This is a genomic window from Gaetbulibacter sp. PBL-D1 (assembly GCF_050509525.1).
In the GTDB taxonomy this organism is placed as follows: Bacteria; Bacteroidota; Bacteroidia; order Flavobacteriales; family Flavobacteriaceae; genus Gaetbulibacter_B; species Gaetbulibacter_B jejuensis.
Genome location: NZ_JBNWKB010000005.1, coordinates 1 through 57,671, shown reverse-complemented (window position 1 = coordinate 57,671; position 57,671 = coordinate 1). Strand labels below are relative to the sequence as shown.

Annotated in this window: 38 protein-coding genes (1 of these 38 running past the window's edge); 29 read left to right on the top strand and 9 right to left on the bottom strand. The window is 33.9% G+C overall.

Annotation, left to right across the window (positions count from 1 at the left end; translation table 11 throughout):
• The 11 genes from bglX to ACQ0RB_RS05450 form a co-directional block, all read left to right on the top strand.
• Positions 1–1,832, top strand: partial view of a beta-glucosidase BglX gene (bglX, locus tag ACQ0RB_RS05500; protein ID WP_430497066.1) — the 3' portion only. Its footprint begins 472 nt before the window's first position; 1,832 of the gene's 2,304 nt are visible here — the last part of the coding sequence; its start codon lies off the left edge, out of view; its stop codon occupies positions 1,830–1,832.
• Positions 1,829–2,593, top strand: a complete 765-nt coding sequence (locus ACQ0RB_RS05495) for a glycoside hydrolase family 16 protein (RefSeq protein ID WP_335975082.1) — start codon at positions 1,829–1,831, stop codon at positions 2,591–2,593. The genes bglX and ACQ0RB_RS05495 overlap by 4 nt, the downstream gene beginning before the upstream one ends.
• A 149-nt stretch (positions 2,594–2,742) precedes the next feature.
• Positions 2,743–3,192 (top strand): hypothetical protein, encoded by a 450-nt coding sequence (locus tag ACQ0RB_RS05490; protein WP_129760681.1) that lies wholly within the window; start codon positions 2,743–2,745, stop codon positions 3,190–3,192.
• A 279-nt stretch (positions 3,193–3,471) separates the two neighbouring features.
• A complete protein-coding gene (locus ACQ0RB_RS05485) occupies positions 3,472–4,776 on the top strand; it encodes a hypothetical protein (protein ID WP_129760682.1) in 1,305 nt (434 codons plus the stop codon).
• Positions 4,777–4,907: 131 nt separating this feature from the next.
• On the top strand, positions 4,908–6,371 hold the full coding sequence (locus tag ACQ0RB_RS05480) for a gliding motility-associated C-terminal domain-containing protein (protein WP_430497064.1): 1,464 nt from the start codon (positions 4,908–4,910) through the stop codon (positions 6,369–6,371).
• A 1-nt stretch (position 6,372) separates the two neighbouring features.
• Positions 6,373–8,958, top strand: a complete 2,586-nt coding sequence (locus tag ACQ0RB_RS05475; RefSeq protein ID WP_430497062.1) for a PorP/SprF family type IX secretion system membrane protein — start codon at positions 6,373–6,375, stop codon at positions 8,956–8,958.
• Between the two features lie 70 nt (positions 8,959–9,028).
• Positions 9,029–17,248 (top strand): T9SS type B sorting domain-containing protein, encoded by an 8,220-nt coding sequence (locus ACQ0RB_RS05470; protein ID WP_430497060.1) that lies wholly within the window; start codon positions 9,029–9,031, stop codon positions 17,246–17,248.
• Between the two features lie 41 nt (positions 17,249–17,289).
• Positions 17,290–18,261, top strand: a complete 972-nt coding sequence (locus ACQ0RB_RS05465) for a PorP/SprF family type IX secretion system membrane protein (RefSeq protein ID WP_129760686.1) — start codon at positions 17,290–17,292, stop codon at positions 18,259–18,261.
• Between the two features lie 274 nt (positions 18,262–18,535).
• The gene (locus ACQ0RB_RS05460; protein WP_430497058.1) at positions 18,536–21,157 is read left to right on the top strand and encodes a PQQ-dependent sugar dehydrogenase; all 2,622 of its coding nucleotides are present in this window, start codon (positions 18,536–18,538) and stop codon (positions 21,155–21,157) included.
• Between the two features lie 98 nt (positions 21,158–21,255).
• Positions 21,256–22,050, top strand: a complete 795-nt coding sequence (locus tag ACQ0RB_RS05455; protein ID WP_430497056.1) for a sulfite exporter TauE/SafE family protein — start codon at positions 21,256–21,258, stop codon at positions 22,048–22,050.
• A 63-nt stretch (positions 22,051–22,113) separates the two neighbouring features.
• Complete coding sequence (locus ACQ0RB_RS05450) at positions 22,114–23,529, top strand: MBL fold metallo-hydrolase (protein ID WP_430497054.1); 1,416 nt, start codon at positions 22,114–22,116, stop codon at positions 23,527–23,529.
• 39 nt (positions 23,530–23,568) lie between these two features.
• Here ACQ0RB_RS05450 and ACQ0RB_RS05445 read toward each other — a convergent pair whose 3' ends face one another.
• Entirely contained in the window at positions 23,569–24,567 is a 999-nt protein-coding gene (locus ACQ0RB_RS05445) for a metal-dependent hydrolase (protein WP_430497052.1), read from the bottom strand.
• Positions 24,568–24,698: 131 nt separating this feature from the next.
• On the opposite strand from ACQ0RB_RS05445, the gene ACQ0RB_RS05440 reads away from it, so the two are divergent.
• From ACQ0RB_RS05440 to ACQ0RB_RS05415, 6 genes are all read left to right on the top strand, one after another.
• The gene (locus tag ACQ0RB_RS05440) at positions 24,699–25,037 is read left to right on the top strand and encodes a DUF4870 domain-containing protein (RefSeq protein ID WP_129760691.1); all 339 of its coding nucleotides are present in this window, start codon (positions 24,699–24,701) and stop codon (positions 25,035–25,037) included.
• A 216-nt stretch (positions 25,038–25,253) separates the two neighbouring features.
• Positions 25,254–28,085, top strand: coding sequence for a histidine kinase (locus ACQ0RB_RS05435; protein ID WP_430497049.1), 2,832 nt, complete (start codon positions 25,254–25,256; stop codon positions 28,083–28,085).
• Positions 28,086–28,088: 3 nt separating this feature from the next.
• Positions 28,089–28,841, top strand: a complete 753-nt coding sequence (locus ACQ0RB_RS05430; protein ID WP_430497047.1) for a LytR/AlgR family response regulator transcription factor — start codon at positions 28,089–28,091, stop codon at positions 28,839–28,841.
• Positions 28,842–28,954: 113 nt separating this feature from the next.
• A complete protein-coding gene (locus ACQ0RB_RS05425) occupies positions 28,955–30,178 on the top strand; it encodes a hypothetical protein (RefSeq protein WP_430497045.1) in 1,224 nt (407 codons plus the stop codon).
• A gap of 186 nt (positions 30,179–30,364) precedes the next feature.
• On the top strand, positions 30,365–33,682 hold the full coding sequence (locus ACQ0RB_RS05420) for a T9SS type A sorting domain-containing protein (RefSeq protein ID WP_430497043.1): 3,318 nt from the start codon (positions 30,365–30,367) through the stop codon (positions 33,680–33,682).
• Positions 33,683–33,758: 76 nt separating this feature from the next.
• The gene (locus ACQ0RB_RS05415; RefSeq protein ID WP_430497041.1) at positions 33,759–34,301 is read left to right on the top strand and encodes a hypothetical protein; all 543 of its coding nucleotides are present in this window, start codon (positions 33,759–33,761) and stop codon (positions 34,299–34,301) included.
• Between the two features lie 103 nt (positions 34,302–34,404).
• Here ACQ0RB_RS05415 and dnaN read toward each other — a convergent pair whose 3' ends face one another.
• On the bottom strand, positions 34,405–35,523 hold the full coding sequence (gene dnaN / locus ACQ0RB_RS05410) for a DNA polymerase III subunit beta (RefSeq protein WP_129760696.1): 1,119 nt from the start codon (positions 35,521–35,523) through the stop codon (positions 34,405–34,407).
• 202 nt (positions 35,524–35,725) lie between these two features.
• Between dnaN and ACQ0RB_RS05405 the strand changes: the two genes are divergently transcribed.
• Positions 35,726–38,647, top strand: a complete 2,922-nt coding sequence (locus ACQ0RB_RS05405; RefSeq protein ID WP_430497038.1) for a S8 family serine peptidase — start codon at positions 35,726–35,728, stop codon at positions 38,645–38,647.
• Positions 38,648–38,696: 49 nt separating this feature from the next.
• Here ACQ0RB_RS05405 and gldG read toward each other — a convergent pair whose 3' ends face one another.
• The 3 genes from gldG to ACQ0RB_RS05390 form a co-directional block, all read right to left on the bottom strand.
• A complete protein-coding gene (gene gldG, locus ACQ0RB_RS05400; RefSeq protein ID WP_430497036.1) occupies positions 38,697–41,087 on the bottom strand; it encodes a gliding motility-associated ABC transporter substrate-binding protein GldG in 2,391 nt (796 codons plus the stop codon).
• Between the two features lie 105 nt (positions 41,088–41,192).
• Positions 41,193–41,489 (bottom strand): putative quinol monooxygenase, encoded by a 297-nt coding sequence (locus ACQ0RB_RS05395; RefSeq protein ID WP_131507404.1) that lies wholly within the window; start codon positions 41,487–41,489, stop codon positions 41,193–41,195.
• A gap of 2 nt (positions 41,490–41,491) precedes the next feature.
• Entirely contained in the window at positions 41,492–42,328 is an 837-nt protein-coding gene (locus ACQ0RB_RS05390) for an SAM hydrolase/SAM-dependent halogenase family protein (RefSeq protein WP_134200096.1), read from the bottom strand.
• A 110-nt stretch (positions 42,329–42,438) separates the two neighbouring features.
• On the opposite strand from ACQ0RB_RS05390, the gene ACQ0RB_RS05385 reads away from it, so the two are divergent.
• The gene (locus tag ACQ0RB_RS05385; protein ID WP_131507400.1) at positions 42,439–43,392 is read left to right on the top strand and encodes a PhoH family protein; all 954 of its coding nucleotides are present in this window, start codon (positions 42,439–42,441) and stop codon (positions 43,390–43,392) included.
• 88 nt (positions 43,393–43,480) lie between these two features.
• Positions 43,481–44,431, top strand: coding sequence for a phosphoribosylaminoimidazolesuccinocarboxamide synthase (locus ACQ0RB_RS05380; RefSeq protein ID WP_430497033.1), 951 nt, complete (start codon positions 43,481–43,483; stop codon positions 44,429–44,431).
• Here the strand turns inward: ACQ0RB_RS05380 and ACQ0RB_RS05375 are convergent.
• Positions 44,423–44,887 carry a DUF1572 domain-containing protein gene (locus ACQ0RB_RS05375; protein ID WP_430497031.1) on the bottom strand — a complete coding sequence of 155 codons (465 nt, stop codon included), beginning with the start codon at positions 44,885–44,887 and terminating at the stop codon, positions 44,423–44,425. The genes ACQ0RB_RS05380 and ACQ0RB_RS05375 overlap by 9 nt on opposite strands.
• A 1-nt stretch (position 44,888) precedes the next feature.
• Positions 44,889–45,350, bottom strand: coding sequence for an SRPBCC domain-containing protein (locus tag ACQ0RB_RS05370; RefSeq protein WP_129760704.1), 462 nt, complete (start codon positions 45,348–45,350; stop codon positions 44,889–44,891).
• 106 nt (positions 45,351–45,456) lie between these two features.
• On the opposite strand from ACQ0RB_RS05370, the gene ACQ0RB_RS05365 reads away from it, so the two are divergent.
• Positions 45,457–46,839: an alanine/glycine:cation symporter family protein gene (locus ACQ0RB_RS05365; protein ID WP_430497029.1), complete on the top strand. Its 1,383-nt coding sequence runs from the start codon at positions 45,457–45,459 to the stop codon at positions 46,837–46,839.
• Positions 46,840–46,844: 5 nt separating this feature from the next.
• Here ACQ0RB_RS05365 and ACQ0RB_RS05360 read toward each other — a convergent pair whose 3' ends face one another.
• Entirely contained in the window at positions 46,845–47,738 is an 894-nt protein-coding gene (locus tag ACQ0RB_RS05360) for an AraC family transcriptional regulator (RefSeq protein ID WP_262732975.1), read from the bottom strand.
• 181 nt (positions 47,739–47,919) lie between these two features.
• On the opposite strand from ACQ0RB_RS05360, the gene ACQ0RB_RS05355 reads away from it, so the two are divergent.
• Together ACQ0RB_RS05355 and ACQ0RB_RS05350 are read left to right on the top strand one after the other, a co-directional pair.
• A complete protein-coding gene (locus tag ACQ0RB_RS05355) occupies positions 47,920–48,174 on the top strand; it encodes a DUF4212 domain-containing protein (RefSeq protein WP_129760707.1) in 255 nt (84 codons plus the stop codon).
• Positions 48,164–49,888, top strand: coding sequence for a sodium:solute symporter family protein (locus ACQ0RB_RS05350; RefSeq protein ID WP_430497026.1), 1,725 nt, complete (start codon positions 48,164–48,166; stop codon positions 49,886–49,888). Before ACQ0RB_RS05355 ends, ACQ0RB_RS05350 begins: the two co-directional genes overlap by 11 nt.
• A gap of 2 nt (positions 49,889–49,890) precedes the next feature.
• Here ACQ0RB_RS05350 and ACQ0RB_RS05345 read toward each other — a convergent pair whose 3' ends face one another.
• Positions 49,891–50,808, bottom strand: a complete 918-nt coding sequence (locus ACQ0RB_RS05345) for an AraC family transcriptional regulator (RefSeq protein WP_430497024.1) — start codon at positions 50,806–50,808, stop codon at positions 49,891–49,893.
• A gap of 228 nt (positions 50,809–51,036) precedes the next feature.
• On the opposite strand from ACQ0RB_RS05345, the gene ACQ0RB_RS05340 reads away from it, so the two are divergent.
• The 6 genes from ACQ0RB_RS05340 to ACQ0RB_RS05315 form a co-directional block, all read left to right on the top strand.
• Positions 51,037–52,536 (top strand): aldehyde dehydrogenase family protein, encoded by a 1,500-nt coding sequence (locus tag ACQ0RB_RS05340; protein WP_430497022.1) that lies wholly within the window; start codon positions 51,037–51,039, stop codon positions 52,534–52,536.
• Positions 52,537–52,601: 65 nt separating this feature from the next.
• Positions 52,602–52,967, top strand: a complete 366-nt coding sequence (locus ACQ0RB_RS05335; RefSeq protein WP_131507382.1) for a DUF779 domain-containing protein — start codon at positions 52,602–52,604, stop codon at positions 52,965–52,967.
• A 3-nt stretch (positions 52,968–52,970) separates the two neighbouring features.
• A complete protein-coding gene (acs, locus tag ACQ0RB_RS05330; RefSeq protein WP_430497020.1) occupies positions 52,971–54,878 on the top strand; it encodes an acetate--CoA ligase in 1,908 nt (635 codons plus the stop codon).
• 808 nt (positions 54,879–55,686) lie between these two features.
• Positions 55,687–56,271: a Crp/Fnr family transcriptional regulator gene (locus ACQ0RB_RS05325; RefSeq protein ID WP_335975143.1), complete on the top strand. Its 585-nt coding sequence runs from the start codon at positions 55,687–55,689 to the stop codon at positions 56,269–56,271.
• Positions 56,272–56,369: 98 nt separating this feature from the next.
• Positions 56,370–56,933, top strand: coding sequence for a YceI family protein (locus tag ACQ0RB_RS05320; protein ID WP_129760714.1), 564 nt, complete (start codon positions 56,370–56,372; stop codon positions 56,931–56,933).
• 440 nt (positions 56,934–57,373) lie between these two features.
• The coding region (locus tag ACQ0RB_RS05315; protein WP_430497017.1) for a GIY-YIG nuclease family protein at positions 57,374–57,671 on the top strand (298 nt) is incomplete at its 3' end.

The window sequence follows — 57,671 nt, the reverse complement described above, 5'->3', positions numbered from 1 at the left end:
CAGCTGAAGAAGCTGCAGCTGCTGGTATAAATTGGACATTTGCTCCGATGGTCGACATCTCAAGAGATGCACGTTGGGGAAGAGTAATGGAAGGATCTGGAGAGGATACCTATTTATCAAGTAAAATAGCTGTTGCGCGAGTAAAAGGGTTTCAAGGCGAAGACCTTTCAGCTCACAACACTATTGCAGCTTGTGCAAAGCATTTTGCTGGTTATGGTTTTGCCGAATCAGGTAGAGACTATAATACTGTAGATGTTGGTACTTCAACACTTTACAATACTATCTTGCCACCATTTCAAGCAGCAAATGAAGCAGGTGTAAGAACTTTTATGAATTCTTTTAACGAGCTTAATGGTGTGCCAGCTACTGGTAATAAATATTTACAAAGAGAAATTCTTAAACATCAATGGGGTTTTTCAGGTTTTGTAGTATCAGATTGGGGATCAATTGCAGAAATGATTGCACATGGTCATGCTAAAGATGGTACTCATGCTACAGAATTAGCTGTTAATGCAGGTTCTGATATGGATATGGAATCCAATCTTTATGTTAATGAGTTAGTCACTTTAGTAAAAGAAGGTAAAGTAGACGAGCAATTAATCACTGATGCTGCAAGAAGAATTTTAAGAGTAAAATTTGAATTAGGATTGTTTGATGACCCTTACAAGTATTGCAATGAAGAGCGAGAGCAAAGCGTAACAGGTAGTAAGAAAATTCAAGAAGCAGTGTTGGATATGGCTAAAAAATCTATAGTGTTATTAAAAAATGAAAACAATGTTTTGCCTTTAAAAAAGGAAGGACAAAAAATAGCAGTTATAGGAGCTTTAGCTAATGATAAAACAAGTCCGTTAGGTAGTTGGAGAATTGGAGCTGATGACGGAACAGCAGTTTCAGTTTTAGAAGGATTAAAAGCATATTCTGGAAATCAAGTTACCTATGCTAAAGGAGCAGATTTGGTATATGGACAAACTGTTTTTGCACGAGAGTTAGATATTAATGTATCTGATAAAAGTGGGTTTGCCGAAGCTAAACAAGTTGCTAAACAAGCAGATGTTGTTATTATGGTATTGGGAGAGCATGGGTTTCAAAGTGGAGAAGGAAGAAGTAGAGCAGATATTGATTTACCTGGAGTTCAGCAAGAATTACTTGAAGAGGTTTATAAAGTAAATAAAAACATTGTTTTAGTGCTTAATAATGGAAGACCGTTAAGCATTAATTGGGCTGATGAGCATATACCAGCAATTGTTGAAGCGTGGCATTTAGGAACACAAAGTGGTAATGCTATTGCACAAGTGTTGTATGGAGATTATAACCCAAGTGGTAAATTACCAATGACTTTTCCAAGAAGCGTAGGTCAATTACCATTATACTACAACAGTAAAAGTACAGGACGACCAAATATGCCTTCACCAGGCGAGGTATTTTGGTCTCATTATACAGATGTAAGCAATACACCATTATATCCTTTTGGATATGGTTTGAGCTACACTACGTTTAATTATACCAATTTAAAGGTTAACGTAGTTTCTAACAACACGGTTGAGGTAAGTGTTAAACTGACTAATACTGGTAAACTAAAAGGTAAAGAAGTAGTGCAATTATATATGCAAGACTTATTTGCAAGTGTTACACGACCAGTAAAAGAGTTAAAGGGTTTTGAATTAGTCGAGCTAAACCCTAACGAGTCAAAAACAATTAACTTTACATTGTCTAAAAATGAGTTAGGGTTTTATTCCAACGAAGGAAAATTTTTACTTGAACCAGGAGACTTTAAAGTGTATGTTGGAGGAAGTTCAAATACAACATTAGAAGCTAAATTTACATTAGAATGAGAAATAGTTTTTTAATAGCATTATTGTGTATTGCTTTTACATCTTGTAACAAAGCATCAAAAAAGGAATTAATTTTTGAAGAAGACTTTACAGGAAGTTCATTAAACGAATCATTTTGGAATTACGAATTAGGAGATGGCTGCCCTAACCTCTGTGGTTGGGGCAATAATGAACGACAGACTTATACCAAGCACAATGTTTCAGTAAAAGATGGTTTGTTATATATTAAAGCAACAAAAGATAGTACGCTTTACGAGTCAGGAAGAATTACTACAGCAAAAAAGATTGAATTTCAATACGGAACAGTTGAAGTTAGAGCAAAGTTGCCACAAGGACAAGGTATTTGGCCTGCAATTTGGATGTTAGGCTCTGATATTGGTGACAAAGGTTGGCCAGCATGTGGAGAAATTGATATTATGGAATATGTTGGTAAAGTACCACATGAAGTACACACAACATTACATACTCCTGATAGTTATGGTCAATCTAAAAACACTAAAATTACAACAAACGATAAAATAGAAGAAGGCTTTCATATCTATAAATGTAATTGGACTAAAGATTTTATTGAGTTTTTTATTGATGATACTTTGGTTTACACTTTTAATCCAGAAGTTAAAAACGATAAAACATGGCCTTTTGATAAACCGTTTTATATTATACTAAACATGGCTATTGGAGGTAATTTTGGAGGTCCAGAAGTAGATGATTCAATTTTTCCTCAAGAGTTTATTGTAGATTATGTAAAGGTTTATAAATAAAATGGTTTAATCATAAAATGTCTTCTAAAGTCCTATTTGTTAATTTTTTACAAATTTTTTTTCGTAAATTCCTTAAAAAATCGACAAAACGCTTGTTTTTTTCGTTTAATTACATAAATTTGCGATATTGAACCCCTTAAATCTAAACTATGAAAACTAAATTTACTATACTTATGATGGTTTTTTTCCTAGCTATGAGTAACGGATTTGCTCAAAAAAAGGATGAGGCTCAAAATATTATAAGCGGTAAAGTTTCAATAACTAAGTATCATGATCGTGAAGATTTAGAAAAGATGCAAAAAGGAGAGTTGTTGGATTTGTATACCGAACGTATAGAAGTCATTGTTAACATTCTCCCTAATATTGCTTTTGCAACGAAGCCTGGTATTACAATGACGTCTTTAGGAATTCCAGACACTAAGGATAATAGAAAAGCATTAGAGGATAATAAAAACGCCTCAAAAATTTACTTTGATAGTACAATTGAATTTCAAAAAAAGGTGTTGCCTTATTCAGATAAATCAAATTTAATTGCAGCCATTCTTTTTTATGAACAAACACTAAAATCGCTACATACTTATAACGAATTTAATAACTAAACAATTTGGTATTGTTTTTATAAAAACCTCAACCTAATAAGTTGAGGTTTTTTTATTTGTAATCTTTTACTTTGCTGATAAATAGGAGTTTTCTTGTTAATTAGTATTTCTTCTTCATTAAAAAATAGTCAAATTATCTTAATTTTTGTAGGAATAAACTGTCTTTTGTATTAAAAAAATGTATTTTGCCGATATTATTTGTATTTCATAGGAAAAGTTAATATGTTTGGTCTAATAGTATAAAAATGAACCCCAAACCTAATTACAAATTTACCTACTATGAAAAACTCTACTCAAATTTTATGTGTATTACTTTTTGTTGTTGGCAACATTTTTGCCCAACAGGAAAAGGGAATAATAGGAGCAAATAACTGGTTGAATAATTGGACAGAGTTTAAACCAAATCATACTGATTATGGTGAGCCAACACAAATTTTAACCGGAAACATCACAAAAGATACAAAGCTTAATAAAAGAGATGTTTACCTTTTATTAGGAAGTGTTTTTGTTACTGATAGTACTACACTTACAATTGAACCAGGTACAGTAATACTTGGAGATTTTGATACTAATGGATCGCTTACCATTAGTAAAGGCAGTAAAATTATTGCTGAAGGGACTCAAACCGATCCAATTATTTTCACTTCAAACAGAAGCGTAAAAAAACAAGGAGATTGGGGAGGTGTTTTTGTATTGGGAGATGCACCAATTAATAAATATGGAAATGGTTCTTCAGTTGAATACGGATTAAGACCTTCATCTTATGAAAACATTAGTTATGGTGGTGACAATACTGAAAGCAATTCAGGTATTTTAAAATATGTAAGAATTGAATTCGCAGGTAAAAGAACTAAAGACTTTGGTTATTTTAACGCACTTACTTTAGCAGGAGTTGGTAACCAAACCATAATTGAAAATGTTATGGTTAGCTATTGCGAAGGAAACTCTTTCAATATTCTTGGAGGTGAAGTAAACTTAAATAAGATGATTTCATACAGAACAAGTAGTAATGACTATGAGTTTAATTATGGAACATTATGTAACATTTCAAATTCTCTAGCAATTAGATCTCCTTATATTTCAGGAGCTGATGGTTCAATATGTATGCACATTGCATCTTATGATAAAAAAGATGAAGTAGATTTTACTAAACCTGGAACTTTTGTTAATGCTGAAAATTTAACATTAGTAAACATTAGTGATAATTTAGAAGCTGATATAAAAGTAGGTTTGGTAAAAGAAGCACTTTATATCGATCAAGATGCGTCATTGAGAATGAACAAAAGCGTAATTTCTGGGTTTAACCCAGCGGTTATTTTAGATGACAATATCAAAGTAAATAGCGAAAATCTCAAAAAGATAAGATTTAGTGAAATGTATTTCAACAACTGCAACGGAAACATTTTTACTAAAAATAACTCCAATAACGAAGACTTAGAGAATTGGTACGGAAACAGTGTGTTTTTTAATGTGTATTCTAAAGGAGACGACTCTGAAACATTTATTGATGCAACAAGCACGAGACGTCCTGATTACAGATTACGTATTAACAAAATTATAGCTTCTAACGCCTACGAAGACTAATAGATAGATTCATGTAATTTTTTAAACACTCTATTCATAATGAATTGCGTGTTCTTTTTGATTAATCAATTAAGAAGCTCTTTTAAGAGTTAACATTGAGAATAAAAAAGGGAATTAAAAAACAGAACTGAATGCAAAAAACTACCATCCTTAAAGCCCTATTTTTCGGAATTTGTTTGTTGGCTTTTCTTTCAACAGAAAAATCAAACGCTCAAATAGTTATTGGTACGCCAAATTTAGGATTCAGTCAAGCATGCGCAAGTGAGTCGTTCAATACGTATAACACAACATTTGTATTTTCACCAGAATCTGCTTTAAGCGCTTCAAACCAATTTATCATTGAAATGTCTGACGCTGATGGAAGCTTTTCAGAACCAACAATTGTATTTACATCAAATGCAGGAGAAGTTACAACTTCACCAGCTACATTAAGTTTTTCTTTACCTGAAACAACTTCAGGTGAAGGTTACAGAATAAGAATTAAAAGTACTGCTCCAGTTGCTACTAGCTCTGGATCAGCAACTTTTGCAGCCTATTATAAAGCTCAGGATAGTCCGTTTACTATTAATAATTTAGTGTCAACAGGAGCGTATTGTACTGGAGGTAGTTATTTGTTGACTATTGATAATCCAGGAACAGGTTCAAACGATTCTCCTTTAAACTATCCATCACTTACATTTAATTGGTATAAAGAAACTGGTCCAACAACTTCAGTATTTGTAGCTCAAGGAAACACTCTAGAGGTTACTGAAGAAGGAACTTATTTTGTTGAAACTAATTATGGTACTTGTACCTCTAATTCATTTTCAAACAGAGTTACTATTAGTGAGGCAACTTCAGGAGAAGCTAATGCATCAATAGTTTCTAGTTTAGGAAATCCGTTTTGTCCAGATCAAGGAATGACAACATTAAGCACTATTGGCGGAAATAGTTACCAATGGTATAAAGATGGAAATATAATTCCTGATGCTACAGAGCAAATGTATCAAACAAACGAATCTGGAGTGTTTTCTGTTCAAGTAGATTTAGGAAGTTGTGAAGCTTCAGGTTCCATAGATTTAGTGAGTGAAAGCTTTACAAGCACTATTGATGTTCCTGAAGAAAATACTATGGAAGAAGGCGAAACCTTATGGGTGAGTTTAACAACAACAGCTATTGACCCAGAATTTCAATGGTATTTGAATAACAATTTAATAGCAGGAGCAACCGAAGACTCCTATCAAGCAACAGCTTATGGAGATTATAGAGTTGTTATTTCGCAAACCTCAGGCTGTATTGTGTCTAGCGAATTTCTGTTTTCAATTTCTGCACCAATAGAGCAATTTCCTGATGTAGCAAACATACCTAATCTTATTAGTCCTAATGGAGATGGTGTTAATGATACTTGGGTAATACCACCACAATATGTTAGTGGTACAAATGCCGAAGTTATTATTATGACAAACCAAGGAAAAGTAGTGTTGCAAACTAATGATTACCAAAACAATTGGCCTGAAAATCAATTGGATTTTAAAAGCATAAATCCTGTTTACTATTATATCATCACAATCCCAAATCAAAAACCCAAAAAAGGTTCAATAACAGTAGTAAAATAAAATGAAACTTTTTGTACTAGTAATAGCGTTATTTATCTGTTCTACACAGATGTCCTACTCTCAAGAAGATGATGGAGTAGTTGCTCTTGCGTTACCAGTACGAAACTCTTTAAAGTTCAACAGATATGTTATTAACCCAACATTTAGTTTTGTTAGAGAACAAAACAAATACATAAGTTTAACTAATAAAAGAGAATGGGTTCAGTTTGAAGACGCGCCACAAACCTACTTGGTGAGTTTTTCAGGAAGGTTTAAAGAAAATATTGGTATTGGAGTAGGTGTATTTCAACAAAACTACGGAGTACTAACTACTTTTGGTGGACTTGCTAACTTTGCCTATAACGTTAGGCTCAATACGGATAATAACCTAACGTTTGGTCTTAACGTTGGAGCTTATAAAAGTGGAGTTAACGATGGAAATGTCGTTACCAATTTCCCAGACCCTTCGTTAGACAATATTCCTTCAAACTTTATGCTTACCGTTAATCCAGGAATAAACTATGGAACAGCATTTTTAGACTTTGGGTTATCAATAAACAACCTAGTCTTATATAATCTCAATAGTTCTCAACTTATAGAAGATAATCCCGAACAAGCTATTCAAGCACACATGATGTATACAGGTTATATGGATAGTCGTGGTTTTTTTGATGAAAGTAAGTTTACAGGTTTATTACGTTCAGAATTTAAAAAAGATAAAACAGTTATTTCTGGTTTAGCTATGGTAATGGTACCTAAAGGTATTTGGGCACAAGTTGGTTATAACACTCTGTATGGTGGTTCAGCAGGTTTAGGACTTAATATCACGAATCAAATTTCAATTGAATACAACTTTGAAAAAGCGCTAGGTGATTTAACAGATTTTGGTCCATCACATGAAATTACACTAGCCTACAAATTTAAGAATAACACAAACTATGATTATAGTAGCGAAGATGAAGTAAGTGCTTTAATTTCTCCAACAAGAAAAAGAAAGCCTGTTGTTAAACTATCTAAAGCAGAAGCTACCGAACGTAAATTGAAAGCAGCAGCAGAAGAACAAGCACGACAAGAGGCGGAAGCTAAGGCCAAAGCAGAGGCTGAGGCAAAAGCACAAGCTGAAGCACAACAAAAAGCTGAAGAGGAAGCAAGAGCCAAAGCAGCAGCAGAAGAGCAAGCACGACAAGAGGCGGAAGCTAAGGCTAAAGCAGAAGCTGAGGCAAAAGCCCAAGCCGAAGCGCAACAAAAAGCTGAAGAGGAAGCTAGGGCAAAAGCAGCAGCAGAGGAACAAGCACGACAAGAGGCGGAAGCTAAGGCTAAAGCAGAAGCTGATGCAAAAGCCCAAGCCGAAGCACAACAAAAGGCTGAAGAGGAAGCTAGAGCCAAAGCAGCAGCAGAGGAACAAGCACGACAAGAAGCAGAAGCTAAGGCCAAAGCAGAGGCTGAGGCAAAAGCCCAAGCTGAAGCACAACAAAAAGCTGAGGAAGAAGCAAGAGACAAAGCAGCAGCAGAAGAGCAAGCACGACAAGAGGCGGAAGCTAAGGCTAAAGCAGAGGCTGAGGCAAAAGCCCAAGCCGAAGCACAACAAAAGGCTGAAGAGGAAGCTAGAGTCAAAGCAGCAGCAGAGGAACAAGCACGACAAGAAGCTGAAGCTAAGGCAAAAGCTCAGCAGGAATTAGAAGAAAGTCAAGAAGATGAAGTGGTTGATGAAGAGAAAGATACACCGCCAGAAGCAACTGATAATCTTGGTAAGTCCATGAACGAAATATCTGAGTCTACTGAAGCGTCTAAGAAAGAGCAAGAAGCTTTATTAAAGAAGTTTTTAGATGCTATTGATGTAAAAGACCAAGACCTTAAAGACTTAAAAGAGGAAAACGATTTAAGTGAAAAAGGTATTTATATGGAGCCTAAACCATTTAAGAGTATTACAGCTGAAAATGCTGCTCTTGAAGCAATAAGAACAGATTTAGATAATGCGATTAAAACGACTAGTGATAAAATCAACGAATTAGAATCTTTATACAATCAAAGACAGCAAATAGAAACCGTAGCAATGGATGAAGTGTACTTATACTATCAAAAAGCACTTAAATCTTTAAAAGCCGAACAAGCGGCTGCTATTAAAGCTAAATCTGATTTAGAAAGTAGGTTGGAAGATATAAACTTAGCAACTGACTTTGAAAGAAAACGAAGAATTAAACGCGCACTTTATGATAATGAAGAAGATAGATATGCTCAAGATAAAGCGAGGTTAAATAGTATTAAGCAAAATACACCTCTTAGTATAAGTCCAATTCCTGAAGAAGAGTTTGATTTTGGAGAAGAATTAAGTGGCAATATCCAAATTCTTAAGAATGTTCAAAATGTAGAAAATGGATATTATTTAGTAGTTGCAGTACATACTGATGTAGAAAAGAGAGATGATTTCTTAGCTAAAGCAGTAGCTTCAGGTGAGAAGAATATTAATTTCTTCTACGATGTTAAGACAAGTAAGTATTACATCTATTACGAAAGTTTTGAAAGCATTCAAGCTGCAAATGCAGCACTGGAAGCTAAAGAAAGTAAACCATATAAAGCAAAAGCATCACTCTTGAAAATAGAAAACTAATAAAATAATAGGCCAATTCTAGGTTCAATTATGCCCCTTTTTGAACTCAGAATTTAAAAAATTGAATACCATGAAAAAACCTACTTTTTCTAAACTAGCAACCTTAGTTTCATTATTGTTTTTAGGCCTACAATGTTATGCCCAAAACTACGAGCCTTTTACACCAAGATTCAATGAAGATTTAAAAGGTGATATTGTGCTTATAGGTAACAATATTCTTGGACCAAATAATAATGCGTTTAATAATAACTCGGTGTATAACCACAATGTTAATATGACTTATATTGATATTGATGGAGACCCAACAACGTTTTCTTCTTCAAGTGCTGATTTAGAAATTCCTAACCCAAACTGTTACCAAATTATTTATGCTGGTTTATATTGGGGAGCAGTAAATCCTGGTGACGAACCAATTACAAATGTTAAGTTAAGAGGTCCTGTTGGAGGTTATAATGATATTACTGGTACAGTAATTTATGATGCAAATGGTAGTTCGGTTGATGGAGGAGACAGCTTTTCTTATGCTTGTTTTGCTGATGTAACCAGTATTGTAACAAGTTTTGGAACTGGTGTTGATTTGGGAACTTATACTGTAGCAAATGTGTCATCAGCTGAGGGAGAATCGTCTGATTATAGTCCATATAATGGAACCGGAGAATCTGCTGGATGGTCACTTTTTGTTGTGTATGAAGACCCAACACTACCTGGTAAATCAATTACCAGTTTTGACGGTTTTAGTGCAATTAGTGTTGCAGGAGGTAATCCAAATCTTGATATTCCTGTTAGTGGATTTAGAACTATTCCAGCACCTGCTCCTGTAAGAGCAAATTTTGCTTTTGCAACTTTAGAAGGAGATAAGCCTATTTTAGGAGACCGTTTGTTACTTAATGGTGTGCCATTATCTACTGCAGATAGACCAGTAGGTAACTTTTTTAATAGTTCTGTAACGCAACTAGATGCAACACCTGTAAATAACAGAGTTCCTAATAGTACCAATACATTAGGATTTGACACAGGTGTAATGACTGTTCCTAATCCTGGAAATACAGTAATTGCTAACGATGCTACATCTGCAGTAATTAGGTTAGAAACAAGTGGTGACACTTATTTTCCTTACTTTTTCGCATTTGCAGTAGAAATTATTGAGCCACATATTGTACTTACAAAAATTGTAGAGGACAACTCAGGAAACAACATTGGAGGGCAAACTGTTGGTTTAGGAGCGTCCTTAAATTATGTTATTGGTTTTCAAAATACAGGAAATGATAATGCTACAAATTTTCAAATAAGAGATATTCTTCCGGTAAATATTATTTTCAATTACCCAGAGGATTTGGTTTTACCTCCAGGAGTTACAGTTGTAAGTTACGATCCTACTACTCGAGAAATTATATTTGATATTGAAGACTATCTAGTTGAAGAAAATGATCCAGTTTACGAAATTAGAATTGAAGTTCAAGTTGTAGATACTTGTAATGAGTTGGCTGATGCGTGTTCAAACATTGTAAGTAATCAAGCTTTTGCGTCTTACAGTGGTTTTTTTAATCCTAATTTCACAATTACAGATGACCCAAGTTTAAGTAGTAATACAGGATGTTTAATTACTCCTCAAGCCACAAACTTTTTAGCAGATTTAGATTGTACGTTTACACAAAACATAGTGTTATGTGGTGATAGTGTTGAACTTACTGCAGCTGATGGTTATGATTCGTACTCTTGGTCAACAAGTCCAACAGGAACTCCTGTAATTGGGACTACACAAACCATTACAGTTACAAACACAGGTACATATTATTCTTTTAATACTGCATTAGCACCTTGTCAATCTATTGAGCAAGAATATGTTGTTGGGCTTTATGGAGGTAATAACTTAACGAACCCTGTTATTCCTTATGCTGATGAGGTGGTGACTTGTCCAAACGATGGAAAATTATTACCAAATATATTTTTATGTGGAGCAAATGATTTTAGAGAAATTGAAACTGATATTGCAGGAGCTACTTCAATAATTTGGGAACAATTAGATGAATCGAGTTGTGCTCCTGTAACTGATGACGATTGTGCTAACGAAAACGATGCTTGTACTTGGAATCAAGTAGCAACAGGTTCAGACTTTACAGCAAACACAGCAGGTCAATTTAGGTTAACTATTAATTATGAAGGTGGTTGTTTTGTACAATTCTATTTCAATGTATATCAAAATCTTTTAAGTCCTTCAGTAATTGCTACTGATATTATTTGTACAACACCAGGAAGTATTACGGTTTTAGATGTGCCAAATGGTTATGAGTATAGTTTAGATGATGTAAATTATCAAACAAGCAATGTGTTTTCAGTAACAACTCCTGGACTTTATGCTGTATATATTAGACAAATTGGAGTGTCAACAAACCCATGTGTGTTTACTGTACCAGATGTTCAAATTTTAGAACGTGATTTTACAGTTTCAACTTTAGTAACACAACCCTTGTGTCATGGTGATTTAGGAAGTGTACACTTAGCTGCTAATGATGTTGATCCTCAATACTTCTTTTCAATATATAATGGAGGAACATTAGTAAATAGTGTAGGTCCTATTACCGAAAACAACTATACGTTTGCAAATTTAAACCCAGGAATCTACACGGTTAATATTGAAACTGAAGATGGTTGTTTTCATACTGAAGATATAGAAATTATCGAGCCACCATTATTAACTGTTACTGCAGCAGTAACCGTACCTTTAACATGTAGTGATGGAGAAATTACTATTTATCCAGAAGGTGGAACAGCTCCATATTTTTATTTTATAAATAGTACAACAGATTTCCAAACTGTACCTGAATTTGTAGTGACTTCACCAGGAGTTTATGATATTTTAGTAATAGATTCTAACAACTGTTCAGCAGAAACAACTATTACTGTAGATGCTATTCCTGCTCCAGATTTCACCATTGCAACAACAGATATTTCTTGCTCAGGTTCGTCAAATGGAACAATTACCATAAATGTGACCAATACTAATGGTAATAGTTTACAATACAGTATTGATGGTGGAACGACTTTTTCTAACTCCTCAGTGTTTTCTGGACTTTCAGAAGGAGATTATGATGTAGTCGTTCAATATACGGTAGGAACTTCGGTTTGTTTAACTGATCCTCAAACGGTAACAATTACTTCAGCAGACCCTATTGATGGTACAGCAGAATTATCAGCACCTTATACTTGTACAACAAACGGAACAATTACAGTTACAGGAGTTACAGGTGGAACACCACCTTATACTTATAGTATTGATGGTGTTAATTTTCAGTCAGGTAATACTTTTAGCGGATTAACTAGTGGAACGTATACTGTAACTATTCAAGATGCAAGTGGATGTACTTTTATTACTAATACAATTACAATTGATGCGTTGAATCCTCCAACAGATTTAACCTTTAGTCATACACCATTAACTTGTCCAACAAATGAATCAACTGTTACAATTACAAGTGTAACAGGTGGAACAGGAACTTTAGAATATCAAATTACTGCTCCAGCTTCTTATGCAACATCTTACCAAACGTCAAATGTATTTTCAGGTTTAGCTCCAGGAACATATACATTTCAAGTAAGAGACGAAAATGACTGTGAATATTCAGAATCTTATACTATAGATCCTTTGCCAGTAGTTTCGGTAAATACAGTTTTAGTTGAAGGTCTTGATTGTACAGCAACACCTGATGCTGTAATTGAAGGGACAATATCAAGTGGAGTAGCTCCATTTACTTATGCAGTATCTATTGATGGTGGAGCGTTTAGTAATTTAGGAGCAACAGGAACAACATTTACCTATACAACTGCAACTCCAGGAGCTTATCAATTTGAAATTACTGATGCTAATGGATGTACAGCTCAATCTGTAATTCATACTGTAGTACCAATTGTTCCTCCTGCAATAAGTGCTGTGGTTCAAACTCAGCCTATTTTATGTCATGGAGATACTAATGGAGCAATTGATATTACAATTGATCCTTCAGTAGGAACGCCTCCTTTTACAATAAATGTATTTAATGATACAACAGCTACAGATTATGGTACGCAAACTTCAGGATTAGAAGCAGGAACTTACACTATTACTATTACTGATGCTAATTCTTGTACAGGCACTGAAACCATTACTATAAATGAGCCTGATGCAATTGTAGTAGATTATCATACCATTGATATTACGTGTACAGCAGGAGGAGTGTCTCAAGGTTCTATTATTATTGATAGCGTTGTAGGTGGTACAGCTCCTTACAATTACTTTGTAACAGGAACTAATGGTTATTCAAATTCTGAATTGAATGCTACTGGGTCAACTTCGGTAAGTTTTGATGTGGTTGATTTTGGTTTATATGAAATTAATGTAGTCGATGCTAATGGTTGTTCGGTTTTACATCAAGATGTATTAGTAGCGTCTCCACCTACAGATTTAGATATTGTAATTAGTACTTCGGTAGATTGTGCATTAGGAGGAGAAGCAGTAGTAAGTATTGGTTCTAGTTTACCAAGTCTTGGTCCATTCTTTTTCAGTATTTACCAAGGACCTACTTCGGTATATCCTAATCCTGCAGGAACGTGGATTCCTGAAGATTCACCAGGAAGTCAATCAGCTACATTTACTGGATTAACACCTGGAGTTACCTATACTTTTATTGTATATGATGCCTCTACTATGTGTAGTTATTATGAACCTGCAACAGCACCTATACCTACAAATTCAACCTTGTCAATAAGTGCTGAGAGTTTTAATAATATAACTTGTACAGGAAGTGACGATGGTAATGTATCGTTTACTGTAAACAGTATTTATGGGACTGATGTAACAGTAGATTATACAATATTTGATGCCATATCACAACAAAATACAGGAATAACAGGTTCAGGAACAGTTACAGCAGGAGGTTCGCTAAATGTTACAAACTTAGGGCCTTTACCATTTGGAAACTACTATGTGTTAATTACTGAAACTTCAGGAGTCAATGCAGGCTGTAGTGTGGTAACTGCTCCTTTTAATATTACTGAATCTGCAATTCCATTAAGTTTAACTACTTCAGTAGATCAAAACGCTAACTGTAACCCAAGTTCAGGTGTTATTAGTGCTATTGGTCATGATGGAACAGCGCCTTATCAATATCAAATTACAACAACAGCAACTGCTCCAGCAGCTAACGATTCTTCATGGAGTTCAGCAAGTACATTTAATATGGACGCAGGAAGTTACTATGTACATGTTATTGATGCTTATGGTTGTGTAGTAACAAGTCCTGTTGTTGTGTTACCTATGGATTCCTCTCCTGTAATTACAGCAACATTAAGTGATCAATGTACAACAGAAGAAGGTAATTTTGAAATTGAAGTAGCACTAACAACTGCAGGAATTGCTCCTTATAGTTATAGTATTAATGGAGGAGCATTTCAAACACTAACAGCTCCATTTACAATTTCAAATTTATACTCAGGAACACATACTGTTGAAATAAACGATGCCAATGGTTGTGGAAACTTAGTTTCAGTAACAATTGAGCCACCTTTAGCATTAACACCAACTGTAAATACGGTTCCTACCTGTAATAATGATGATGGTGAAATTACAATGTCAGTATCAGGAGGTTCAGGTTCTTATATTTATTCCATAAGCCCTAATCCTGCTTCTGTGAGTATTGCTGGAGATGTAATTTCAGGACTTCCTTTTGGAGTTTATACAGTAACAGTAACTGATACAGTTACCTCTTGTACTGAGGAAGTTACAGTATCGTTACCTGAAGCAATAGCACCTACATTTACAACAACACCAACTGCTGTAACCTGTTTTGGAGATACTTCAGGAAGTTTTGACATTAATGTTAGTGGATATTCAGGAACATATACTTATGAAGTATTTGATAGTGTTGGAACTTCAGTAACTGGAGCAGTTAATGCTAATACAGCTACAAACCCATTAACTGTAACAGGAATGACTGCAGGAACTTTCACTGTTGTTATCACAGAAACTGAAAGTCCGTTTTGTAGTGCCACTGAGAATGTGATTATTTCTTCACCTTCAGAAGCGTTAACACTAACAGTTTCTGAAACCTCAAATGTAACTTGTGACGATAACCTAGGTACTATTACTGCTATCGCTACTGGTGGATGGGGAAGTTATGAGTATGAACTAACAGGAGCAGCAACAGTTGCCTATTCTCCAAACGGAATGTTTGAAAACCTTTCTGCAGGTACGTATACAGTAAATGTAATGGATGCAGGAGGTTGTATAGCTTCTGAAACTATTACACTAGAAGTACCAACACCTATTAATGCAACGTTTACGCCAAGTACAACAGTATTGTCTTGTTTTGGTGATCAAAACGCTACAATTACAGTAACAAATGTTACTGGTGGTCAAGGAAGTGATTACACATATACTTTAAACACTATTTTACCAACTCCTAGCTCATCAGGACCGCAAACGTCTAATGTGTTTTCAAATTTAGGAGCTGGTACATATTCAATAGTTATAAACGATGGATATAATTGTGAAATGACTTCACTAGATATAGTGATTGACGAACCAACACCTATACAAGCTAGTTTGGTGACTGCTAGTACTCAAACTTGTTTAATAGAGTCAACATTAACATTAAGTGCTACAGGAGGAACAGGAACATACAGCTACAGTAACGATAGTACTTTTACCACAATATTAGGAACGTTTACAACTTCTACAACATTTTCAGTTCCAGTAGGAACGTATCAATATTATGTTATGGACGCCAATGGTTGTGTAGCTAATGTGTCTAATGAAATAACAATTGACCCTCTACTAGATTTAGAAATCGATTTATATTCTACCAATCCAACTATAAATTGTGCTGGAGATAATACAGGTAATATTTTTGCCACTGCTCAAGGAGGTTTAGGAAACTATGTATACACGTTACAAGATACTTCAGGTAACCCAATTTCTGCAACTCAAAATACACCAGGAGTGTTTACCGAACTTGTTGCTGGTACATATGTAGTTAGTGTTGAAAGTGGAGATTGTAGTACAGTTTCTGCACCAATAACAATTACTGAACCATCTCAAATGTTAGACGCGACGTTTATAGTGACCGATGTAACATGTACAGGAGCAAATGATGGTGTTTTAGAAATAACAGCAACAGGAGGAACAGGAGTTATCATGTATGCGATTTCGCCTCAACTTAATCAGTTTTTTGAAACGAATATTTTTGATGATTTAGCTCCTGGAACTTATGATGTTATTGTGCAAGATGAGTTAGGTTGTTATTTAACTTACAATTTCACCATTGAAGAGCCAGTACCTGTAATTATTAGTATTGTTCCAGATTCTATGTTCCCTGAACTATGTGAAGGAGATGCTAATGGAGAATTCAGTATTGAAATTTCAGGTGGTACAGCGCCTTACAGTGTGAGCTTAGATGATTATGATGGTCCATACACTACAGGAACACCAACTCAAACAGAATTTGATTTTACTGATTTAAATGGAGGCGACCATATTGTTTTTGTAAGAGATAGTCAAGGTTGCGAATCTGAATGGAATATAACTTTTCCTGAAGCTATAAGTTTTGAACCAGCAGTAGAAGTTGAATATGCGTGTGTAGACAATGCGTCTTCAAATAGTGTTATTGTTACAGTTACAGGAGATGTTGATCCTGCTGATTTGGACTATTCATTAAACAACGGACCATACCAAACAAGCAACATCTTTGTAGATGTACCTTCAGGTATTGGCAATTATGTAGATGTAAGACATACTAATGGATGTATTCAAACTACTGAACTTTTTGATATTGAAAGCTATGAGCCATTAACTCTGGTTTTAAATCAAGGAGAAATAAATGAAATAATAGCGGTGGCTTCTGGAGGAACAGGAGATTATCAATTCTCACTTAATGATGAAGATTATGGTGATGTTAATACGTTTATCATTATGGAAACTGGTGAATATACAGTAGTTGTAACTGATAGTAGTGGATGTACTGCAACGGCTACTATAGTTATGGAGTATATAGACATATGTATTCCAAATTACTTTACACCAAATGGAGATGGAGTTACCGATTATTGGGCTCCAGGATGTACTCAAAATTATCCTAATCTAGAGTTCGACATTTTTGATCGCTATGGTCGTAAAGTAGGTACCTATAGACAAGGACAATATTGGGATGGTAGGTATAATAATACCGAGTTACCAACTGGAGATTATTGGTATGTGGTTAGGTTAAATAGTTCAGTAGATGATAGAGATTTTGTAGGACACTTTACACTTTACAGATAATAGTTAAGGTCTAAATGGTCTTTTAATAAAAAAGGAATTTCATGAAAAAAATTATAAAATACATTCTGTTTTTAGTAGTCATAAATGGTTATGGACAAGAGTTGAATTTGCCAGTTTGGACACAGTATTTAGCCGACAATAGTTTTGTTATCTCACCAACCTATGCAGGAATTGGAGATAACTTTAGAATTAGAGCCAACGGATTAACACAATGGGTTGGTATTAAAGACGCACCAGATAATCAAGCGCTTTATGCCGATTTTAGAATTGCAGACCGTTCAGGAGTTGGTTTGTCGTTGTACAATGATAAAAACGGAAATACACGTCAAAAAGGAGTTAAATTCTCTTTTGCGCATCACCTTATTTTAGATTATAAATCTAAGCAATACCTGTCATTTGGTGTTTCTTATAACATCAATAGCTTTAGAATTGATATTGAAAATTTTGAACCTACTTACGAAATTCCTATTGTAGATCCAAGTATCACTGATGATAGAGCAATTAATAACAATAACTTTGATATTGGAGCTTTATATAGATATAAAGGATTTTATTTTAGCTTAAATGCTAACAATATTCTTGAAAAAGAAATTGATGATTTTGTTGGAATAGAACCAAGTTTACTTTTAAACTTTCAATTATATTCAGGTTTAATCATTCAGAGTAAGCAAAATAAAAGAGTAGAGTTTGAACCGTCTGTTTACTATCAACTATTCAATAGTGATAAGCGTTCAAGTACTGATATCAACTTCAAATACCGAAAGTATAACAGAAATGAAGATTATTACTGGGTTGGTGCATCCTATAGGTTTCTTAACGACCAGTTTTTTAAACCTTTAAATATTGGTCCTATGGCAGGTATCATGAAGTCAAAGTTTTATTTTGCGTATTCCTATCAGTTTACAATTAATGATTTGGCGGGTTACAACTCTGGTACGCACAGTATAACTGTAGGTTTTGATTTTCTACAAGGAATTAGTAACTGTCCATGTGCACAAAATCCTGTACATTAATATTAGGTGTTATGTGTTGGTAATTAGTTAATTATTGTTAAAATATGGTAGTTTAAAGCCTATTTAAACGACTTATCGAGATTATTTCTTTTCATTAATTTTTTATCCCTACATTTGGATTAAGATTAATAGCAAATCATTTTATTTTAACTTAAAGTCACTAGACATGTTTTGCTATTATATTAAGTCTTATTCTAAGACTATTTCGTTTTTAAGCTTCTTTTTCTTACTTGTTAGCTTTTCATTTTCGCAAACGCCTATTTTTTCACCAGCAATGACAATTACAGAATTAGGCTCTGTAAATTCTCCAGCAAATGAAACTGTAGAAAATATTATTGATGGTTCAACATCCACTAAGTTTTTAGATTTTAATTATGCCGATGGTATGGGCTTTACAGTTGATTTAGGTGCAAACCCAAAAGCTGCATCGTCAATATCGATTACTACTGCAAACGATTCTCCCAATAGAGATCCTCAAAATTATACTGTTTCAGGTTCAAATAATGGAACTGACTTTACACAAATCGCCTCAGGGTCCATTCCTTGTGTAGGAACTAGATTTCATCAAAGAACATTTAATTTTACAAATTCAACATACTATCAATACTATAGAATAAATTTCACTACGCAATGTGGTTCTGATAATAGTATTCAATTATCCGAAGTACAATTGTATTCAAATACACCAACACCTACTTACAATCATGAGACAGTGCAAACAGGCTACAATACCATTATGGGAGTAGTGTTTAATAATGATGGTACTAAAATGTTTGTTTGGGAAAAAAGAGGGCATGTTTATGTATCTAATTGGAATGGATCTACTTATGTAAAACAAGCAACACCAGTTTTAGATATTTCAGATGAAGTAGGAGATTGGAGAGATTTTGGGTTTCAAAGTTTTTGCTTAGACCCAGATTTTGATAATAACGGATTGGTGTATATGTATTATATGGTAGATAGAGAACATCTTATGAATTACGGAACTCCAAATTATGATCCAAACGATAATGATTATTACGAAGCTTCTATAAGTAGATTAACTCGCTATCAATTAAATATTGGAAGTAACCCATTAACAACTGATTATACATCAAGAACTGTGCTTTTAGGTGAATCGGTTTCTACTGGAGTACCATTAACACATGAGTCACATGCTGGAGGAACAGTTATTTTTGCTGATGATGGAACTTTATTAGTGTCAACAGGAGATAATGCAAGTTATTCTTCAACTGATGTTGGAAGCGCTAACGAAACATATTACCAGCAAGCTATAAATGATGGTATTATGCGTCCAGAAGAAAATGTTGGAGCATTCAGAAGTCAAATGATTACTTCACTTTGCGGAAAAGTATTACGTTTAGATCCTGCTACAGGAGATGGTGTACCTTCTAACCCTCACTATAATGCTTCAAACCCTAGAGCACCAGAATCTAGAATGTGGGCAATGGGATTACGTCATCCATTTAGAATGTCACTTTTACCAGGAAGCGGAAGCACTAATCCTGCTGATGGTGATCCAGGAACCATATTTGTGGCTGATGTTGGTTGGAATGTATGGGAAGATTTACACATTTTTGATAAAGGAGGTTTAAATGGTGGTTGGCCTTTGTATGAAGGACAAACACAACTTAATAGTTATTATAATAGTGGAGCTACAAATCCTGATGAAGGTAATGCTCTTTTTGTAAGTAATTGTCCACAACCAACCAATTGGACTGATAACGCTGATCCAGCAATGAGACGTTTTGTACATGACAGACCAGAAGTGGCCTGGAGACATGGTGGCACAAATGATGCACGTGTGCCATGGTTTAATGGAACAACTCCAACTGATCCTAGAGTAGGGACTACAGGAGCTCCTACAACTGGAGTTCAGTTTAGAGGAAATACTGCCATAACTGGTGTTTATATTCAAGGAGACGCACTTGGGAGTTCTATGAATGGGAAGTTTTTGTTCACGGACTATGTAAGAAACTGGATTAACACTGCAACATTAACTGATGGCTCCCAAAACTGGATAAGCGATATTTCAGAATTAGCACCATTAAATACAGGTTTAGGAATTGTACATATGTATCAAAACCCTTTAGATGGTTTTGTGTATTATGTTAATATTTACATAGGAGAGTTGCGTAGAATTACATTTGTTGCACCTCAATGGACCAATGAACCAACTGATATGACAGTTGCCTGCGATGGAACTTCAGATCCTGGAGACGCATTTGCGACTTGGCTTAGTAGTTTTTCAGGTACAGTGTCTTGTGGAGCTGCAACTATAACTCATAATAGTACGGGCTTAAGTAACTTATGTGGGGCAACAGGCTCAGAAACTGTTACATTTACATTGTCTGATGAATGTGGAAATAGCATAACTAAAGACGCGACTTTTACTATTGAAGATAACACAAACCCTCAATGGGATTCGACACCAGCTAATGTTACTGTAGAATGTTCAGCTAGTGCTAATGCTGATTTTCAATCTTGGTTAGCTAGTTTTTCTGGAACCGACAACTGTAGTAGCGCAACTGTGACTCATGATAGTGATGGCACACTTGGTTGTAATGCATTTGAAACTGTAACATTTACTTTGTCTGATGATTGCGGAAACTCGGTTAATGTCCAAGCAACGTATACAATTGAAGAGACCTTAGCAATTAATCCTGAAGCGCAGGAGCAAGTTGTAATGTATCCAAATCCTACAGACGGAAAACTGTTTTTTAAAGGACTGAAGGCTAATGGCAAAATTGAAATATATAACTTAACAGGTCAGTCTGTATTTGAGTCTGAAATATTTAATAATGTTCCAATACAATTAGAACTTCCTCTTGGTCTTTACTTAGTTAAGATAAAAACTGAAAACTCTACTAGTGTTAAAAAACTAGTGATAGAATAAAACAAAACTATTAGTACATATTCATCATTTCGCTTTTGTAACATTAGTTGCCAATAAACTAATATATCTATCTTATTTTTGTCTCATATTAATAAGATATGGATTTGTTATTGTTTTTTGAATACTTTGGAGCACTAGTTATTGGTCTTATACTTGGCTTAATTGGTGGAGGAGGTTCAATACTAACAGTGCCTCTTCTAGTTTATTTATTAGGCTATAACCCAGTTGTAGCAACAGCGTACTCTTTGTTTGTTGTTGGTTCTTCTTCAGTAGTAGGTGTTGTACAAAAACATCAAAAACAGCAAGTAGATTTTAAAACAGGATTACTCTTTTGTTTTCCTTCGTTTTTGGCAGTTTATGTTTCTAGAAGATTTTTAGTTCCTAATATTCCAGACGTTATTTTTAGTACTAGTAGTTTTTCAATTACTAAAGATATGCTCATAATGGTGTTTTTTGCTTTGGTAATGTTGTTTGCTGCTATTTCAATGATAAAAAATAGAAGAGATACTCAAACAGAATTTGTGCCTCAACCGTATTATAAAACCTTTATTCAAGGATTGGTAATTGGTACTGTAACCGGATTAATAGGAGCAGGAGGAGGTTTTTTATATGTTCCTGCGTTAGTATTATGGTCTGGGTTGTCCATGAAAAAAGCAGTAGGAACATCATTAGTAATCATAGCAATAAATTCGTTGATAGGTTTTCTTGGAGACATGCAAACGCTAGTAATTGACTGGAAATTCCTTATTACATTCTCTCTAGTAACTATTGTAGGAATTTTACTTGGAGGCTATTTTTCAAAGTATGTATCTAATAAAAAACTAAAAAAGAGCTTTGGTTGGTTTGTACTTATCATGGCTGTTTATATAATTATAAAAGAGTTTGCAAAGTAATAGACAGCAAATGTTATTTTTGCAAAACTGTAAAATATTTAATGACATTAAAACGTAAAGACTATGAAAATAGAACAAATATATACAGGTTGTTTAGCACAAGGTGCTTATTATATCGAAAGTAATGGTGAAGCTGCTATTATAGACCCTTTAAGAGAAGTGAGTCTATATATTAAAAAGGCAGCTCAGGATAATGCAAAGATTAAGTACATTTTTGAAACACATTTCCATGCCGATTTTGTTAGCGGTCACGTTACACTTTCTAAACAAACAGGAGCTCCAATAGTTTATGGACCTCTCGCAAATCCTGCTTTTGATGCAATAATTGCTGAAGATAATCAGGAGTTTAAAATAGGAGATATTTCAATAATTGCTCTACATACTCCAGGGCATACCATGGAGAGTACAACTTATTTATTAAAAGATGAAAACGGTAAAGACCATGCGATTTTTAGTGGTGATACATTATTTTTAGGTGATGTAGGTAGACCAGATTTAGCTCAAAAAGCAGGTGATATTACCAAAGAAGATTTAGCAGGTTTCTTGTTTGATAGTTTAAGGAACAAAATCATGCCTTTAGCTAATGATGTTATTGTTTATCCAGCTCATGGAGCAGGTTCAGCATGTGGTAAAAACATGATGAAAGAAACTGTTGATACTTTAGGAAACCAAAAGCAAATGAACTATGCTTTACGTGCTGATATGACTAAAGAAGAGTTTATTGCTGAAGTGACTGATGGTTTATTGCCTCCACCTCAATATTTTCCTTTAAATGTAAAAATGAATAAAGAAGGCTATGATGATATTGATGAGGTTATAAAAAGAGGAACAAAAGCATTGTCTCCTAATGCCTTTGAAGTTTTGGCAAACGAAACAGGAGCAATCGTTTTAGATGTTCGTCATCAATCAGAATTTGTAAAAGGCCACATCCCACGTTCAATTTTTATAGGTATTGATGGCGGTTTTGCACCTTGGGTTGGAGCGCTTATTGCTGATGTTGAGCAACCAATTCTTATTGTTGCTGATAAGGATAGAGTAGAAGAAACTGTGACACGTTTATCTCGCGTTGGTTTTGATAATACCTTAGGCTATTTAGAAGGCGGTTATGAAGCTTGGGAAGCAGCAGGAAAAGAAACAGATACTATTGAATCAATTTCTGCTGATGAATTTAAAAATAGAATGGAAGCGAATACCATTCCTGTTTTTGATGTTAGAAAAGAAGGCGAATTTTTAAAATCGCATTTACCAACTGCAAATTTTACACCTTTAGATTATCTAAATCAGCACTTAGCAGAATTTCCTAACGAAGAGACCTTTTATGTGCATTGTGCAGGAGGGTATCGATCTGTTATAGCAGCTTCAATTTTAAAGAGTAGAGGTATTCATAATTTAGTTGATGTAGCTGGTGGATTTGGAGCAATAAAAAAATCAGGAATTCCAGTAACTGATGAGGTTTGTCCTAGTACATTAAAAAAATAGAAAAAATTAAAATCGGTATGGTAATATGCTATACCGATTTTAATTTCCTTTAATGCGTTGCCATAATGCATTGAGCATACCTTTAGCATCACTTCTGTCTCTTGGTTGCTCAATAAAATTTACAGTCCCATCTGTATGTTTTTCTATTAAAAATTGAAACACAAAATCGTCCGATTCTGGTTTTAAATTCAATAGTCCAAAGCGTAAATCATTAAAATATAAGTTTCCGTTTTTTTGAGAAATGCTGTACCAACCTTCAGTAATGGCAATCATTCGTTGTACTTTCTCATTATGTTTTAAATCATCAATTAAATGATGATTTTTCTCATATATAGAAAACGAGATTGGTTGTGAATCAAAAAACGAATAGTCTCCCAATAAATAAACATCTTTAGTATCTATATTAGCATTCCAAAGGATCGTGTTTAAAGGCGACGGTCTTGTATCAATATCTATATAATCAATATTTTGATTGTTCAATGCTTGTTTAAATTGGGAAAATGCAGCCCATTTTAAGAATAAAGTAATAACAAGGTAGGTTGAACTTAAAATTAACCCAAGTTTATTAAAAAATTGCCGTTTAGGATTTGTTCTTCTGCTGAAAAGTGCTAAGAGTAAACACACTAAAAAAGGTAAAGTGTAGATAGGGTCTACTACAAAAATGTTTTTATAAGCAAGTCGCAAATCAAAAGGCCAAAATAATTGAGTTCCCCAAGTGGTATGCGCATCTAGTAAAGGGTGTGTTATAAAAGCCCAAAAGAATAACCATGACCAAGATTTAAAGCTTTTAAAGGATTCGATTTTTGAAACCAGCCAACCAAAAATAGGTGCAAATACATTAGAAAACACTATGGAATGTGTAAACCCTCTATGAATTTCTAAAGCTGATACTGTATCGGTAAAATTAGAGGCCAATACATCCAAGTCTGGAATTGTGCCAGCAATTGCTCCGTAAAGCATAGCTTTGTTACCAACTTTTTTTCCTAAAACTGCTTCACCAACAGCAGCACCTAAAACTATTTGAGTAAGTGAGTCCATAATATTATCACAAAACTATTTAAAATTGGATTGTCTTTATATAAAATGAGTCAATAATATTTTTTATATTAAAGGTGTAACATTCTTGATTTTTTAGCGTCAAATAAGTATCAATCAAAATTTACACCATCATGAGAGAAGATAGACAACTTATAGTAATAACACATTTAAGTCAATTATTGTGTTTTATTACTGGTTTTGGAAGTTTAATTGTTCCGCTTATAATTTGGATAACTCAAAAAGAGAAAGTATTTCAAATGGATGCTCATGGAAAAAACATAGTAAACTTTCAAATTAGCATGATCCTTTATGCTTTATTATGCATTCCTTTAATTTTAGCTTTTGGCTTAGGTATACTAGGTTTTATAATACTTGGCATTATTTCATTAGTTTTTCCTATCATAAACGCTATTAAAGCAAACAATGGAGAAACTCCAACATACCCTTTATCTCTTAGTTTTATTAGTTAGTTATATTTTTTACAGAGGTAAATTAAAAACGCTCACTGTATAGTGGGCGTTTTTTTATATTTAGAAAAAAATAAGGTAGTTACAGAAAAATAAGACGCTCATTGTGAACATAAATATTAAGTTTGTTAATTGATATTTATGTGGCGTTATATTAAATACATATTATTTTTATTGTTACCAGTTTTTGTAGTTGCTCAAAATCCGGTGACACAGCACATGTCTAAAGTATCAAATCTTCCTGATGTTGAGTTTTATGATATTCTAGAAGATCACAACCACTATATCTGGCTTGCTGCAGATAAAGGTTTATACCGTTATAACGGAAATAATTACCAAAAGTTTACAAACCCTAGTCAAAAGGCAAATTCTTTATTTCAATTAAAATTAGATTTAAAAGGAAAACTTTGGTGTATTAATATTCACGGGCAAATTTTCTATGTAGAAAACGATACATTACACCTTTTTTATGACGCTAGTAAGCTTGTAAAAGGGCAGTTGTCACCTTTTGAAATTACCAATACATCCATACGCTTATTTACTGTAGATGGTATTTATGATATTAATTTAAAAGACAAAAGCACCATCAAGCTTTTTGAAGGTATGTCTGTTAGTGAGAGTGCTCACAATGATTTGTCCTATGTCATTAAAATGAATGCAAGTAACAGACCTTCAAAAGAAAAACAGAACTGGTATCAAATCAAAGGTGACCAGATAAAACTGCTTATAGCACTCACGTCTAAATACAGAATGCAGTCACCAAAGGTATATGCTTTTGAAAATAGTGCGCTGTTAAATTTTAAAGAACAAGGCAAAAATCAACTTTATATTTATAAAACTGAAATAGACGATGTTTTAAAGCTAAAGACACCTAAATTATTAGAAGATTTAACCATTTACAACATCACTTCTTTAAATAATGACTATTGGTTTTTAACAACATCTGGTGTGTTTATTTTTCAACTAAAAGATCAGCAATTAGTTTTAAAGGAACAATTGTTTAGTAATGAGTCTGTTACCGATGTATTGGTAGATTTTAATAAAAATTATTGGTTTACAACATTAGACAACGGTGTTTTTGTGTCTTCTAATCTTAATATTAGACAGCTTAATTTAGAACAAGCAAAAGATAAAATTACCGCAGCATGTGCACTAAATAACAATCAATTTTTATTAGGTACAAATAATGGTAAGTTGTTGTTTTATAATACAAACGGTATTTTTAAGACGCTTAAATTACCTGGATCAAAAATCATAGGTAATTTATTTTTTGATGCATCACAAAACCATGTAATTGTTAGTATTAATGCATCAGAATCTTATAGTGTAGATCTAAATCTGTTTACTATTAAAGACCAAAAAAATAAATACTCTGTTGCAAAAACATTTTCAAAAATTAATGATGAAAATCTCTTCTACGGAAGCTACAAAGAAGCCATAATATATAACAAACCGTATATTTCAGATTCTACAAGAGTTATTAGAAAAAGTAGAGTAAAAGCATCTGAAATATTAAACAATCAGCTATTTGTCTCTTTTATAGATGGCTTATATCAATTTGATGCTAATAATTTTCAGTCAAAAGAAATTAAGCTAGATGGCGAAAGTATTTTAGTAAACTCAATAGCTAAAATAAACAATGCTATTTGGTTGGCAACACAGCACAATGGCTTGTTGTGTTTTAAGGATGGTCAATTAATTTCTAGACATGATGCGTTGCCAAAGCAAGTGCAAATAAATACATTAAAATCTGATGGTGAATTTTTATGGATTTCTACCGAAGAAGGGTTTTATAAGTTTCATCCCAAAACCAATCAAGTAAGGCGATTAAATACACAAGATGGATTAACATTATCAGTAGATAAGTTTATTATTCTTGAAGATTATTTGGTGTCTGTTTTTCCAAATTCATTGTATGTAATGCCCAAAAACAATATGCTTTTTAAGGCTTTTAAAACCTCTAAAGTTTGGATAACATCCGTTCAAATAAATGATAAAGATACGGTTGTAAATACCAATTACAATTTACCTTATGATTATAATAAATTACGATTCGATTTTAACTCAAACGGATTTCAATCTAATAAACATGTTAGTTACAAATACCGTATAAAACCAATTGATACCACGTGGCGAAACGTGCCTTTAAACATACATTTTGTGGTGTTTAACAGCTTGTCTAGTGGCACCTATACTTTTGAATTAAAAGCCCAAAATTTAAGTGCAAAACAAGCTGTTTTTGCTACACCAATAACCTTTACTATAGCAAAACCATTTTGGGAAACCTATTGGTTTTATAGTTTAGTAATTGCAACAATAATAGGTTTAGTTTGGCTGTATTTTAGATGGCGATTACAACAAAAAGAAGCACAACGCATTGTTGAAGTTGATAAAATTTTAATTGATAAAAAAATAACGAATTTAAGGTTAGAAAATCTGCGTTCGCAAATGAATCCGCATTTCATTTTCAATGCTTTAAATTCTATTCAAGATTATATTATTTCAAATGAAAAGGAATTAGCAAGCTCGTATTTAGTGAAGTTTAGCCGATTAATCCGTATGTATTTAGATTACAGTCAGCAAAATGAAATTACTTTAGAAGAAGAATTAAACGCTTTAAAACTATATTTAGAATTAGAAAAAGTGCGTTTTGAAGATGAATTGGAATATACTATTTCGGTTGATAATCAATTGAAAACAAAACAGATAAAAGTACCGTCGTTATTCATTCAACCTTATGTTGAAAATGCTTTAAAACACGGATTATTACACAAATTAAACGACCGAAAATTACATATTGAAGCGAAAATTATTCAGCAAAATAAATTAAAAATAACGGTTGAAGATAACGGAATTGGTAGAGAACAATCGGAAAAATTAAAACGACCAAACCAACAACACAAACCCTTTGCTACCAAAGCTAATGAGGAACGTGTGCATCTTTATAAAAACAAATTAAAGCGTGATATAGCCATAACTACCAACGATTTGTATGACGAGAACGACGTAGCTGCAGGTACAAAAGTGGTCATCACGATGCCAATACATTAAGATATGAAAGCGATAATTATAGACGACGAAAAACGCGCCAGACATTTACTATCAAACTTGCTAACCGAACATTGCGCAAGTATTACAACTATTGAAGAAGCGCAGGATTTAGCATCTGGTGTAGACTTAATTAAAACCAGTAAACCAGATGTTGTTTTTTTAGATATTGAAATGCCAAATCAGTCTGGATTAGATATTTTAGAATACTTCCCAAATCAGATCGATTTTAAAATCATTTTCGTTACGGCATACAACCAATATGCGATTGAAGCTTTCAAACTGTCGGCTGTAGATTATCTGTTAAAACCAGTGGACACAACCGAGTTAAAAGAAGCTGTAGCAAAAGCTGAAGAAGCCATAAAAGCGAATAACTTAAACGACCAATTAAATAAGTTACGCGACTCATTAAAGCAACTCTCAATGGACAAAATTGCTTTAGAAATTCCTAAAGGAATCATGTTCGCATCGCATAATGATATCGTGTATTTTGAAGCCGATGGTATGTATACCAACGTGCAACTTATTGATGGCAAACAAAAAACCATTTGCAAACCGTTAAAGCATTTTGTTGAGCAATTGAAACGTAATGCGATGTTTTTTAAATGTCATCGATCGTATTTAATCAACTTAAAATATGTTGATGAATTGGTTAAAGATGATGGCGATTATTTGCTAATGAACAATCAAAAACGCATCCCAATTTCAAAATCTAAACGCGATCAGTTTCTTGAAGTAATAAAGGAAACGTTTATGTGATTTATTTGAAAATTCTGAAATTCCTTCAGAAAAAAAATCCTCGTTTTTAGAAAAATCCAAATTTAGAATGGTTGTTAAGTGCTTTATTTTGAAGTCCACTAAACACGATTCTTATGAAAAAAATAATTCTATTATTAGCTATAGCTTTATGCTACACAACATCGCATGCGCAATTTGGTAAAATGCTTAAAAATAAAGCCAAAGCAGCAGTAGAGAAGAAGTTAGATAAAAAAGAAGCAAGCAATTCATCTTCAAAATCTGAAAATGCTTCAGGAATGGTTAGCAATTCTTCAACATCTAATCAAAATGCATCAAAAACAGAATATACTGATGAAGAATTTAAAGCAGAATTAGCTAAAAAATACCCAAACGATCAGGTAAAGCAAGATTTATACTATCAAAAATATCTTGAGAAAAAGCAACAAGAAGCCGAAGCTAATAAGCCTAAACCAGCTAATGCAGTAAGTGACGATTTTTTATATATGTCGTATCCTTTTGCGATGACCAAAGGCATGAGCGCAGTTGGTGTTGATCGCGTAAAGATAAGACGTCAGATGACAGACATGGGTGATAATGTAGACTTATTGCCTGCACAAGATCCAGAGTATGCGTGGTTACGCTTTTTAACAACGCCAGAACTAGTCGCTATGTCACCAGAAGGTTACATAGGTTACGAGTTGGTTTCAGGAATGTTTACTACCAAAGTAGGCGCAGACCGATCGCAAACTTTAGAGCTTGGTACAGGTATGCCAATTTTAGTAAGAGGAATGTTAATTGCAGACGATGTGTTTGTCATTTATGCCGCATCGCATCAAGGCGGACACGCATTTAATGTACCATCGTACATGATTCAAGAAGATATTACTATTCTAAATGTGATAGGTAAAGGCGAGCAACAATTTCATTTAGATTGGTTAGAAAAAGCGAAACCAATTGTAAAAGAATTTGAAGCGACATTAAAAGCAAATTATGATGCTGCTGCCAAATCTACCATGGATGCTATTAAAATGCCAAAAGCTGGTAGTATGAATAGTAATGCATCATTAGTGAGTTTTGCAAAAGAGAATGTATCTAAAACCATTGCGAAAGATGGTGCAAAACTTCTAAAATTAAATATAGAATCTAACGACTGGAGTATTGTAAAAAACAAATACACAGGTCGTATTTTATACCGTTGGATTAAAGGTGCATTCACAGAAAAAAATAAAAATAACGACTGCTATTTACAAGGCTTTTTAATTAAACAGCAATACAATGGTAGTGGTTATGGTAGCTCTCAATTTGGAGGAATTATTCACGGACAAATGCCTTACGGACAGCAAATGAACTGTGAGTAAGTAATTCTGCATTTTTGGTTATAGTTTTTAAAGCCTGCTTATTTGAGTAGGCTTTTTTTATAATTTAATGTGTAAGAATAATCTTCTTAAATCCTTTAGAAAGAAATTATAGCTATTCAGAAAAAAGCAAATTGAAAACCTTTAAAAGTGAAGTTATTTTGTTGTTGAATATTAATCTCAACTACAATGAAAAAAACATTACTCTTATTAACCTTTTTAATAGCGTCTGCATCGTATAGTATACATGCGCAAAATGTTAACATTCCCGATGCTAATTTTAAAAGCTATTTATTAGCAGACGCAGCCATTAACACCAATAACGACTCAGAAATTTCTGTAGCTGAAGCACAGGCTTTTACAGGAACTATATCGGCAACAGGACTTGGAATTACAGATTTAACAGGAATTGAAGCCTTTATAAATATTACCATTTTAGAGGTGTATTCAAATAGCCTAACATCTTTAGACGTTAGTAATAACACTAATTTAACACGATTACATTGTGCAGATAACCAAATTACCACACTAGATGTTAGTGATATTCCTACATTAAATCAAATTCATTGTCAAAACAATCAGTTGGTAGTGTTAAATTTAGCCAATGGTAACAATGCTAATTTTGTGTATATGAAATCTTATGGAAATCCTAATTTAACCTGTATTCAGCATGATGCTAGTTTTACGCCACCTTACACTAATGCAGGTCCATATGCTAATGGATGGACTAGAGATGCAAATTCTAGCTATTCTTCTAATTGTAATTATAATTATAATTATGGACCTGTTTATGTAGATATTGATGCTACAGGAAATAATGACGGAACTAGTTGGGCTAATGCCTACAACTCTTTACATGATGCATTAAACAATACAAATATTGCTGGTGCTGAAATTTGGATTGCTGAAGGAACTTACAAACCTATTAATGCTTCAACACCTTTTTTAAACCAATATGGTGTTAATATTTTTGGTGGTTTTGTAGGAACTGAAAATACAAAAGCTGATCGTAACGTTGACCCATGGTTACATCCAGTATACTTATCTGGCGATATAAACGGAGATGATTTGAATGAAGTACCTAGTGTAACATCAACAAATAAAAGTGATAATGCAACACGTATTTTGCAAATTGAGCCAACTACTGTTAATGGAACTACTTTAAATCATGTACAAGAAAACATTGTAATAGATCGTATTAACTTTGTAAATGCTTACGGAGGAAGTGCTTTGTACAGTCACCCAAGTACAGTTAACTATACACAAAATCAAATCACACTTTTAAATTGTCGTTTTGCACGAAACTACGCAGCAACTAGACCAGCTTTTGATATTTGGGCTAATATATATGGAGGAAGTAGTGGAAATCCTATTAAAACGTTTTCTTTACTTAATAGTATTGTAGATGAAAATGTGTCGCAAGTTGGGTATGCTTTTGAATATCGATCACTTCAGGATTATGATAAGATTTTTATAGGAAATAATTTATTTATTGCAAACAAAGTAGAAGATGCAGGAATGTCGGGTAGTGTAGCTAGATTTATTTCTAACGGAGCACAAGGTCTTAGTGTGTTTTTTAATAATAATACACTTTCTTTAAATCAAGAAGGTGCTGGTGTAGCAGCTTCAGTAGCTAGTTGTATTCGATTAGAGAAAACTTCAGGTGGCTTAAGTGGTGCTTGGTATAATAATATATATTATAATAATATTGGAACAAATGAATTTGTTGGTTTTACTACTTCTGGTGTAGGTATAAATTTTGGTGATACCAACGCTCGTGATTTCACACCAAGTAATGATGTTTCAAATTCAATATATCTACCAACAACACCTTTTGTAGATGTTTCTTCAGGAAATTTTGAACCTTTAGCAGCCTATCGTCAAAACGGTACTATGGGTGGTTTTGGAGGCTATAATTTCTCTGATTTTCCTGCGACAGATTGTTTTCAAAACGGAAGAACGTATTCTAGTGGAACAATCATTGGTTTAGGAGCTATTCAGCATGCAAATACAGCGATGTTTCATGGACCTGGAGATATTGCAAATTTATCTACACCAGCACCAATTGGAGATATTTTTGTAGATGCTGGTGCAACTGGTAATAATGACGGTACCTCTTGGGCAGATGCTTACAACTCTTTATATGATGCTTTAAACTCAACTAGTTTTGTACCAGGAGGAAAAGTGTTTGTAAAAGCTGGAACGTATTACCCAACAACTGGAGGATTTACAGTAAGTGATGATAATGTTCAAATTTTTGGAGGTTTTAATGGTACAGAAACAGATGAAAATGATAGAGATATGGCGTTAATTTATACAACAAATGCTACTATTATTTCAGGAGATATAAATGGAAATGATATTGATGGCGATTTTGCATCTAACAAATCTGATAACGTAGGGCAATTAATGAATGTTAACACAAATGTGGTAACAATCGATGGTTTTATTTTTGAAAATGCTCATAAACCTAGTGGTAGTAACCCTGTAATTTATTTTCCAACAACTTATAATACATCATACTTTACACTAAAAAACAGTGTTATTAGAAACAATTATACGGGTAATGGATTACTGATGGATTATAGATATTTTACAGATACTATAGAGTTTATTAATGTTGCTGTAAAAGGAAACTTAGTTAATAATGGAGTTTGCTTATTTCAAAGTTCAAGTAGTAATACACCAATCGATTTTAGATTTGTGAATTTAGAGTTTACAGATAATCAGTTTAATTCAGACTTTGGCGCTATTTGGTTTAGAGAAACAGGAACTTCAAATATGAATACTTCAATTGTTAACTCGACTTTTGTAAACAACCAAAATGATTTTTCTACAACTACAATTAAACATTTAATTAATATTAGCTCATCAGGTTCGTTAGAAAATGTTGTAGATGTATATAATTCTATTTTTTATAATAATCTATATAGTAATACATCTATAGTTAGTGATAAGGTTTTTGATAATTCTAAACCTGCCGAAGGTAATTTTGGAGATTTAGATATTGATAACTGTATTGCACCTACAATTTATCCTTATACATCTAATATTGATTCAGATGCTTTTAATATAAGTACAGCAAATCCTAATTTAGATACTGATTATAAACCAACTTCAGCTTCAACAGCAGTTATAGATCAAGGAACAAATTCATTTTATAATTCTGGATTATTCGGAACTTTAGATGCATCTGGTAATGAAAGATTTTTTAACACTACAATAGATTTAGGAGCTTATGAATACGATTCTACTTTAGGCATAGATGCTATTTCTTTAAATACAAATTCAGTAAAACTATACCCAAATCCTGTAAGTGATAAATTATTTATTAAATCTACAGAACAAATTGAAAGCGTAACTATTTATAACATTAATGGTCAATTAATAAAGCGCACTAACGAAACTATAAATGGTGTTGATGTGTCTGTATTGTCTTCTGGATTATACATGATTGAAATCAAAACCAATAACAATACTATTAATCAGAAGTTCCTTAAGGGCTAAGTTGATGTAACATCAACTTGATTGAGCGCTCACTTATGTGGGCGCTTTTTTTAACTAAGTAATTAAAAACAATCACATGAAACATTTAAAAACAATCACATTCGTATTCTTAACAATTTTATTAACCTCTTGTTCATCTGATGATGATTCTAATTCTTCAGAAACAAATTTTATACACGTTGGTGACGCTTCTTTTGAAATGAAAACAGCAGTAGTACAACCTTCATTAAACTCGGTATATTTAGGCTTAACCAATAGTACAGAAGCTGAGATTAATGCTTCTTTTTCTGGAACAACACTTAATAATGTCGATTATTTTTCAGCAAGAATCAATCATTTTGATCTTGCTCCTGGAGAAACTTACGATCTAGATGACATTTCTAATTTAGAATTTATTGTTAATGGAGATGTTATTAATTCTGAATTTGAAAACGGTTTCAGTCAATTTTATAAAAGTGGAAGTAACGCTGATTTAGAAGTAACATCAGGACATATAACAGTAATTGACTACTCAGTAGATAATATTACTTTATTTCTTGAATTTGAGAGAGCTGATGGTGTATTGGTATCAGGAACGTATAATGGCTCATTCATCTATTTGGATGATACTAATAATTAAAAGTGTTACTATTAATTATAAAAGAGGGACTATAATTTTAACACAAAAAAAGCGCTTACATTGGTAAGCGCTTTTTATATATGATATAATTAATTTGAAAAGACTAGCTATTTAACATCACAGGCATAACAAGCATAGTAACTTGTTCGCCTTCGTCTAAACCATCAACAGGCGTTAAAATACCTGCTCTGTTGGGTAAGCTCATTTCTAATTGTACTTCGTCAGCATTTAAGTTTGTTAACATTTCAGTTAAAAAGCGAGAGTTAAAACCTATTTGCATGTCATCACCTTGATAGTCACATGTTAGGCGTTCTTCAGCTTTGTTTGAGTAATCAATATCTTCGGCAGAAATGTTTAATTCAGCTCCTGCAATTTTTAAGCGAATTTGATGTGTTGTTTTATTTGAGAAAATACTAACACGTTTAACAGAGTTTAAAAACTGTGTTCTGTCAATACTTAATTTATTTGGATTTTCTTTTGGTATTACAGCTTCATAATTAGGGTATTTTCCATCAATTAATCGGCAAACTAATTCAGAGTTTTCAAAAGTAAATTTAGCATTTGAATCGTTATACTCAATTTTTACATCATCATCACTTGTAGCTAAAATTCCTTTTAAAAGATTTAAAGGTTTTTTAGGCATGATAAATTCAGCAACTTGATTTGCTTTAACATCTTCTCTAGTGTATTTAACTAATTTGTGAGCATCTGTAGCAACAAAGGTTAAACCGTCTGTTGAAAACTGAAAGAATACACCACTCATAACAGGTCTTAAATCGTCATTTCCAGCAGCAAAAATAGTTTTACTAATAGCTGTTGCTAGTATCTCACCAGAAACCATAGTTGTACTTGGGTCTTCTAATTCAACAGCTTTAGGAAATTCGTTTCCTTCAGCATAAGCTAAAGCATACTTACCATGGTTAGAGCTAATCTCAACTGTGTTGTTATCTTCAACAACAAACGTTAATGGTTGCTCAGGGAACGTTTTTAAGGTATCCAATAGTAATCGTGCAGGTAAGGCTATACTACCATTACTGTCACTTTCAACATCAATTACTGATGACATTGTGGTTTCTAAATCACTAGCTGAAACCGTTAATTTTGAGTTTTCAAGTTCAAACAAAAAATTATCTAAAATTGGAAGTGTGTTAGAGTTGTTAATTACTCCACCTAAAACTTGTAATTGTTTAAGCAAATACGTACTCGATACTATAAACTTCATGAAATTGCTTTAAATTTTTATCGTTATGAATATTTAAGCAAATATATTTTATTAAAGTGATAATTGTAAGCCTTAGTTATACATTTTTATTAACAAGTAAATTTTTTGTATTTCTTAACCAGAATTTTAGATTCTCGTTAACATAAAAAGTATTGTGATTATAATATTATGTGGTATATTTATACGCTTAAAAAAATGAAAAATGTATAAAAATACTTTCGGGTATAAATTAATCCTAATGCTCTCTTTTGTTAGTTTTAATTTCTTAACAGCCCAAACCGATGAACAAAAAAGAGAAATTATTGCTACTTATGATCATGCATTACTTTCACAAATGGCGAATGAATTTTCGTTAGCTTTTGAAAATGATTTAAAGGCGGCTAGAGTTTATGCTATGGAAAACAATTTACCAACTGTAATTTTTACAGAAAATGGAGGTATGTCAAAGTTGCATAAAGTTTTAGAAGATGGAACTTTACTTTATTTGTCAACAGACAATAGAGGAGCTGGAGTTACGGTTAGAGCAAATAAGCTCTACACAGGTCCAAGTGGAGGACTAAATTTATCTGTTGAAGGTACAGGAATGACCCTAGGTATTTGGGATGGTGGAAAAGTGTTAGATACACATGAGATTTTAGTAGATAGAGTTACTCAGCAAGATGGTTCAACAGTATTGTCTAACCATGCTACTCACGTAGCAGGAACAATGATTGGATCTAATACGCCAACCATTCTAGCTAGAGGTATGGCATTTAGAGCTAGTTTAAATGCGTATGACTTTGATAACGATCTTTCAGAAATGACTACTGCTGCAGCAAATGGGTTGTTAATTTCTAATCATTCTTATGGGCTTAATGCTGAATTTTTACCAACATATTATTTTGGGAGATATGATAATTTAGCAGCTCAAGTAGATAATATACTATACAATGCACCTTACTATACAGCTGTTTTCTCTGCCGGAAATGATAGAAACGCAGGTTACAATACTGGAGATAATGGTTATGACTTGTTAACTGATAGAGGAGTCTCTAAAAACGGAATTACAGTTGCTGCTGTAAACCAAGTTAACAATTATACAGGGCCTTCAAGTGTTGTGATGTCTGGTTTTAGTAGCTGGGGACCAACAGATGATGGAAGAATAAAACCAGATATTTCAGCAAAAGGAGTAAACACCTATTCTTCTTTAGCTACTTCTAGTACATCCTACGGTTATCAAGATGGAACGTCTATGGCAGCTCCAAGTATAGCTGGATCTTTAGGATTACTCCAAGAGCTTTACAGTGATATTCATGGTAATTTCATGAAGTCTTCAACTTTAAGAGCTTTAGCAATTCATACTGCTTCTGAAGCAGGTGTTTTTCCAGGTCCAGACTACCGTTTTGGTTGGGGATTATTGGATTGTGAAACAGCAGCTATTGCAATTTTAGAAGAAGAATTTCAGTCTTTAATTGAAGAGAATAGTCTTGCCGATGGAGCAACATTCACAAAGTCAGTAACAGCATTAGGAACAGAGCCTTTAGTGGTTACAATTGCTTGGACTGACCCAGCAGGTACAGTACAGGGTACTACAGTAGATGATACTACACCTAGACTAGTTAATGATTTAGATTTAAGAGTCGTAGATGCTAGTAATAATACAACTTATCCTTGGGCTTTAAGTGCATTTAGTTATACTTCTCCTGCAATTAGAAGCGTGAATAATGTTGATAATGTTGAAAAAGTTGAAATAGATGTTCCTTCTGGAGATTATACAATCATTGTAAATCATAAAGGGACTTTAGATTCAGGAAATCAAGATTTTGCATTAATCGTAACAGGTATTTCTGAATCAGATTTTGCATTCACTCCTGAAAATATTACAAAAACTTTTTGTGCAGATGAAGTAGGAGACTATTACTTTAACTATTCATCAAGTGATACTTACAATGGACCAACAACACTGTCAGCTACTGGATTACCAGCAGGAGTAGTGGCAACATTTACTCCTAGCGTAATCACTGCCGATGAAGACTTTACTTTAGAAATATCTGGTTTAGACTCAGTGACTCCTGGTACTTATTCTTTTGAAGTTATTGCTACTGGTACTTCTGATACTAAGACAAGACAAATGGAAATTGAAGTATTAAGCGCTGACCCTATTAGTGATGTAACATTAAATTACCCTAGCGCAGGAGAGTCAGGTGTTTACATATATCCAGGATTAACTTGGGACGCTGTTAGTGGAGCAAGTGGTTACAAAGTTGAAGTTTCTGAGCTTTCTGACTTTAGTACTCTAATTTTTGAAGATACAGTAGAAGCAAACACTGTTAGTGTTCCGGCATTGAATAGTAACACACAATATTACTGGAGAGTTATGGCATTCTCTGAGTGTGTTGATGCAAATTTTGTGTCTTCTTCTTTTACTACTGAAGCTGTTAATTGTTCTATTTCATCTACTGCAAATGATAACCCACAACCTATAGCGGCTGTGGCAAATACGGTTACATCGGTTATAAATGTACCAGCAGGTCAAGATATTTTAGTTGGTGATATTAATGTGACTGTTAATTTATCACATACTTGGATGGGTGATTTAACGGTTAGTTTAACTAGTCCATCAGGTACTTCTGTTGTGTTGTTTAGTAACGCTTGTGATGATTTAGACGATACAAATGTAACTTTTGATGATTCGGGTGTTGAGTTTTCTTGTTCAGGAACAGTGCCAGCACTTTCAGGAACAATGCAGCCTCAAAATTTATTGACTCCATTTATAGGCGAAAATGCAGCTGGTGATTGGACTCTTACAGTTAATGATGGTTATGATGAAGATGGTGGGTTTTTAAATAGTTTCACACTTGAATTATGTAGTACTGCAGGACCTTTAAGTGTTGCTGATAAAAAACTAGAAGGATTTGCAATTTATCCTAATCCTGCTAAAAATCATTTTGAGTTTACTTTGTTAAACCAACAAGAAAATGTTAAAGTAGGTGTTTATGATATTAATGGTCGTTTATTGATTTCAAAATCATTTAATACTAACGAGCGTAAACTTGTAAGTGTAGAAAACTTATCTAGCGGAATGTATTTTGTTGAAGTAATAAATGGCCAACAAAAAGGAGTTAAAAAACTAATGGTTAAATAACAAACAACTCTCAATAAAATAAAAAAGCGACCTTTTGGGTCGCTTTTTTTTATGCGTATTTTTTTCGTCTTAAGTACTTAAAGACAAAACCAAAAATGCCTAAAAGGAGCAGAGGTAATGCAATATTTATAAACTGCCATTTTGTTTTTTGTGCTTCAATTTTTTTGGAATCTAAGAACGCTATAGCAATTTCTTTTGTTCTAATATCTATAAGTTTATTGTCGTCTAAAAGGTAGTTAACAGCATTTTCTAAAAACTCCTTGTTACCAAAACTTTCACCTGTCCAACGATCAAAACCTAATTGTTGCGGCTTGTTTCTTACTACATCATTTTTAATAACGTCACCATCAGCAATGACAATAATTTTAGTAGCATCACTCTTCGTTCTGTCATTAGAAAGATTAAAAGGCTTTACTCTATTGTTATAAACCGATGTAAATTCACCTTCTAATAAAACAGCAAGTGGTTGTAATCCTTTAGTATATGTTTTTGGGTCAGGTTCTTGGGTAACAATATCTAAACTTATTTCTCTTGGTACACCATCTAGCTTGGTTAGTTGAGAGCTACGTAATAAAACAGTTTTTGAAATATCATCGTTTTTTAAAGTATCTATTTGGCTAGCAAAATCAAACTTTACCAAGTTTAAGTTGTTGGTTATTGCATGATTTGGATTACTAGCTGCTAATGGCGAATATTGCCATTGTATTGGTTGAAACTGAGCGTCACTACCTTCTCCAATAGCAAGAGTTATTGGTGCAGAATACATGTCGTTAACTAACACAGGATTGATGCGAACACCATATTTAAAGAAAAAATCATTTAGGTTCAAATCTCTAATAACAGCAATAGCTCTTCCTGAGTCGTTTAGCAAACTGTCTTTGTCCATAATAACCGATTCGGTAAGCCAAAGACTTTTTCCGCCATTCATAGTATATTGGTCTAAGACATATTTTTCTTCTTCAGTAAAAGGAATAGTTGGTTTTGCAGCTATTATTAAATCGAAACCTTTTAATTGCTCTAAGGTTTTTTGCGGATGGTTAGCAACACTATCCATAGTAAAAGGAGCAATGTTGTAATGCTCTTTAATGCTTGTTAAAAAATCTGCAATATATATGTCATTCAGCTCGCCATTACCTTTTAAAATGGCTATTTTCTTAGATTTTTCAGTGGTTAGTTTTTTAAATCCTTCGGCAAAAGCATATTCTAAATGTTGCACGGAATTGTTGATGCGTTCTTGGTCAGTAACTCCAATGCTGTTTTTTATTAATGGGATTTTTACGGTCTGCTCGTTGTAACTAGCCAAAGCCCATGGGAAAATTAATTCCTGAGACGATTTTCCATTTTCTTTTACGGTAAGTTGAAAGGGTTGTAAACCACGCTGTACCAATTGCTGAATGTTTTGGTCTCGAGATGTTTCATTCTCAATAGGATTAATAAAACTAAATTTAACGTTGTTGTTTTGAAGCGCAAACTCTTCCAATAACTGCTTGGTTTCAGTTTTAAGACGTCTAAATTCTGAAGGGAAATCGCCTTCAAGAAACACATCGATAATTAAAGGAGAATCTACATTTTCAACAGTGTTGAGTGCAGCTTTTGATAACGTATAACGTTGGTCTTGTGTTAAATCGAAACGTTTATAAATTGACTGTGTAAAGAGGTTTAAAACCAATAATCCTAAAGGTAATACCAACAAATGTAACCATTCTTTTTTATCAATGACTTTTGTGCCTATTCGTCTAGATGTTATGAGTACAAACAATACAATAACACTTATAAAATACAGTAAATCCCTAGTATCAATAACACCTCTACTAATGCTCTTGTAATGGTCGTCCATTCCTAATTTTTCAAGGCGAAAAGCATCACCAAAAAGATTAAAATTAGCTAAACCTTCAAACCCAAAATAAAAGAAGAAGCAAATAAACACAGCAATAATAAAAGCTACAATTTGATTGTCTGAGAGTGTTGAAGAAAATACACCTATAGCTGTGTAAGCAGCAGCCATAAGTAATAAGCCAAAATAAGAACCTGTAATACTCCCTAAATCTAAATTTCCTTCTGGACTTCCAAGTTTGTATATACTATACACGTATAATAGTGTTGGTAACAAGGCAATAAGTATTAAAACCAGTGCACCAACGTATTTGCCTAAAACAATTTGTAAATGACTTACAGGTTTAGTGAGTAGAAGTTCAAGTGTTCCTTGTTTTTTTTCATCACTAAAGCTACGCATAGTGACTGCAGGAACAAGAAAAATAAGTATCCAAGGTGCTAAAGTGAAAAAACTATTGAGGTCAGCAAACCCATTATCTAAAATGTTGAATTCACCTTTAAAAAGCCATAAAAACAATCCGTTGAGTAATAAAAAAATAGCGATAACCAAGTAACCAACTGGTGTTGCAAAAAATGAGGTAATTTCTTTTTTTAGAATTGCTAGCATTATCTTAGTTGAAAAGTTTAAAGTGGAAAGTTAAAAGTTTATTAGTAAATCACGAATTTTTTAGTTCTGTTTCTGTGATGAATTAATTTGTAATTTCAAATTTTATCAATCTAAACTTGCCAATTTATCTACACTCCAAGCTTCAGGTTTTGCATTAAAAAGAGGTTTGGTTTTACTCCAAATACCTTTAAATAAACTCGATTGTCGGTAGCGCTCTAAGTCGGCTTCGGTATTCCAATAACTATACGTAAAAAATACGTTTGTATTGTGCTTGTCTCTGTAAAGTTCTAAAAACTCACAGCCATCAAAAGCTCTAATATTGTGTTTACTTAACTCAAAGTTCGATAAGAATTCATCAATGTGTTTTGGCTCAAAGCTCATTTTTACAATTCGTACAAACATATTTAAGTTTTTGAAAAGTTAACCGTTACAGTATCTCGCATGCTTAATCCCATAAGTGTAGAGGCGCTACCAACAGTAGTAGGATTGCTTCTATAAACCGCAATTTCTAAATAACCTGAAGAGTTAAAAACAACCAATCCTTTTCCTTCATCATAGCGTTTATCTTCAGGAGTGTCAAAATTTACAACATCGCTATATCTGTTCAATATTTCTTTAAACTTGTAGTTACGAGCAGAAATTTCAAAGGCACGAGTTTTTTGTATAGATTCAAAAAATTTGCGTCTTATATTCGTAACTACGTTGCCATAATTGTCAATGTAAATAACACTACCAATAATCTGGTTTTTTTCATCATTTACAAAAGGCACTAAATCTCTAATAGGCTTAATTGTGTTAATAACTTTTCCAATCACTTCAAGTGTCCCTCCTCTGGCAATATGGCAAGCTACTTTTACAAACACATCTAAAACAGGAAAATTGGTTTCAATTTTATCATGGATATTAATCTCCACAATTTTTTCAGGAGCAATTTCGGCACATATCATACTCATTATTCCATTGTTGGCACATATAAAGTAATGGTCGTCTAGTTTTACTGCAATGTGCTTGTTTTCAGGGTTTAACTCAGAGTCGATGCCTATAAGGTGAATAGTTCCCTTAGGAAAACTACTGTATGCATTTTGAATAATGTAAGCCGCTTCAGGAACATTAAAAGGAGAAACCGAATGCGAGATATCAACAATTCTAACATCAGGAAGCTCACTATAAATTGCACCTTTAATAGCTCCTGCAAAGTGGTCTTTTTCGCCAAAATCAGTTGTTAATGTGATTATTGCCATGTAATAATTGTTGATATTTTTTTAATCTAACCTCGCTTAAAATTGTGTAGATTTGTTACTACACAAAATTAATAAAACAAAACAGATTAATTTATTAAATCAGGTACCTTTTGAATGAACTTATAATTGAATTAGAAGAAATAACTCCTAAAGAGTTTTTTGGAGCTCAAAACGTAAATATCGAACTTCTAAAAGAATACTTCCCAAAATTAAAAATTGTAGCTAGAGGAAATAAAATTAAGGCATATGGTGACGAAGACTTGCTTGAAGAGTTTGACCGTCGTATGACCATGTTAATGACTCATTTTGCTAAGTACAATAAGTTGGACGAAAATGTTATTGAGCGAGTACTTACCAGTCAAAGTAGTGACGATTATACAACGTCTGAACAAAGTGGAGAAACCATTGTGCATGGTGTTGGTGGAAGAATTATAAAAGCGCAAACCCTTAACCAGAGGAAGCTTGTTGAAAGCATGCGCAAAAACGATATGGTATTTGCCATTGGTCCTGCAGGAACAGGTAAAACTTATACAGGAGTTGCTCTAGCGGTTCAAGCATTAAAAAATAAAGAGGTAAAACGTATTATTTTAACAAGACCTGCTGTTGAGGCTGGTGAAAATCTTGGATTTCTTCCAGGTGACTTAAAAGAAAAATTAGACCCTTACATGCAACCGTTGTATGATGCGTTACGTGATATGATTCCTGCAGAAAAACTGGCTAGTTTTATAGAAAACGGAACGATACAAATTGCTCCTTTAGCCTTTATGCGTGGACGTACTTTGGATAATGCATTTGTGATTTTAGACGAAGGTCAAAACACTACTCATGCACAAATGAAGATGTTTTTAACACGTATGGGGAAAAATGCTAAGTTTTTACTAACTGGTGACCCTGGACAAATCGATTTACCACGTCGTACCATTTCAGGACTTAAAGAAGCCTTGTTAATTCTTAAAAATGTAGAAGGCGTAGGTATTATATTTTTAGATGATAAAGATGTTATTCGCCATAAGCTGGTAAAAAAGATTATAGCAGCATACAAGAGCATAGAAAATAGAGAATAAATTAAGTTGGTAGTTTTTTAGTCGCAGCCAACAAAAAATTAAATAGAGTTATCATTATATCGTATGTAATGATGATAAATTAAAGCAAATGTCACACAACACAATAATAGATACCAATTTTAATTTTCCTAATCAAAAAAGTGTATACAAAGGAAAGGTTAGAGAAGTTTATAATATTAACGACGAGCAGTTAGTAATGATTGCAACCGATAGGTTAAGCGCCTTTGATGTGGTGATGCCTAAAGGAATTCCTTACAAAGGGCAAATTTTAAATCAGATTGCAACCAATATGATGAAAGCTACTGAAGATTTGGTTCCTAATTGGCTAACAGCTACTCCTGATCCAAATGTTGCTGTAGGTCATTTGTGTGATCCTTTTAAGGTTGAAATGGTTATTCGTGGTTATATGTCTGGTCATGCTGCACGTGAGTACAAAGCTGGAAAACGACTGTTGTGTGGTGTGCCAATGCCTGAAGGGATGAAAGAAAATGATGCATTTCCTGAACCTATAATTACACCAGCTACAAAAGCAGAAATGGGAGATCATGACGAAGATATTTCTAGAGAAGACATTTTAAAACGCGGAATTGTATCAGAAGAAGATTACCTAGTACTTGAGGATTATACACGTAAGCTTTTTAAAAGAGGTTCTGAAATTGCTGCTGAAAGAGGATTAATTCTAGTAGATACCAAATACGAATTTGGAAAAACCAAAGACGGAAAGATTGTATTGATTGACGAGATCCACACTCCAGATTCTTCACGATATTTTTATGCTGACGGTTATCAAGAACGTCAGGATAGAGGAGAAGCCCAAAAGCAATTATCAAAAGAGTTTGTACGCCAATGGTTGATTGCAAACAATTTTCAAGGTTTAGAAGGTCAAACCGTTCCTGAAATGAGCGATGAGTATATTACAAGTGTTTCAGAACGCTACATAGAACTTTACGAAAACATTACAGGAGAATCTTTTGTAAAAGCTGATGTAAGTAATATACAAGAGCGTATTCAAACTAATGTATTGGCTTATTTAGGATAATAGTTTTTTTAACAATACTATTTGTCCAAGGTGATAGTAACTATGTTCTATCATAGCATCAATATTACGTTGGTAAGTTCCATATTTTTCATCTATAAAATTTTGGTTAAGCTTACTGTTAGGTAATTTTTCAATTAGTTCGATAAGACCTTCAGTATCTGTCCAAAATCTATTTAAAAAAGCATTCCATTGCTCTTGTGATTCTATTGGAGGAAAATCAAAACTGTATTGATCACGTATTTCTAGCGTACCACTTTCAAAAGCATGTTTTACACCAGCAATGTAGTAATGGATGTGTTGTGCTAACACAGCAATAGTGTTGAGCGATTTTACTTTGGCAACAGCAACAGTCCAATCTAAACCTTCTAGTTGGTGTTTGTAATTGGTGTTAGCAATCCAAGTTCCATTTAAAATAACTTCGCGTAAACGATTGGCGAGTTGTTGTGTTGAATTCATTTTATTGGTTTTCTGAAATCTCTTTCAGTTTGTTTAGTGCTTTAGGCCAAGTGTTATTAAAATAATCTGCGTAATTATCATCAGTATCCAATTCAACTTCTACTGTAGTGACACCATTGTTTTCTGTTAACGAATAGTTTTCAAGGCTTCCAGCCCATTTTTCAACTTGCTCACCAGAAGTAATTTCATGATCACCATCAAGAATTCCATAATGGCGAATGGACACGAATTTGGATGGGATATTTTCAGCAATCTCTGAAATCATTCCACCTTTTTTTCCGTTTTCATCAGTTCCAACGAAACACATTTTTTCACCTTTTTTCCAACTGCCTTCATAGGTTGAGGTTGGGTTAAATTCAGCTGTCCACTGCTCATAAGTGTTTTTGTTATTGATACCCAACATGGTTTCGTATACTTTTTGCGAGGAGGCATTTACTTGTGTACTAAATTTTATTTTTTTCATTTGTTTAGAGAATCATTAGTTACTAATATACGACATTTCAGTAATTATTTTTGGATTCTAAATCTCAATTTAAATTATACTTATCTTTATCAGCATAAAACATTTCATGGAACAACTCAACCAACTTATTTCAGATTTTGCTTCATATGCTTGGGGTTTGCCTTTGCTTATTTTGTTGATTGGAGGAGGTTTGTACTTGCTTGTCTTATCAAGATTTTTGCCTTTTCGGTTGTTTGGTCATGCTTTAAGTGTACTTAGAGGTAAATATGATAATCCTCATGATCCTGGAGAAATTACACATTTTCAAGCACTCACTACAGCATTGTCTTCCACAATTGGAATGGGGAATATAGCAGGTGTTGCTGTTGCAATATCCATTGGAGGTCCTGGAGCAGTATTTTGGATGTGGGTGAGTGCTATTATTGGTATGTCAACAAAATTCTTCACAGCTGCTTTAGCGATTATGTATCGTGGTAAAGACAGTCAAGGCAACTTACAAGGTGGACCAATGTATGTTATCGTTGAAGGTTTAGGCAAACATTGGAAACCCTTAGCAGTGTTTTTTAGTTTTTGTGGTATGGTTGGTGCATTACCTGTGTTTAATGTTAATCAGCTTACGCAAGCTATTAATGATATATTGTTACAACCAAATGGAGTGGAGGTGAATACTACCTCAAACCTTGTTATAGGTGGCGTTTTGGTGTTTTTTACTGCTTTGGTAATTATTGGTGGATTAAATAGAATTAGTAAAACAGCTTCAAAGTTAGTACCTGCTATGGTGTTGTTGTATTTTGTAATGGTGCTTTCAATTTTAATTTTAAATGCGAGTGAAGTACCAAAATATTTCTCGCTTATTTTTACTGAAGCATTTACAGCTCATCACTACACAGGAGATACATTTTTAGGAGGTGTAGTTGGCGGACTTATACTTTTAGGAATACGTAGAGGTGCATTTTCTAACGAAGCAGGTATTGGTACTGCGCCAATGGCTCATGGAGCAACTAAAACATCACAACCAGTTCGTGAAGGTTTAGTAGCTATGTTAGGTCCATTTATAGATACTATTATTGTATGTACACTTACTGCTTTAGCTATATTGGTAACTGGTGTTTGGAAAACTACTGATGCCAATGGAGTAAGCCTTACAGCTTTAGCTTTTGAACAAACATTTGCTTCAACAGGTAAATACATGTTGTTGTGTTGTATTATAGTTTTTAGTGTGTCATCTTTGTTTTCATATTCATATTATGGAACAAAATGTTTATCGTTTTTAATTGGAGCTAAAAACAAAAATTACTACAACATAGTGTATATACTTAGTATTATAATGGGAGCAACTACCTCACTAGCAATGATGATTAATTTAATTGATGGTTTTTTTGCTTTAATGGCATTTCCAACAATGATTTCTACGCTTATTTTAGCACCTAAAGTGGTTAAACAAATTAAAAGCTACACACAAACGCTAAAGACTTCTTCTGATAAATAAATGAATTATACTTGGTGTAATTCAGATGAAAAACGAGTGACTTTACTAAACTCGTTTCTGTAATTGCTTGGTGTAATTTTTTTGATTTTTTTAAATATCCTGTTGAAGTTGGATATGTTATTAAATCCACAATTGTAACTAATTTCGCTAACACTCATATCAGTATTTATAAGTTGTTTTGTAGCATAAATTAAACGAACATCATTTACATAGTTAATAAAAGTCTTACCTGCTCGTTTTTTTATAAAACGATTAAAAGAGCTTGTACTCATATTTACCAAGTTAGAAATTTCATCTAACGAAATTTTCTGGTGATAGTTATTATGTACAAAATCATGTACCAATTGTATTTTTTTACTGTTTTCATATTCGCTTATTTCAACATCGTTGTCAGTATTGAGTAGTCTATAGTCATCACTGTCAGCCAATGTTTGAAGTATTGAAAACAATTCAAAATAATCATTAATATTATTGTGTTCAGCTAAAGAGGTAAGCTGTTTTTCAAGTTTTAAAGCAGTTTCTGTTGAAAAATTTATGCCTTCCTTCGCTCTTAAGAACAATTGTTTAATGGCTTTAAACGCATTTAGATTCAGCAATTCATCAGTAAATAACCAATCATGAAACTGAATGGTTATCTCATCAACAGCATTACTTGTGCAGTTATGATGCTCCCAACCATGTTCAAGGTTTGAGCCTATAAGCGTCAATTCAATAGCGTCAATTTCTTCCATACTGTTACCAACAATACGTCGTATACCTTTACCATTTCTAATAAAATTAAGTTCGTACTCTGGGTGAAAGTGAATTGGAAAATCAAAACTTGGTTTGGTTCGATCAATAACCAAAAACACATCAAAAGGTTTTAGTTGGGTAATTTCTCTATGGATATTTTCGCACATGGTTCATTAAAAAAGCAGCCTTAATTTAGTAAAAATTAACCATTCCCAAAAACTAGTGCTTATTTTGATAGATTAATATTATGATTTGAAATTATTGTATAAGAATTAGTGAAAATGTTGATAGTTTAATAATTATTATTGGCTTTTATTTATAAATTGAAAATTAAAACAGTTTTTTATTATGAATAAACAAAACCCAGTAAAGTATTGGAAAGCCAATATTAAATACGTTTTAATCCTCTTAGCAATTTGGTTTCTGGTGTCTTATGGCGCAGGAATTTTATTTAAGGATGAATTAGATACCATACAATTAGGAGGCTTTAAACTTGGGTTTTGGTTTGCTCAACAAGGATCTATGTACGTGTTTGTCGTCCTTATTTTCGTTTATGTTAGATTGATGAATAAACTAGACAAAAAGTACGGATATGATGCATAATTTCTTCTTAAATGTAGATGTTCAAACATGGACCTACATACTCGTTGGTATTACATTTTCTTTATACATAGGTATTGCTATTTGGTCTAGAGCAGGCTCTACAAAAGACTTTTATGTTGCTGGTGGTGGCGTTTCTCCATTGGCAAACGGAATGGCAACAGCAGCCGATTGGATGAGTGCCGCATCATTTATTTCTATGGCAGGAATTATCTCTTTTAGTGGTTATGATGGTTCTGTGTATTTAATGGGTTGGACTGGTGGCTATGTGTTATTAGCCCTTTTACTAGCACCTTATCTGCGTAAGTTTGGTAAGTTTACAGTACCTGATTTTATAGGTGATAGATATTATTCTAAAACTGCACGTATTGTTGCTGTATTTTGTGCTTTGCTTGTGTCGTTTACTTATGTGGCAGGACAAATGCGTGGCGTTGGTGTTGTGTTTTCTCGTTTTCTAGAAGTTGATATTGATACAGGTGTTATTATTGGGATGCTTATTGTTTTGTTTTATGCTGTTTTAGGTGGAATGAAAGGCATTACTTATACACAAGTAGCGCAATACTGTGTACTTATTTTTGCATTTATGGTTCCTGCTATTTTTATTTCTATTCAAATGACAGGAAACCCGATTCCGCAATTAGGTTTTGGGGATACTTTAAGTGATGGTTCAGGAACTTATCTATTAGATAAATTAGATGGTTTAAGCACAGAACTCGGTTTTTCTGAATATACCAATGGCTCAAAATCTATGATTGATGTCTTTGCAATTACCTTGGCATTAATGGTAGGTACAGCAGGTTTACCGCATGTAATTGTTAGGTTTTTTACGGTAAAACGAGTTAAAGACGCTCGTAAATCGGCAGGTATTGCGTTGCTGCTTATTGTTATTTTATACACAACAGCACCTGCTGTTTCTGTTTTTGCTAGAACAAACTTAATTGAAACGGTTTCCAATCAACCGTATGCGACGGTTCCTGAATGGTTTAAAAAATGGGAAGCTACAGGACTTATTGCATTTACTGATAAAAATAACGACGGACTAATTCAATATGTAGCTGACGAATCTACAAACGAATTAACTGTAGATAGAGATATCATGGTGTTAGCAAATCCTGAAATAGCCAAACTGCCTAACTGGGTGATAGCTTTAGTTGCTGCTGGCGGACTAGCTGCAGCACTATCAACAGCAGCAGGTTTATTGTTAGTTATTTCAGCTTCTGTTTCTCATGATTTAGTTAAAAAGATTATCAAGCCTAATATTTCTGAAAAAGGCGAACTCATCGCTGCGCGTTTATCAGCTGTTGGTGCTGTTTGTGTTGCAGGCTATTTTGGGATTAATCCACCTGGTTTTGTAGCAGCTGTTGTAGCTCTTGCATTTGGGTTGGCAGCGGCATCCTTTTTTCCGGCTATTATTTTAGGAATCTTTTACAAACGAATGAATAAAGAAGGTGCTATTGCAGGTATGATTGTTGGTATTACAGCTATGTTGTTATACATGATTAAGTACAAACTAGGTTGGTTTGACGATGTTGTTCCTGATAAAAGCGAATGGTGGTTTGGTATTTCTCCTGAAGGGTTTGGAGCAGTGGCTATGGTACTTAATTTTGTAGTGTCTATAGTTGTTATGAAATTTACAAAAGCACCACCAGCTGAAGTTCAAGAAATTGTAGAAAACATAAGAATACCAAGTGGAGCAGGCGAAGCTGTTCAGCATTAAAACTATTTACTGATAGAGTTTTTAAACTGCTGTGGCGTCATTAATTCCATTTTTTTAAACTGCCTGTTAAAGTAGCTGGTGTTATTAAACCCAGACTTAAACGCTATTTCAGACATGCGTAAATCTTTGGTTTCCTTGATAAGCTTTTTAGAAAATTTAATTTTTTCAGAATTGATATAATCTATAGGAGACACACCGAGTGTGTTTTTAAACTTCTTATGAAAATGCGACGCGCTCATACATGCTTTTTCAGCAAGTAAATCTACGGTAATGTCCTTATTGGTTAGGTTTTGTTTTATGTATTTAATAACAAAACCTATACGTGTGTCGTTAAAAATACCATCAGTGTCATTCAATAAAAAAGCTTTTGCTTTGGTTTGTAAAAGCCTAACAATAAGCTCTTGAATCATTAAATCCAATAAAACATCTTTTGACGAAGTAGTATTAGTAAAAGTATGTACCAAACGCTCAACTAAATGGTTAACATCTACATTATTTATAAGGTGCGACGCGCTATCATCTAATTTCCAATTGTTGTTTTCGCTTTCAATAGTTACATGATGATTAAACTTTTCAACCACTTCATCAATTTTATCGCTATCTATTCCAAGCGCAAGACATTGCGTTGGGTCATTGGCTTTTGCCAACGGAAAATCAATAATCATTTCTTTATTAGTTGGCATCACAACAGATTCGCCTGGAAAAAAATCAAAAGACGGTAAGCCATCAATATGCATTATCTTTTTTCCGGTAAGCATGCTTGCAATTACAGGAAAATTGAAAGTTAACGATACCTTTTCGGCATATTCATGGGTTTCATAAATATTCAATTCGGCATAATCTGCATTGTAGGTAGTACGATTCTCTACCAAAGTGGTGAGCTTTCTATGGCTTTTATGATGTCTTAATAAATGATTCATACTCAATATTACAAAAATTGAACAAGTCTATTTTAGTGTTGATAGATATGTTCAACAATTTAATAAATATGTTCAATAAAATCAGAATATCATAAAATAACTTTATAAAAATTATCAATAACCTAAATATATAGGCTTTAAATTGTTTAAATGTTAAAATTTTTAACAATTCATCGTGATTGATAATTATCTGATTTTAAGCGAAATAATAATCTAAACTAAAAAAGTATGAGTTATTCAAAACCAAAGTTTAAAGAATCCTATGGAAATTTTATAAACGGAAAATTTATAGAACCATTAGATGGTCAATATTTTGAAAACCGATCACCAATAGATAATAGTGTGATTGCGAAATATCCAAGATCTCAAAAAGAAGACGTAGAATTAGCACTAGATGCAGCAAATGCAGCAAAAGAAAGTTGGGGAAATACATCTGCAACAGAGCGTGCAACCTTATTAAATAAAGTAGCAGATATTATTGAAGCAAATTTAGAAGAGTTTGCATTGGTTGAAACCTGCGATAATGGGAAAGCTATTAGAGAAACGCTTAATGCCGATGTACCTTTATCTGCAGACCATTGGCGTTATTTTGCGGCATGTATTCGTGCAGAAGAAGGAAGCGCAACAGAGCTTGATGAAAACACTTTATCAATGAACATTAAAGAGCCATTAGGAGTTGTTGGTCAAATTATTCCTTGGAATTTCCCGTTATTAATGTTATCGTGGAAGTTGCCTCCAGCTTTAGCAACAGGTAACTGTGTGGTATTAAAACCTGCAGAGCAAACGCCTTCTTCAGCAACTTTATTAATGGAAAAAATAGCAGATGTATTTCCTCCAGGTGTAGTAAACGTAGTTCATGGTTTCGGACCAGAAGCAGGAAAACCTTTAGCATCAAGTTCTCGTGTTGATAAAGTAGCTTTTACAGGAGAAACAACTACAGGACAATTAATCATGCAATATGCCTCTAAAAACTTAAATCCTGTAACTATGGAGTTAGGAGGTAAGTCGCCAAATATTTTCTTTAATAGTGTTATGGATGCTGATGATGCGTATTTAGACAAAGCTATAGAAGGTGCTGTATTATTTGCTTTTAACCAAGGAGAAGTTTGTACATGTCCATCACGTTTATTGGTACAAGAAGATATTTATGATAAGTTTATGGAGCGTGTTATTGCACGTACAAATGCTATTGTTCAAGACAATCCGTATGATGTAAATACCATGATAGGAGCACAGGCTTCAAACGATCAGTATGAGAAAATTCAGTCTTATCTAGAGATAGGAAAAGAAGAAGGTGCTAAAGTATTATGTGGTGGAGAAGCTAATAAATTGGATGGCGAACTTGCAAATGGGTTTTATATTAAGCCAACCATTTTAGAAGGTCATAACAAAATGCGTGTATTCCAAGAAGAAATTTTCGGACCTGTAGTGTGTGTGACTAAATTTAAAGATGAAGCTGAAGCTTTAGAGATTGCAAACGATACATTATACGGTTTAGGTGCTGGTGTTTGGACACGCGATGCACACCAATTATATCAAATACCTCGAGCTATTAAAGCAGGTCGTGTTTGGGTAAACTGTTACCATGCATATCCTGCTCACGCACCATTCGGAGGTTATAAAAAGTCAGGATTTGGTAGAGAAAATCATGTGATGATGATGGATTACTATCGTCAAAACAAAAATATGCTTATTTCTTATGACAAGAATAAGTTAGGTTTCTTTTAAATTAGTTAGTTTTATTTAGAAACTAAGGCTGAATGTATGTTCAGCCTTTTTAATATATTTAGGGTATGCAAAGAGTAGCAATTACAGAAAAAGCTGCAGCAGTGGTTAATCAGCTTAAAGAAAAACATGGTGAACTTATTTTTCATCAAAGTGGTGGTTGTTGTGATGGTTCTGCACCAATGATTTTTGAAAAGGATGACATGTATCTTGATGAGAGTGATGTGTTTTTAGGTACGCTTCAAGGTGTTAATTTTTACATGAATCAAGACCAATTTGAATATTGGAAACACACACACTTAACGATAGATATTACCGAAGGTAGAGGCGCAAGCTTCTCTTTAGAAATCCCTTTAGGACTCCGGTTTATAATTAAGTCTAGATTACTAACACAAGAAGAAGAAAACTATTTTAATAAAACGAAAACAGAATAAATAATGAGTAACTACCATATCAAACATTTAGAAGAATATTATCAAGTCTATCGTAAATCGGTTAGAAACCCAGAGGTCTTTTGGGAAGAAATAGCTGAAGAGCACTTCATGTGGCGAAAAAAGTGGGATAATGTATTAAGATGGGATTTTACAAAACCTGAAGTAAAGTGGTTTGAAGGTGCAAAATTGAATATTACCGAAAACTGTATTGATAGACACATTTATACGCGAGGCGATAAAACAGCTATTATTTTTGAACCCAATAATCCTGATGAAGACGCTCAGCATATAACCTATAGGCAATTACATGATAAAGTATGTCGGTTTGCCAATGTGCTAAAAGAAAAGGGGATAGGTAAAGGCGACAGAGTGTGTATTTACTTGCCAATGATTCCTGAATTAGCTATTTCAGTATTAGCTTGTGCGCGTATTGGTGCGATTCATTCTGTAGTATTTGCAGGATTTTCATCATCGGCTCTAGCAACAAGAGTTAAGGATTGTGATGCTAAAATGGTGATTACTTCTGATGGATCATATCGTGGCTCAAAAACAATTGACTTAAAAGGAATAGTTGACGATGCATTAAACGATTGTGAAGGAGTTGAATCAGTTTTAGTAGCTAAACGCATTCATTCTGAAATCAATATGAAAGAAGGACGTGACCACTGGTTGGAGCCACTGTTGGAAGAAGCTTATCACGACTGTGTACCAGAAATAATGGATGCCGAAGACCCTTTATTTATTTTATATACTTCTGGTTCAACAGGTCAACCAAAAGGGATGGTGCATTCTTCAGGAGGCTATATGGTGTATACAGCATATACCTTTAAAAACGTATTTCAATATAGAGAAAATGACATTTATTGGTGTACAGCAGATATAGGTTGGATTACAGGACACAGCTATATTGTATATGGTCCACTAGCTAATGGCGCAACAACAGTTATGTTTGAAGGTGTCCCAAGCTATCCAGATTATGGTCGATTCTGGCAGATTGTAGAAAAACATAAAGTAACCCAATTTTATACAGCACCAACAGCTATTAGAGCTCTAGCTAAAGAAGGAGTGGAGCACGTCGAAAATCATGATTTATCGTCTTTAAAGGTTTTGGGTACAGTTGGTGAACCTATTAATGAAGAAGCATGGCATTGGTATGATGATAATATAGGTAAACGAAAAGCGCCTATTGTAGATACTTGGTGGCAAACCGAAACAGGAGGTATAATGATAACACCTATTCCGTTTGCAACACCTACAAAACCTACCTATGCAACCTTACCGTTTATTGGGATACAACCAGCACTAATGGATGAACAAGGACAGGAAATAAAAGGCAATCAGGTAGATGGACGCTTATGTATAAAATTCCCTTGGCCAAGTATGGCAAGAACCATTTGGGGCAATCACCAACGTTATAAAGACACCTATTTTTCAGCTTTTGAAAATAAATACTTTACAGGTGATGGCGCGTTACGTGATGAAGTAGGATATTACCGAATTACAGGTCGTGTAGATGATGTTGTTATTGTGTCTGGTCATAACCTAGGAACAGCACCAATAGAAGATGCTATTAACGAGCATCCAGCAGTTTCTGAAAGTGCTATTGTAGGATTTCCTCATGATATCAAAGGAAACGCACTCTATGGATATGTTATTTTAAAAGAAACAGGAGAAAGCAGAAACCACGATAACTTACGTAAAGAAATAAACCAACTCATTACAGAGCAAATAGGGCCTATTGCTAAACTAGATAAAATACAGTTTACTAGTGGATTGCCAAAAACACGTAGTGGTAAAATAATGCGTCGTATTCTTCGTAAGATTGCTAGTAATGATACAGCTAATCTTGGAGATACAAGTACATTGTTAAACCCTGATTGTGTACAAGAAATTATGGATGGAGTGCTTTAATACACTAAATTCTATATGATAAACCGTTTCTGGAGAGAAACGGTTTTTTTTATGTCTTTCCTTGTCATTGCGAGTGCAACGAAGCAATCTCATCTTATTGTCACACAGAGCCTGTACCAAACTTTATTTGGCAATGCGGAAACCGTAGGTTCAGCGAAGCTAATCCATATGCTTTGTCATTCCGCACTACGATGCGGAATCCATATACTTAATCGTCATTGTTATTGCGAGGAGCGAAGCGACGTGGCAATCTCAACTTTCGTCTGTTCGAGTGTTTCAGCAGTAAAGTTGGAATGTATCGAGAACCATTCAATACCGTCATGCTGAATTCATTTCAGCATCTCATCTTATTGTCACACAGAGCCTGTACCAAACTTTATTTGGAAATGCGGAAACCGTAGGTTCATCGAAGCTAATCCATATGCTTTGTCATTCCGCACTTGATGCGGAATCCATTAGTTCAGCATTTCACACTGTTGTCATTGCGAGGAACGTAGCGACGAAGCAATCTCATCTTATTGTCAGTCTGAGCAAGCCTGTGCTGAGCGTAGCCGAAGTATTGAAGACAAAGAATGAAGCAATCTCATCTTATTGTCAGTCTGAGCCTGTCGAAGACAAATAACAAAGTAATCTCAGTTTTGTCATTCCGCGCTACGACGCGGAATCCATAATTTCAGTGTAGTTACTTTGTGCTGTCAGTTCAAGTGTTCCTACAGCAAAGCAGGAATGTATCGAAAACCCAAAAACTAAACCCAAATAAACCTTAAAACTATAAACTACTTTTTCTATTTTTACCAAAAGTACAGTTATGCACTTCCAACCACTTTTAAACTACATAGCAAAACACGTAGCGCTCACCAAAGAAGAAACCGATTATCTAGTGGAGCATTTACACTATCGTAGGTATTTAAAAGGACAATACATCCTTCAGCAAGGCGATGTGTGCAGAACCAGTTCGTTTATACTAAAAGGGTGCACCAAACTATTTTACGTAGACGATACAGGAACCGAACACATCATTATGCTAGGTGTTGAAGATTGGTGGACTTCAGATATTGGAAGTTTCATAAATCAAACACCTGCCGAATTCAACATACAGTGTTTAGAAGATACCGAGTTGGCACAATTTCATTATGACACTATCGAAGAGATCTTCGAACGTATCCCAAAGCTAGAGCGCTTTTTCCGTAAGGTAACCGAACGTGGTCTAGCAGCAGCCTTAAACCGAATTATCCGCAACTTTAGTATGACGGCTAAAGACCGTTATCTGTTCTTTAGAGCAACCTATCCTAAGATAGAACAACGCATTCCGCAGTACATGATAGCCTCTTATTTGGGTATTACCAAAGAGTTTTTAAGCAAAATAAAAAAACAGGTCGCTCAAGAAAGTTAAACTAGTTTAACCTTATTTTATAAACTACTTCATTTTTACCCTTACAATGTGTTGATAGTTTTGTAGTGTAATTTTTTAATCAAAAAAACCACAACAAAATGAACACATTAAAAACCACTGCAATTATAGCATTTGCAACATTTACAGCTTCAGTTGAAGCACAAGAACAAACCGTAAACACTTCAGAGAGTAAAGTCGTTTGGAAAGGCTACAAAGTAGCAGGATCTCACGAAGGGACTATTAAGATTGAATCTGGTACATTACAATTCAATGGCGAGCAACTTACAGGAGGCGAGTTTGTAATGGATATGACTAGCATTAACACCACAGACCTCGAAGGCGAGTACAAAGACCAATTGGACGGACACTTAAAAAGCGACGATTTCTTTGGTGTAGAGAATCATCCAACAGCTAAGTTGGTATTTACTAAAGTAACACCATCAGGTAAAAATGCTTACGATGTACAAGGAAGCCTAACTATAAAAGGCATCACTAACCCTATTAGTTTCACGTTGTCAGTTTACGGAAGTAAGGCCACTGTAAACTTAAAAATTGACCGTAGCCAGTACAATGTACGTTATGGTTCTAAAAGTTTTTTCAACAACTTAAAAGACAAAGCAATATATGATGAGTTTGATATTGTAGCAGACCTTCAGTTTTAAACCCTTAATAAATTAATAGCACTAAAACCGTTTTCTTCCCCAGAAACGGTTTTTTTTGTCATTCCTTGTCACTGCGAGAAGCATAGCAATGTGGTAGTCTCTTTTTTGTCACTGCGAGTATAACGTGGCAGTCTATTTTAAATGTATAGATTGCCACAGCCAAAAGGCTTCGTAATGACCCCATCATAAACGTCACTGCGAGTGCAACGAAGCAATCTCAACGTCATTCTTCACTGTCACTGCTAGAAGTGTAGAGACGCGGCAGTCTCATCCTTTTTTTTGTCACTGCGAGTATAACGTGGCAGTCTTTTTTAAACATATAGATTGCCACAGCCTAAAGGCTTCGCAATGACCCCATCATAAACGTCACTGCGAGTGCAACGAAGCAGTCTCAAAAATGAGTATATTGGTATTAATAACTAATATGTTATCAATGTCTTATGAAACCAGGCTTTATTTACATACTCACCAATTATAATAATACAACATTATATGTAGGTGTTACTTCAAATTTGATATTACGTGTGCAACAGCACAAAGCACAAAGTGATCCTAAGGCATTTACCACGCGTTATCGTATAAATAAACTAGTATACTATGAAGCGTTTCAAATGATTGGTGATGCCATAGGAAGAGAAAAACAATTGAAAGCAGGGAGTAGAGCGAAAAAAGAAGCGTTGATACAAGGTATGAATCCCGCTTGGGAAGATTTGTATGAAAAAGTTTTGTTAGAGTATG

What these genes read in the sequence shown, in the direction of transcription:
- ACQ0RB_RS05495 (WP_335975082.1), top strand. Translation starts at nt 1,829, where the DNA reads ATGAGAAATAGTTTTTTAATAGCATTATTGTGTATTGCTTTTACATCT.
- ACQ0RB_RS05490 (WP_129760681.1), top strand. Translation starts at nt 2,743, where the DNA reads ATGAAAACTAAATTTACTATACTTATGATGGTTTTTTTCCTAGCTATG.
- ACQ0RB_RS05485 (WP_129760682.1), top strand. Translation starts at nt 3,472, where the DNA reads ATGAAAAACTCTACTCAAATTTTATGTGTATTACTTTTTGTTGTTGGC.
- ACQ0RB_RS05480 (WP_430497064.1), top strand. Translation starts at nt 4,908, where the DNA reads ATGCAAAAAACTACCATCCTTAAAGCCCTATTTTTCGGAATTTGTTTG.
- ACQ0RB_RS05475 (WP_430497062.1), top strand. Translation starts at nt 6,373, where the DNA reads ATGAAACTTTTTGTACTAGTAATAGCGTTATTTATCTGTTCTACACAG.
- ACQ0RB_RS05470 (WP_430497060.1), top strand. Translation starts at nt 9,029, where the DNA reads ATGAAAAAACCTACTTTTTCTAAACTAGCAACCTTAGTTTCATTATTG.
- ACQ0RB_RS05465 (WP_129760686.1), top strand. Translation starts at nt 17,290, where the DNA reads ATGAAAAAAATTATAAAATACATTCTGTTTTTAGTAGTCATAAATGGT.
- ACQ0RB_RS05460 (WP_430497058.1), top strand. Translation starts at nt 18,536, where the DNA reads ATGACAATTACAGAATTAGGCTCTGTAAATTCTCCAGCAAATGAAACT.
- ACQ0RB_RS05455 (WP_430497056.1), top strand. Translation starts at nt 21,256, where the DNA reads ATGGATTTGTTATTGTTTTTTGAATACTTTGGAGCACTAGTTATTGGT.
- ACQ0RB_RS05450 (WP_430497054.1), top strand. Translation starts at nt 22,114, where the DNA reads ATGAAAATAGAACAAATATATACAGGTTGTTTAGCACAAGGTGCTTAT.
- ACQ0RB_RS05445 (WP_430497052.1), bottom strand. Translation starts at nt 24,567, where the DNA reads ATGGACTCACTTACTCAAATAGTTTTAGGTGCTGCTGTTGGTGAAGCA.
- ACQ0RB_RS05440 (WP_129760691.1), top strand. Translation starts at nt 24,699, where the DNA reads ATGAGAGAAGATAGACAACTTATAGTAATAACACATTTAAGTCAATTA.
- ACQ0RB_RS05435 (WP_430497049.1), top strand. Translation starts at nt 25,254, where the DNA reads ATGTCTAAAGTATCAAATCTTCCTGATGTTGAGTTTTATGATATTCTA.
- ACQ0RB_RS05430 (WP_430497047.1), top strand. Translation starts at nt 28,089, where the DNA reads ATGAAAGCGATAATTATAGACGACGAAAAACGCGCCAGACATTTACTA.
- ACQ0RB_RS05425 (WP_430497045.1), top strand. Translation starts at nt 28,955, where the DNA reads ATGAAAAAAATAATTCTATTATTAGCTATAGCTTTATGCTACACAACA.
- ACQ0RB_RS05420 (WP_430497043.1), top strand. Translation starts at nt 30,365, where the DNA reads ATGAAAAAAACATTACTCTTATTAACCTTTTTAATAGCGTCTGCATCG.
- ACQ0RB_RS05415 (WP_430497041.1), top strand. Translation starts at nt 33,759, where the DNA reads ATGAAACATTTAAAAACAATCACATTCGTATTCTTAACAATTTTATTA.
- dnaN (WP_129760696.1), bottom strand. Translation starts at nt 35,523, where the DNA reads ATGAAGTTTATAGTATCGAGTACGTATTTGCTTAAACAATTACAAGTT.
- ACQ0RB_RS05405 (WP_430497038.1), top strand. Translation starts at nt 35,726, where the DNA reads ATGTATAAAAATACTTTCGGGTATAAATTAATCCTAATGCTCTCTTTT.
- gldG (WP_430497036.1), bottom strand. Translation starts at nt 41,087, where the DNA reads ATGCTAGCAATTCTAAAAAAAGAAATTACCTCATTTTTTGCAACACCA.
- ACQ0RB_RS05395 (WP_131507404.1), bottom strand. Translation starts at nt 41,489, where the DNA reads ATGTTTGTACGAATTGTAAAAATGAGCTTTGAGCCAAAACACATTGAT.
- ACQ0RB_RS05390 (WP_134200096.1), bottom strand. Translation starts at nt 42,328, where the DNA reads ATGGCAATAATCACATTAACAACTGATTTTGGCGAAAAAGACCACTTT.
- ACQ0RB_RS05380 (WP_430497033.1), top strand. Translation starts at nt 43,481, where the DNA reads ATGTCACACAACACAATAATAGATACCAATTTTAATTTTCCTAATCAA.
- ACQ0RB_RS05375 (WP_430497031.1), bottom strand. Translation starts at nt 44,887, where the DNA reads ATGAATTCAACACAACAACTCGCCAATCGTTTACGCGAAGTTATTTTA.
- ACQ0RB_RS05370 (WP_129760704.1), bottom strand. Translation starts at nt 45,350, where the DNA reads ATGAAAAAAATAAAATTTAGTACACAAGTAAATGCCTCCTCGCAAAAA.
- ACQ0RB_RS05365 (WP_430497029.1), top strand. Translation starts at nt 45,457, where the DNA reads ATGGAACAACTCAACCAACTTATTTCAGATTTTGCTTCATATGCTTGG.
- ACQ0RB_RS05360 (WP_262732975.1), bottom strand. Translation starts at nt 47,738, where the DNA reads ATGTGCGAAAATATCCATAGAGAAATTACCCAACTAAAACCTTTTGAT.
- ACQ0RB_RS05355 (WP_129760707.1), top strand. Translation starts at nt 47,920, where the DNA reads ATGAATAAACAAAACCCAGTAAAGTATTGGAAAGCCAATATTAAATAC.
- ACQ0RB_RS05350 (WP_430497026.1), top strand. Translation starts at nt 48,164, where the DNA reads ATGATGCATAATTTCTTCTTAAATGTAGATGTTCAAACATGGACCTAC.
- ACQ0RB_RS05345 (WP_430497024.1), bottom strand. Translation starts at nt 50,808, where the DNA reads ATGAATCATTTATTAAGACATCATAAAAGCCATAGAAAGCTCACCACT.
- ACQ0RB_RS05340 (WP_430497022.1), top strand. Translation starts at nt 51,037, where the DNA reads ATGAGTTATTCAAAACCAAAGTTTAAAGAATCCTATGGAAATTTTATA.
- ACQ0RB_RS05335 (WP_131507382.1), top strand. Translation starts at nt 52,602, where the DNA reads ATGCAAAGAGTAGCAATTACAGAAAAAGCTGCAGCAGTGGTTAATCAG.
- acs (WP_430497020.1), top strand. Translation starts at nt 52,971, where the DNA reads ATGAGTAACTACCATATCAAACATTTAGAAGAATATTATCAAGTCTAT.
- ACQ0RB_RS05325 (WP_335975143.1), top strand. Translation starts at nt 55,687, where the DNA reads ATGCACTTCCAACCACTTTTAAACTACATAGCAAAACACGTAGCGCTC.
- ACQ0RB_RS05320 (WP_129760714.1), top strand. Translation starts at nt 56,370, where the DNA reads ATGAACACATTAAAAACCACTGCAATTATAGCATTTGCAACATTTACA.